Genomic DNA, 57,331 nt, shown 5'->3' with positions numbered 1-57,331 from the left:
GAGAACGGCGACTACGAGGTCGTGCGCGACGTCGAACCGGGCGAAGCCGTGTTCATCACGAGCGACGGCGAGCTCTTCACGCGTCAGTGCGCACCCGTGACGCAGCTCGCGCCCTGCGCGTTCGAGTACGTCTACCTCGCCCGACCCGACTCGATCATGAACGGCATCTCGGTCTACGAGTCCCGTCTGCGCATGGGTGACCGGCTGGCCGACACGATCGCCAAGCACGTCCCGCTCAGCGAGATCGACGTCGTGATGCCCATTCCGGATTCGTCGCGCCCCGCCGCGATGGAGGTCGCGCGCAAGCTCGGCATCGAGTACCGCGAAGGCTTCTACAAGAACCGCTACGTCGGCCGCACGTTCATCATGCCCGGCCAGGCCGTGCGCAAGAAGAGCGTCCGGCAGAAGCTGAACGCGATGTCGACGGAGTTCCAGGGCAAGAACGTCCTGCTCATCGACGACTCGATCGTCCGAGGAACCACGAGCAAGCAGATCATCCAGATGGCTCGGGACGCCGGCGCGCTGTCGGTCACCTTCGCCTCAGCGGCGCCGCCGATCCGGCATCCGCACGTGTACGGCATCAACATGCCGTCGCGGCACGAACTGGTGGCCTACGGGCGCACGATCCCCGAGATCGCCGAGGCACTCGGCTGCGACCACCTGGTCTACCAGGAGGTCGAGGACCTCAAGGCTGCCATCACCGAGGGATCGGCTCTGACCGAACTCGATCTCAGCCCGTTCGACGGGAACTACGTCACCGGAACCGTCTCGGACGAGTACCTCGCCTGGGTGGAAAGCACGCAGACGTCGTGACGCCGGACGTGGGTGCACGTCCGCTCTGGCGCGGACGAGCGCTCGCCGTCGTCGGCATCCTGCTGTGCGCGTTCTCGCTGCGTTCGGCCGTCGCCTCCCTCTCGCCGCTGATCGATCAGATCTCGGCGGAGTTCCCGTTGTCGCCGACCGTGCTCGGGCTCATCGGCACAGCACCGCCGGTGTGCTTCGCGATCTTCGGGCTGGCCACGCCTCAGCTGGAGCGTCGCCTCGGTCTCGAGCGCGTGACGGTCATCGCGCTCGGCGCGATCGCCGCCGGGCTCGTGCTGCGCGGATTCTCGGTGGATGCTGTCACGCTGCTGCTGACGACGGCGTTGATCTTCGCCGGTGTCGGGATGGGCAACATCCTGCTTCCGCCGCTCGTGAAGAAGCACTTCCCCGACCGTCTCGGGCTGATGATGACGCTGTACACGACGGCGATGTCGCTGTCGACGTTCCTGCCGCCGCTGGTGGCGGTACCCGTGGCGGATGCCGCGAGCTGGCGCGTCTCGCTGGGCGTGTGGGGCGTGTTCGCGATCGCCGGGGTGATCCCATGGATCATCATGCTGGTCCGCGAGCGGGGGGCCGTGGCCGCCGTCGGGGTCGCGCCGATCCGCGACGACCTCGCCGGGGCGGGCGAGCTCGATCCGGTCGTGCTCTCCACTGGACCTATCGCCGTCGTTCCGACGAGCTCGCGCATCTTCGCGCGATTGGCGCGCCTGCCTCTCGCATGGTCGCTCGCGATCGTGTTCGGGACGTCGTCGACCATGGCCTACGTGTCGTTCGCATGGTTGCCGTCCATCGTCACCGACCTCGCCGGTGTCTCGGCCGCGACCGCCGGACTGCTGCTCTCGCTGTTCGCGTTCATGGGGCTTCCGGCCTCACTGCTGGTCCCGGTGCTGGTCGTCCGATTCCAGGCGACGAGGCCGCTGTTCATCGTCGCCGCCGTCAGCGGCATCGTCGGGGTCGCCGGTCTGCTGTTCTGGGCGAACGAGGTGACCGTGTGGCTGTGGATCACGCTGTTCGGCATCGTCGGCGCGATGTTCCCGCTCGCTCTCGTGCTCATCAGCATCCGCGCGCGCACGCCGGAGAGCGCCGTGGCGCTGTCGAGCTTCGTGCAGAGCGCCGGGTACATCATGGCGGCGGCGTTCCCGTTCACGATCGGTCTCCTGCATGACGCGACGGATGCGTGGACGGTCCCGCTGCTGGTGATCGTCGCGGTCCTGGTGGTGTCGATCCCGTTCGGGATCATCGCCGGTCGCCGCCGCACCGTGGAAGATGAGTGGGAGCAGCGGCACGGCAGCTGGTGAGCACGCCGGAATCGGCGGTGTCTTCGCAGGTCGGCTTCACGTTGATAGGTTCGACTGCGAACCGCGACACGAAACGGATGCCATGATTCCCACCGTCACACCGCTCACCCTCGGTACGTCCGGCCTCGGCCGCGGAACGGAACCGGGTTCGCCCGAGGAGGAGCAGGCGGTCGCGACCGCGGTCGATCTGCTCACCAGCAGGCACGGATTCGTCGATACCTCCAACAACTACGCGGGTGGACGCTCCGAGGCCGTTCTCGGGCTCGCCATCGCCCGCCTCGGCGCCGAAGCCGGGCAGAAGGTGATCTCCAAGGTCGACTGCGATCCCGAGACCGGCGTCTTCGATCGCGACCGCGTGCTGCGTTCCTTCGACGAGACGATCGCGCGGCTGGGGGTGGAGCGGCTGACCCTGTTGCATCTGCACGATCCGTACACGGTGACGTTCGACGAGGCGATGGGCCCGCAGGGAGCCGTCGCAGGGCTGATCGAGCTGCGCGACTCGGGTCGCGTGGACGCCATCGGTGTGGCGGCGGCGCCCGTGCCGCTGATGGCGCGGTACGTCGCGACCGGTGCCTTCGATGCCGTGCTGATCCACAATCGCTTCACCCTCGTCGATCAGTCGGCGTCGCCGGTGTTCGCGGACGCCCACGAGCGAGGGATGACGGTCTTCAACGCCGCCCCATACGGATCGGGTCTGCTGGTGACCGGGGCCCGTGACGGGGCGAAATACGACTACAGCCCTGTGCCGGCGGAACTGTTCGCCTGGGTCGAGGGACTGGAGCGCGTGTGCGCCGCACATTCGGTGCCGCTGGCTGCCGTCGCACTGCAGTACTCGCTGCGCTCGCCTCTCGTGGACTCCACCGTCGTCGGGGTCGCGAGGCCGGGGCGCCGCGCGCAGTCGGACGAACTCATGGACACGCCGATTCCCGAGGCGCTCTGGGGCGACGTGGACGCGCTCGGTCCTGCGCCTTCCCCGATCGACGACAGCAGATACGCCTGAGGCACGTCCGCTCGCGCGGGAAGAGCGACCTCAGCCGACGAGCACCTCGTCGCCGACCCGAATGACCCCGCCGACACCGGTGCGGTCCTCGACGTCGCCGCTGACCCCCTGCAGCAGCAGGAGTCGGCCGAGCGTCGGCTCGCTCTGACCGACACGGGTCGTCAGCGTCGTGAGCACCTTCGCGTCGCGGACTCCCGTGTCGGGGTTGGCGTGCGTCGCGAGGCATCGGACGATCGGTCCGTCGACCGAGAAGCGCACGTCGCCGATGCGGACCTCGCCGGTCCAGGCGAGCTCGTCCCATGCCTCGACGCCGTCGATCACGACGTTCGACCGGAACCGGCGATCGTCGACCTCGTGATCGAGGGCTGCGCCGAGAGCTGCGACACTCGCGGCGCTGTGCACAGAGACATATCCGCGCGCACGATCCTGAAAACGCGCATGCTCGCCGTCGCCGACCAGTACGATCGGCAGTCGGCCGGGCCGGCGCAGACGCTTGGCCTCCGGCGATTCCATGACGAAGTCCGTGACCGCATCGGAGAGTTCGCGTCGGCCCTCGGCATCCAGGCCGGCGTCGACGAGCAGCGCACCTGCCCGCATGATCCGCACGTGTCGCGTCGCATCGTCGTAGGTCAGGCGGAGTTCGGCGAGCGTCGGGAACGACTCCAGCGCCAGCCCCTTCGACTTCGGCCAGTGGTCCAAGCCGTCGCGGTCCTCCGGAGTCGCGGCATCCGCGAAGCGGAAGGCGAGCACGCGGTCGCCGGCGATCCGCCCGTCCGGCTGGACCACCAGCTCATCGCGGCGCTCGGGCGTGAACCCTTTCACGGGGTGACGATAGAGCGCGATGACACGGGGCATGACAGCATCCTTCCAGGCGCGGCCGACGGGAGCGGGCCAGCGCGCGGGTACGACGATGACCCCGCCGCGTCGGCGACGGGGTCATCGATGATCGAACTCGGGCGTCAAGCCTTTTCGAGTTCGTCCTCGTCTTCGTCTGCGTACTCGTCCGCCCACTTGTCGACGTAAGCGTCTTCGTCGGTCGGGTGAGCCAGCTCGCGCTCCAGCGCAGAGTAGTTCACCGACGGACTGTACGCCTTGAGTTCGCGGGCGATCTTAGTGTGCTTCGCCTTTTGACGGCCACGGCCCATGCGCGAGACCCCCTCACGATCTAAGCTGCGGGCATCTGGGGCCCGCGCATTCACGACACCGGCCGAACGCCGGTAAGAGTAGCATTCAGAATAGCACGAGGGCCGGACTCACTGGCCGTTCGAGACCCGGAGAAGGGAACGATCCGCATGTCAGATGCCGGTTCCACGTCGTCCGAAGAAGCCGTTCAGAACGGCGAGCTGCAGAAAGCCGTGATCGTCGGCATGCAGCCCGACCAGAACGCTCGGGTGCTGCAGGAGGCGATCCGCTACGCAACCCTTCTGGGCGCGCCGCTGGTGGTCGTTCACGTCGACGTCACACGCTTCGTGACCTACGAGGACCCGGACGGGTACGTGCACTCGGCGCCGATCGACATGAACATCGAGACCGGCGCCGCCGAGTTCGAGCACGTCACGGAAGCCGCCACGGCCGTGCTCCAGGGCACAGGGCTGACCTGGACCTCCCGGCAGCTCGTCGGCGACCCCGCCCTGGCCATCAAGCAGCTCGCCGGAAAGCTCGATGCGCAGTTGATCGTCATCGGCACGCGCAAGCGCGGCTTCGGCGAGTCGATCCGCGAGTTCTTCACCGGTTCCGTCGCGGCGCGCCTCGCGCACCGGCAGCACCGCTCGATCCTGGTCGTCCCGCTCGATGAGCCGGTGCCGGACGACCAGGCCGAGATCTGGACCGAATAGCGAGTCTCAGCTCTTGATGGCGCGGGTCACGGCCTTCGCCGCCGCATCGAGTGCGTCCTCGAGATCGCTGACGACGGATGCCGAGAGCGCACCTCCTCGCGCCACATGCGTGCGCAGATCGCTGCGGATGCGGGCACGGAAGGCGTTGACCACGGCATCCGCTCGTCCGAGTTCTTCGCGGCTGGCGACGCGGGGATCGTCCGGTCCGGTGCCGCGCGGACGCGACTGGGAGCCCTTCCGCTCCTCGTTCGCGGCCGAGGCCAGGTCGGCGCGGAGGCTCTTCATGGCCTCCTGCACGCTCTGGCGCACCTCGTTGGCGATCAGTCGGACCGAGTCCGCGAGGTCGTCCTCGATGCCGGCGAGGTCGTCCTCGCGGGAGGCGAGCTCCGCTCGACCCGCGTCCGTGATCGCGTAGATCGTGGTGCGGCCGTCGATCGTCTTGGTGACCAGGCCCTCCTCCTCGAGCTTCGCGAGACGCGGGTAGATCGTTCCGGCACTGGGCGTGTACGTGCCCCCGGTGCGGTCGGTCAGCGCCTGGATGATCCCGTAGCCGTGCTGTGGGGACTCCGCGAGCAGCGACAGCAGGTACAGGCGCAGGTCGCCGTGGGAGAAGACCGCGGGGCTCATGCTTCCCACTCCTCGTCATCGGCCACCGTGCGCACGGGCTGACGCAGCACCGTGATGTCGCCGGAGACCGAGTTCGTGCGGACGTCGACGAAGCTCCCGGCCAGTTCGCCGGCTGAGCCGGTGTAGTTGGTGGGGCCGGACGACCCGCGGTCGATCCCGTCGATCAGCACGCGACCGCTCATCGAGCGCATCACGTAGTTGGCGGGGAGGGTCTCCTCGAGGCGGATCGTGCTGTTGCCGGCGACGGTGTTGAGGTTGATCGTGTTGATGTTGCCTGTGGCATCGGCCCAGATCGCGCCCGAGACGGTGTCGATCGTGATCTTGCGGACCGAGCCGGTCACCGCGACGTCACCCGAGACGCTGTTCGCGTTGACGGATCCGGTCAGCTCACGGATCTGCACGTCGCCGGAGACGGTGTTCACCGACAGGTCGCCGGTATGGGTGTCGACGATGATGTCGCCGGACACCGTGTTGAGCTTCGCGTCGTTGGCGAGTCCCGAGACCAGGGCGCCGGCGTTGACCACGCCGAGATTCAGGGCGATGCCTCGCGGCACCGCCACGCTCACCTCGGCCTTGGGGCCGCCGGAGCCGAAGTTGCGGAACACCTCGAGGAAGTTGTCCCAGCCGATCTGGGGGTGGTCGATCTCGATCTGCGTCCCGTCGGACTCGATGCGCAGATCCTTGGTCGTTACGCCGTGCACTTCGATTCGGATGCCGGGTTCGTCATGCGCGACGACGTCGACCTGACCGCCGACCAGGCCGATCTTCAGCTTGGTCGCCTGGGCGATGTCGATAACGCGTTCCTCGCCGGGGGCGATGAGCCACTTCTCGGTCATGTTCGTCTCTCCTGAGTCTGAGCGATATCGAGATATATCGCGTGTATTGAGAGTAACACGATATATCTCGAGATTGTCAAAAGAATCTTCAGATTCTGGCTTGACCTTGACGTCGCGTCAACTTCTACGGTGGAGATATCACGAACGAGAGGAGGTTGCCGTGGGCACACGCGATTGGTCGATCCAGGAGATCGCACGGCTGGCAGGTACGACGAGCCGCACGCTTCGTCACTACGACGACATCGGGCTGCTGACGCCGACGCGCATCGCGCCCAACGGCTACCGGCACTACGACGAGCAGGCGCTCGTGCGACTGCAGCGCATCCTGCTGCTGCGGGAGCTCGGACTCGGGCTGCCGCAGATCGCCGAGGTGCTCACTCGTGAGCGTGCCGAGGCATCCGCCCTCGAGACCCACCTCGCGCTGCTGCGCGAGGAGCAGACCAGGCTGACGCGTCAGATCGCGTCGGTCGAATCCACCATCAACGCATTGAGAGGAGGTGAAGAACTCATGGCAGAGAACATGTTCGACGGCTTCGACCACACCCGGTACAAGGAGGAGGTCGAGGACCGTTGGGGCAAGAAGGCCTACGCCGACAGCGACCGCTGGTGGCGGAGCATGACGGATGCCGAGCGCACCGACTGGCAGCAGCTGGTGTCCGACCTCGGACGCGACTGGATCGCCGCCGCAGAGAGCGGCGTCGACCCGGCGTCCGACGAAGCCCAGGCCATCGCCCGACGCCACGTGGAGTGGCTCACGGGCGTGCCCGGTACACCCGCCGCCGTCCCCGGTGGTGACGTGAAGGGCTACGTGATCGGGCTCGGTGAGATGTACGTCGCAGACCCGCGCTTCGGCGCGAACTACGCGACGGCCGACGGCGGCACCCGCGGTGCGGAGTTCGTCCGCGACGCACTCCGCATCTACGCGGAGGCGAACCTGTAGCACCTGTGAAACTGCAGGTCCTACGGGCGGGAGGAGAGAGTCCGGGATGCATTCCCGAGGCTTCTCTCCTCCCGTTCGCTGTTCTCCCCGACGGCAGGATTCGACGATATGCGGTGCGCGCCGTGCCCGGTCGCATCTCGAGGCCTAAGGTCGAGTCATGCGCGACAGACGCCGGACCGCCAGGACGCCGCCGGTGTTCGCGATGGCCGCGCTGAGCTACCTGCTCAACTGTGCGCTGGGCGCGGCCGTCGCGACGAAGCTCGTCGACACGACCCGATTCCGGTGGGTGCACCATGCGCTGTACATCCTGACGTTGGTGTCCGCAGCTGCGGCACTCAGTTCGGCGCTGTGGGGTGTCCCTCGCAGGCGGAGCCGTCGCGCGGCGCTCGTTCTCGCTCCCGCGGCCGTCCCTCTCGCGGTGATCCCGTTCGCCGGAACCCGCGGGCGACGGCATCCGCTCGTGGCGCTGTCTGCCGCACCGTTCTTCGTGGCGAGCCTCGTCGCCATGGCCCTCGACCCCGACCGAAGGAAGTGAGCCGTATGGAACTGCTCGATGCGATCCGTCGCCGCAAGACCACGAACGGCGCGTTCCTGCCGGACCAGGTTTCGGAGGAGCATCAGCGGATTCTCCTGGAAGCGGCAGGGCGGGCGCCGTCGCAGTTGAACAGTCAGCCGTGGCGCTTCGTCGTGATCGAGAACCGCGGCACCATCCGTCAGATCGCCCGCATCTCGGGCGAGAGCATGACGGCGACGATGTCCAACGGGACGTTCTTCGAGCGGTACAAGCCCTACTTCCGGTTCAGCCAGGCAGAGATGGACGAGAAGCGCAGCGGGATGCTGTTCGACAAGCTGCCGGCAGCGTTGCGCCCCTTCACCAGCCAGGTCTTCACCAAACGCGGGCAGACCCTCATGAACGCCCTCGGGGTGCCGAAGACGCTCGGCGCCGAGAACCGGAAACTCGTGGAAGGCTCCCCGTTGCTGCTCGGCGTGATGCTCGATCGCACCGAGTATCGGCCCGGGGAGCTGTCCTCCTTCTACTCGGTGTTCAGCATGGGAGCGGCGATGGAGAACATCTGGCTCACCACGGTGGAACTGGGCATGGGCATCCAGTTCATCTCGTTCCCGATGGAGGCGCCAGGGCGCTGGGACGAGATCGTCGAGCTCCTCCACGTCCCGGACGACCTCGAACTCATGGCCGTCTACCGGCTCGGGTATCTTCCGCCGGAGCAGCGTCGCCCGGCCATCGACTGGTCGAGCAGCCAGCGCCGGCTGGCGTCGCAGTACGTCTTCCGTGAGACCTGCGAGACTCCCCAGCAGGGCTGGGACGACTCCGGGCCACGGGGCTGAGGTCAGTCCCGCCCCGAGCGCGGCAGCCGTCGGAGATCTCGGAGCGCCGGACCTTCGATGCGGGTGCCATCCGGGGCGAACCGCGACGCGTGCAGCGGGCAGTCCCAGGTGCGCTCCGCATCGTTCCAGTCGAGGATGCCGCCCATGTGCGGGCAGACCGCGTCCACGGCGCGCGTGACGCCGTCGACCGTCGAGATCGCGACAGGGCACCCGCCGCGGTTGCCCACGGATCCGGTGCCCTCGGCGGGCCGCGGCAGCGGCGTCGACCGCTTCTCCGCACCGATCCAGCCCTTGGCGAGCTCGCCGGCCACCTTCGCCCCCTCGTTGGCGGCACGCTTGATGTCGGCGGGGACGGTCATCCGGGTTCCGATCGTGGCCATCCACGTCGGGCGGTCTCGTCGCGGTGTGCCCAGGATCTCGGCGACGAGCCGCAGCGCCGCAGCCGGCGCGTTCGACAGGCCCCATTTGCCGTAGCCGGTGGCGAAGCGGATGCGCCCCAACCCCCGCGGCATCGCTCCGACGAACGGGACGAGATTGTGCGACTCGTAGTCTTGAGCCGACCAACGATGGGTCTCTTCCGCGCCGGGGAAATGCTCGCGGGTCCACGACACGAGGTCTTCGACCTCCGCGGTCTCCGCATCGGAGCGACCCACCGGGTGACCGTTGCCGCCGACGATCAGCTGGGCGGGTTCCGGCCCGTCCGCTGCCGAGATCGGACGGATCGAGCGGGTCGACCCGTCGACGGAGATGAACATCCCGTCAGGCAACGGACCGGGGATGCGGAACGAGACGCAGTACGACCGCAGGCCGTGAACCTTGGCGAAGTAGAGTCCACGATCGGTGATCGGTGTGCCGGTCGCGAGCACGATGTGCTGCGCGAACACCGGTCCCGATGTCGTGTCCACGCGCGGGGTCGGAAGCGCGTGCACGCCCGTGACACGGATGCCGAGGTGCAGCGCGCCTCCTGCGGCGACCAGTTCCCCGGCTTGCGCTCGCGCGACCTGCACGGGATCGATGGCGACCTGGTCATCCAGCGCGACGGCTCCCGCGACGGGGAACGACACCGCGGGGAGGTCGCCCGGTTGCAGCAGTCTGGTCGCCAGGCCGGCTTCGCGGGATGCTTCGTGCTGGCGCCGCACGGACTCGAGGCCCTGCGACGTCTGCGCGTAGGTGTGGTCGGTCCGTCGTGAGTAGGAGACGCCGACGCTGTCGGCGAAGTCGGTGAGCCACTGCATCCCCGCCCGGTTGGCGTCGACGTATGCGCGGACCAGAGAAGCCGGATGATGTTCACGCAGGCGCGCCAGCTGCTGCCCCTGAAGCAGCGACAACTTGCCCGTGTTCGCGCCGGACGCCAGGGCGGCGATCTCGCCCGCTTCGATGACGGCCACATCCATGCCCGCGCGCGCCAGCATGAAGGCGGTCGTGAGACCGGTCAGTCCGGCGCCGACGACGATGACGTCGTGTCGCGTCCCCGGTTCGAAGGGGGTGCGGGGGAACGGGACGTGGTCGACCTTCCAGAGCGGCTTCATGGCCTCAGTCAACGGTCCGATCCGCCGCTGTGGCCACCGCCTTGACAGACGAGCGACCGGCTGCCCCGGGGTCTAGAGTGTCGGCGTGACCTTTCGCCGACTGCTCCTCGTCGTGCTGGGAGGAACCCTCGGCACCGCCGGCCGTCTCCTGCTCGGACTGTGGATGCCCCAGCCCGAAGGCGTTCCGCTCGCGACCATCGTGGTGAACGTGCTCGGTGCGCTGCTGATCGGGGTGCTGGCGGCGAGGCTCCCTGCGGCATCCGATCTGCGCGTCTTCCTGGCGACGGGAGTGCTCGGCGGGTTCACGACGTACAGCGCCTTCGCGGTGAGCTCGATCGAGCTCTGGCAGGGCTCCCCCTGGCTGGCGCTGGCCGTCGTGGTCGCGAGTCTGGGGCTGGGCGTCCTCGCCGCTGCGGCGGGCATGCGCCTGGCGACGACGAGGCGTCGGAGCGGAGAACGATGACCCCGCTCCTCATCCTCCTGGCCTCGGTCGCCGGTGGCCTCGGGGCCGGCGCGAGGTACCTCGTCGATGTCGGAGTGTCTGCGGCCTATCGGCGTCGTGCGCGATCGGATTCTGCCGTCGGACGTTTCCCCTGGGGGATCGTGGTCGTGAACGTGACCGGCTCGTTCGCGCTGGGACTCGTGACCGCGACACTGCCGGATGCCGGGTTCATCGTCGGCGCCGGATTCCTCGGTGGATACACGACGTTCAGCACCGCGATGCTCGACACCATCGGCCTGTGGAAGGACGGCGCTCGCTCCGCGTCCGTTCTGCATCTGCTCGGGACGTTCGGGCTCTCGGTCCTCGCCGCCGGTGCGGGGCTCGCGCTCGGGTCGCTGCGGTAATCCGCCCCCGCCGCCGAACCGACTCAGCCGCCGCACAGCCAGCTCCTGTACATAAGTACATGTACGTGCGTCCAGAAGGGGAGCCATGCATCAGCGCCGCAGACGCGACCCCGAGGCGCGCCGCCGGTCGATCATCGCGGCCGCCGCGGAGCTCATCGTGGAGATCGGCGCAGATGCGATCACGCACCGCAAGGTGGCCGCCCGCGCGGGGGTTCCCCTTGGCGCCACGACGCAGTACTTCGACACCCTCGATGACCTGCGCGACGCCGCACTCGATGCTCTGGTCACCGAGGTCGATCTGCGCATCGAAGTCACGCGGCAGACCGTTGTCGCCGAAGGCGTCACCCCCGGCATCCTCGCGAGGCTCGTCAGCGAAGCCCTCGTCGAGGCGCGCAGCGTCCAGGCCGAACGCGCTGTCGTCACCGCCGCCGTGCACGATCCGCGCGTGCGCGAACTCGCGCGGCACTGGTCCGACGAGGTCGTCGGCTTCATCGCCCCTGTTCACGGAGTGGACAGTGCCAGGGCGGCAGCCGCTTTCATCGACGGCGTACTGTGGCACTCACAGATCCACGACGAGCCGCTCGACGAAGAGCTCATCCGCGACGCCCTCGCCGGGATCCTCCGCTCCTCGGCGTCGACACCGTCCACCACAGCGTCCGTCTGATCGACCGAGAGAGAACAGCCTTGTCGAAACTCGCCGTCCTGAGCTTGAAGAACCGCGCACTGATCGCTCTCGTGACGATCGTCGCGGCCGTCTTCGGCGGTCTCGCGCTCAACAACCTCAAGCAGGAGCTCATCCCTTCGCTCGAGCTGCCGGCCCTGATCGTCATGACGAGCTACCCCGGTGCCTCCCCGGAGGTCGTCGAGAACGACGTGTCCACGCCGATCGAGACGGCGATCCAGGGCGTGCCAGGGCTCGAATCGACCACCGCGACGAGCACCACCAACGCGTCGATCGTGCAGGCGACCTTCGCGTACGGCGAGAACCTCGCGACCGCGGAGCAGAAGATGCAGCAGGCGATCAACCGCATCTCGCAGCAGCTTCCGGAAGAGGTCGAGCCGCAGGTGCTGTCGGTGTCGATCGACGACCTGCCCGTGATCCAGATCGCGGTGACGGGCTTCGACGATGCGCAGACCGCGCAGGCCGATCTCGAGAACGTCGCGATCCCCGACCTCGAGGACATCGACGGCGTCAACGCCGCCGAGATCGTCGGTGGCATCGGCCAGCGCATCACGATCACGCCTGACGCCGCGGCGCTCGCCGAGCGAGGACTCGGCACCGACGCGATCAACTCGGCTCTGCAGCAGAACGGTGCGCTGTTCCCCGGTGGAGCGATCACGGAGGACGGCGAGACGCTGACGGTGCAGACCGGCGCCAAGCTCGGCTCGGTCGACGAGATCGCCACGCTTCCGCTCGTGGGCTCTGACGCGACGATCGCGGACGTCGCGACGGTCGCACTCGACTCCGACCCGGTGACCTCGGTCTCTCGCGTCAACAGCGAGGACGCGATCACGATCTCCATCACGAAGCTGCCGTCGGCCAATACGGTCGAGGTGTCCACCGGTGTGCTCGCCGCGCTGGACGACATCTCCGAGGCGTTCCCGGATGCCGAGTTCACCGTCGTGTTCGATCAGGCGCCCTTCATCCAGCAGTCCATCGAGACGCTCGCGACCGAGGGACTGCTCGGTCTGGTGTTCGCCGTCATCATCATCCTCGTGTTCCTGCTGTCGATCCGCTCGACGCTGGTGACCGCGATCTCGATCCCGACCAGCGTGCTGATCACATTCATCGGCCTGCAGGCGTTCGGCTACACGCTCAACATCCTGACGCTCGGTGCCCTGACGATCGCGATCGGGCGCGTGGTGGACGACTCGATCGTCGTGATCGAGAACATCAAACGGCATTACGTCGGCGACGCCGACAAGATGAGTGCGATCGTGCTCGCCGTGCGCGAGGTGGCGGGTGCCATCACGGCATCCACCATCACGACGGTCGCCGTCTTCCTGCCGATCGTGTTCGTCGGCGACATGGTGGGCGAGCTCTTCCGACCGTTCGCGATGACCGTGACGATCGCGATGGCCGCATCGCTGCTCGTGGCGCTGACGATCGTGCCGGTGCTGGCGTACTGGTTCCTCCGGCCGGGCAAGCCGCTGCTCGATGAGCACGGCGAGCAGATCGACCCCGAGCACCCCGACGCTCCGCCGACGAAGCTGCAGAAGGCGTACCGCCCGATCCTCACCTGGACGCTCAAGCACTCCGGCATCACGGTCGTGCTCGCGGTCGTCGTGCTCGGTGCCACGCTCGCGGCTGCTCCGCTGATGAAGGTCAACTTCCTCAGCGACTCGGGTCAGAACACCATGACCGTGACGCAGGACCTCGGACCGACGGCGAGCCTGCAGACGCAGGACGATTCGGCCGTCGTCGTCGAGGATGCCCTCATGGACGTGGACGGCGTCGAGACCGTCCAGGTCTCGATCGGCTCGAGCGGCTCGTCGCTGCGCGACGCGTTCTCCGGCGGAGCGGGCATCAACTACTCGATCCAGACCGACCCGGACGTCGATCAGGAGCAGCTCCGCGCCGACGTGCAGGATGCCGTGACCGACCTCGAGGACGTCGGCGAGATCACGGTGGCCGCGTCCGCAGGATTCGGCACCAGTGACATCGAGGTCGACATCACCGCCCCCAGTGCAGAAGCGCTGCAGGAGGCGACGGATGCCGTGACCGCCGAGCTCGAGGACCGTGACGGCATCGGAACGGTGACGGACAACCTCGCCGCTTCGCTGCCGTACATCGCCGTCGTGGTGGATCGGGATGCCGCGGCGGCCGTCGGCCTCAGCGAGGTCGCGGTCGGCTCGATCGTCTCCAGCGCGATGCAGCCGCAGCAGGCCGGATCCATCGAACTCGACGGTACCGCCCTGACGATCTACGTGGCCGCTCCTGAGCCGCCGACCACGGTCGAGGCGCTGCGCGAGCTGACGATTCCGACACCGGCGGGCCTCATCCCGCTGCAGGATGTCGCGACGGTCGAGGAGCGCGAGGGCCCCACCTCCATCACGACGCAGCAGGGGCGTCGGACGGCCACGGTCACGGTGCCCCCGGCATCCGACGACCTCGCTGTGGCGACGGCCTCGGTGAACACGGCGCTCGAAGAGGTCGATCTCCCCGACGGCGCCAGCGCCGAAGTCGGCGGCGTCGCCTCGCAGCAGGCCGACTCGTTCTCGCAGCTGGGTCTCGCGATGCTCGCCGCGATCCTGATCGTGTACGTGGTGATGGTGGCGACGTTCAAGTCGCTGCGTCAGCCGCTGCTGCTGCTCGTCTCGGTGCCGTTCGCGGCGACCGGCGCGATCCTGCTGCAGATCGTTACCGGCGTGCCGCTGGGCGTCGCCTCGCTCATCGGCGTCCTGATGCTCATCGGCATCGTCGTGACGAACGCGATCGTGCTCGTGGACCTCGTGAACCAGTACCGCGAGAAGGGGCTGTCCGCGCGCGACGCGGTGATGGCGGGTGGCGAGAAGCGTCTGCGTCCGATCCTCATGACGGCGCTGGCGACCATCTTCGCGCTCACGCCCATGGCGCTCGGCATCACCGGCCACGGCGGGTTCATCTCGCAGCCGCTGGCGATCGTCGTGATCGGCGGGCTCGTCTCCTCGACGATCCTGACGCTGATCGTGCTCCCGACGCTCTACAACCTCGTCGAGGGGGCGAAGGAGCGTCGTGCCGCGAAGCGTTCGGCTCGTGGCGAAGGCGACGACGGTCCTTCCGGTCCCGCCTCCGACTCCGGTCCGGATGCCTCAGGTCCGGAGACCGCCGCCGCCGACCCGCTGGTGAGCGCCCTGGCCGTCGTCGGCGCCGGCGCGGGTGCCGATGCGGCCGAGGACTACGCCGTGCACCCGACGCCTGCACCTGACAAGCATGCGCCGGCGACGGCGCCGCGGGAGGATCGGCCGTCGACCGAGTTGGCACGGTCGGGTGCGACCCACCAGCTCAGCCGCTACGAGGAGGAGCCGTCGTACTCGAACCACTCCGCCGTGGCGGCCGCCGCAGCCGCATCCGCCGCCGCTGCGGCCGCGGCAGCAGCCGCTGCCGCAGCATCCGCCGTGGCCGCATCGGTCGATCAGAGCGAGCAGGCGCGTACGCGCCGCGAGCTGCGCGAGCGTCAGTCCGGCCTGCCGCCGGCCAACCCGCTGCGCTGAGGGCGCCGGATCAGCGAGACGGTCCGAGATCAGGAGGAATGCTTCGAAGCATCCTGATCTCGGGCCTTCTTCCTGATCTCAGGCGATCGCGGCCCGGGGCTCAGCTCAGTTCGATGCCCCAGTGCAGGGTCCAGCTCTCGCCCGGGAGGAGCCGACGGATGCCGAGGCCGCTGTTGAGCGCGTCCGCCGGCGCCGTCATCGGCTCGATCGCGACCGCGAGAGCCTGCCCCGGATAGGACGTCGTCGTGTACACCTGCACGTAGTCGAAGCCCTCGCCCTGCCACAGGGTGACGCGGCGGCCGTCCGGCGCGGTGAGGGAGTGACGCACGCGTCCGTCGGCATCCCGCGTCAGGTCGGCGAAGCCGGTATCGAGCACGATGTCTCCGAGGCGCACGCCGTCCCGCACTTCTGCTGGGGCAGCCGAGGTCCCGGTCGGGAGCATGCGATCGTCGACGTCGAACTGCGCCGCCGCCGGGACGGTGAGCACGAGATCGTGCGGATCGACGTCATCGATCGTGACGAACGGGTGGGTGCCGAGCGCGACGGGAGCCGCGGCATCCGATCGGTTCTCGAGCACGTGCTCGACGGCGATGCCGGTCTCCGTGAGCGTGTACGTCACGCTGGTGCCGAGCTCGTACGGCCAACCGGTCTGGGGAACGATCGTGGCGCGCAGCTTGGCGCATGACTCTGCCTGAGACACCTCGTACGAGGCGAAGCGGAGCAGGCCGTGGCTGGCGTTGTTCAGCTTCGGCTCGGTGATCGCGAGCTGTCGGCCGGTGCCGTCGTCATCCCACACGCCGTCTCGGACCCGGTTCGGCCAGGGGGCGAGGACGACACCCGAGCATGCCGGAGTGGGCTCCCCGAGCGGGTAGGGCGGCACGATGCCGACCCCTCCGACGGTCAGGGACCGAAGGGATGCTCCCACCTGCGCGATCTGCGCAGTGACCGCGCCGCGCTGCAGATGGATCTGGGTGCCGGTGGGGGAGAGAGAAGTCACCCCGACATCGTACGGGGGTCCTCTCAGGTAGTCGCGGTACCCTTGACGGGTCGGCTTCGGACAGCCGCGCATCGGCGCGGGCGATTCTTGTGTGAAGTGTGAGTCCAGGGGCCGATGGTGAGCGTCGATCGACGCGCATGAACCATCACATGAATGGCCCCGGCCGACGGATGTCCGGATCTGTCTGCGCGTGCGCGCCCAGACGGCTGTTCTCGTGTCGAGAACCCAGAAGGACACACCATGCCCAAGAACCACAAGCCCAAGGGCGGACGCCCGGCGCGCAACTTCGAGCCGCGGTACGCCAAGAAGACTCCGTTCCACGATCGTCACAACGACGGCCGTCCGCCGCGTGCGGATGCCGGTGATGACCGTTCCTCGTCGCGTCCCGCCGGTCCGGGCCACAAGAGCCCGAAGCACCGCGGTTACCGCCCCGACGCCGCGTCCGGAGCCCCCAAGCGCCGCTGGACCGAGCAGGAGCGCGCTGGTCGCGACGAGGCCCGCTCGATCCGGGGTCGCGCCGAGTCAGGACGTCGCGAGGCGCCGCACCACCGCGACGAGCGCGGCGGATCGACCGAGCGTCCGCGTTTCACCGGCGGCGAGCGTCGTTTCGACGGCGAGCGTCCGCGGTACAACCGTGATGGTGGTGCTGAGCGTCCGCGTTTCAACAACGACCGCGGTGGCGAGCGTCCTCGGTACAACCGCGAGGGTGGATCGGAGCGTCCCCGATACAACGATGACCGTCCGCGTCGTGACTTCAACAGCGACCGTGGTGCCGAGCGTCCCCGGTACAACCGCGAGGGTGGCTCCGAGCGTCCCCGATACAACGATGACCGTCCGCGTCGTGACTTCAACAGCGACCGTGGTGCCGAGCGTCCCCGGTACAACAACGACCGCGGTGCCGAGCGTCCGCGGTACAACCGCGAGGGTGGTGCTGAGCGTCCGCGTCGTGATGGTGACCGTCCGTCGTACAACAGCGACCGCGGGGCCGAGCGTCCTCGGTACAACAACGACCGTGGCGCCGAGCGTCCTCGGTACAACGACGACCGTCCGCGTCGTGATGGTGACCGTCCGTCGTACAACAGCGATCGTGGTGCTGACCGTCCGCGGTACAACCGCGAGGGTGGTGCTGAGCGTCCGCGTCGTGATGGTGACCGTCCGTCGTACAACAGCGATCGTGGTGCCGAGCGTCCGCGCTACAACGGCGACCGCCAGGAGCGTCCGCGCTACAACGACGAGCGTCCTCGCCGCACGGAGGACCGTCCGCGTCGCGATGACCGCCGCGCCGAGCCGCGTCCGAGCCGCGACAACTGGAACAAGACCGCTGCCGCTCCCGTTGAGCCGGCGCAGGACGTCGTCCACGAGCGTCTCGAGGCGAAGACCGTTCAGGCGGCCGAGGTCGAGAACGTGACCTTCGGTGATCTGGGGCTCGGATCCAACATCGTCGAGACCCTGGTGAACATGGGTGCGGTGTCGCCGTTCCCGATCCAGGCTGCCAGCATCCCGGCAGTGCTCGAAGGCCGCGACGTGCTCGGTCGTGGCCGCACCGGTTCCGGAAAGACGATCGCATTCGGCGCTCCGCTGGTCGAGAGCATCCTGAAGTCGCAGGCCGGCAAGAAGCGTGAGTTCGGCCGCTCACCCCGGGCGATCATCCTCGCGCCGACGCGTGAGCTCGCTCTGCAGATCGACCGGACCATCCAGCCGATCGCGCGAAGCGTCGGCCTGTTCACGACCCAGATCTACGGCGGCGTTCCGCAGGGGCGTCAGGTCGGAGCCCTCAAGAAGGGCGTCGACATCGTGATCGGCACCCCGGGTCGCGTCGAGGACCTCATCAACCAGGGCAAGCTCGATCTCTCGGACTGCCGGATCGCCGTCTTGGACGAGGCCGACCACATGTGCGAGCTCGGCTTCGTCGAGCCGGTGCAGCGGATTCTCCGCCACACCGCCGAAGGCAGCCAGAAGCTGCTGTTCTCGGCGACGCTCGACCGCGAGGTCGCGGCCCTCGTCGAGGAGTTCCTCGTGGACCCGGCTGTGTACGAGGTCGCCGGCGAGACACAGGATTCGGGCACGATCGAGCACCGCGTGCTCGTGATCGACCACCGTGACAAGGCGGAGATCCTCGCATCCCTGGTCGACCGCGAGGGACAGACGCTCGTCTTCGCGCGCACCCGTGCATACGCCGAGATGCTTGCCGAGCAGTTCGAAGAGGTCGGCATCGCCGCGGTTTCGCTGCACGGCGACCTGAACCAGGCCAAGCGCACCCGTAACCTGGCTCGGCTCACCTCCGGCAAGGTCCAGGTGCTCGTCGCGACCGACGTCGCAGCGCGCGGCATCCACGTCGATGACATCGACCTGGTCGTACAGGCCGATGCACCGGATGAGTACAAGACGTACATGCACCGCTCCGGTCGTACGGGTCGTGCGGGACGTTCGGGTCGTGTCGTGACTCTGATCACGCGTCAGCGTCAGCGTCGCATGACCGAACTGCTCGAGCGTGCCGAGATCGACGCGCCTTTCGAGCCGGCGCGTGTCGGCGACGAGGTCATCGAGGAGATCGCGGGTCGCGTTCCGACCGCGGCGGATCTCACCGCCTGATCCTCGCGAGACCTGCTTTGCGGGTGAGACTCGGTCAGCCTGGCCGAGTCTCACCTCGCAGGCCACGTCTCGCGGATGTCAGATCCGGTGCTCGTGCAGCGTCGACGACAGCGAGGTCCCGTTGAGGTCGAGGTAGAGCTGCGCCTCGGTGACGGTGAGCGTGGCGGTGTTCCGCCGCTCGAGCGCTCTGGTGCCATCGTCGATGAAGCCGGCGTCGAAACTGTAGACGCGGATGCCGTCGGCGTCGTGAATGCGCTTGCCCTCCCACGCGGCGACGACCTTCGTCGGGTCACGGTGCGTGTAGACGACGGTGCGTTCCGCGAGGCGGCTGCCGTAGTGCATGCGTTCGGCATCCGGTGCGCCGACCTCGATCCAGGCCGTGGTGCGGCCGGTGAGGTCGCGGACGACGACGGCCGGTTCCTCGGTCGACGACAGTCCTTCGCTGAATGCGATCCCCTCGGTGTGTTCCAGGAGATACGCGAGCACGCGCGTCAGCATGTAGGCATCGGTCTCGGATGGATGCTTCGCCACACGCAGCGTCAGGTCCTCGTAGACCCCGCGGTCCATGTCGGCGAGCTGCACCGTGAACGTGTGGATCATCGCGCCGATAGCCATAGCTCTCGAGCCTACGCGTCCCGTGGGCGGGTCTCCGCTGTATGCGCGTGCTCAGAACAGCATCGGCTGCTCGGCCGCAGCGGATGCCGCGATCGCCGTCGTCGGCCGCGGCGGTAGCGCGCGCCTTCCTCGTGGGCTCTCCGCGTACAGGTCGTCCTCATCGCGTCCGTCGAGCCGGTGCATCCGGATCAGCGGGCGGACGCGCTTCGCGAGCCACTGCCGATAGCCCTTCGGCGCCTCGGCGGAGACACCGGGGTAGAGCCCGCGATAGGAGGCGACGAGATCCGGTCGTTGCTCACCGAGCCATTGCAGGAACCAGGGCTTCACCCCGGGGCGCAGGTGCAGGGCCCCGTAGATGACACGGGCGGCGCCGGCATCCTTGATCCGCGCGAGGGCGGTGTCGATCGCCGCGACGGAATCAGTCATGTGCGGCATGATCGGCATCAGGAAGACGGTCACGCGGAATCCGGCATCCGCGAGTGCGCGCACCGTGTCGAGGCGCGCCTGGGTCGTCGGCGTCCCTGGTTCGATCGTCTTCTGCAGATCGTCGTCGTACATCGCGATCGACATCTGCACGTCGACGGGCACGCGCTTCGCCGCTTCGATCAGCAGCGGAATGTCGCGGCGGATCAGCGTGCCCTTGGTCAGGATCGACATCGGCGTGCCCGAGTCGGCGAGAGCCTGGATGATTCCGGGCATCAGCCGATAGCGACCCTCCGCACGCTGATACGGATCGGTGTTGGTTCCCAGAGCAACGGTCTCGTGCTGCCAGCTGCCGCGTCGCAGTTCGCGCTGCAGCACGTCGACGATGTTGGTCTTCACGACGATCTGCGAATCGAAGTCCGCGCCCCCGTCGAGATCGAGGTACTGGTGCGTCCCGCGAGCGAAGCAGTACACGCACGCATGACTGCATCCGCGGTACGGGTTGATCGTCCAGGCGAATGGCATCCGCGATGGGCCCGGGACCTTGTTCAGAGCCGACTTCGAGAGCACCTCGTGGAAGGTCATCCCGGCGAACTCGGGAGTCGTCACGGATCGGACGATCCCGCTGCGGTTCTCGAGCCCGGGGAGCGCGGACTCGTCCGCATCGTCGATCGCCTGCCCTTGCCACCGCATGCGTTAATTAGAACAAAATATCGAAAGAAGCGCAAGAATATCTGGCCGATGATCGAACGACTCCAGGCCGCGAGTCAGCGTTCACAGCCGCGCAGGAGAGAATGGACGGATGAGCGAGGCGATGGCACCCCGACATGCCGCGCCGCGATCCCGTGCCCTGGCCTTCGCGCTGCCCATCGGTGTCGCGGTCACGGCGCTCGGTGCGCTGTGGGCGCTCGCCGAGGTTCCGGCTCCCGCTCCGGTCGAGCAGCCCGTTCCTGCAGTGGCGATGCACCTGCCTCCTGTAGATGTGGAGGCGACGGTCGCCGCCGACCCGTGCTCGGATGCCGCGGTGCAGGCCGCCCTCGCGGCCGGCGATGACGCCGCGACGATCGCCGGTTTCGGAGGCGGTGAGGCGTTCCGCGCCGCCGTCGCGGCCGGCAACGCGCCCTGCATCTCGCTCAGCGACCCGAATCGCGTCTGGGTCGTCGTCAACAAGGCCCGTCCGCTCTCGCCCGAATTCACGCCGACGGGGCTCGTCGACACTCGGCTTCAGACCACGACGACCGCCGGTTCGGTCCTCCCCGCGCCGGCTGAAGCGATCAACGCGCTCGCCGGGGCGCTGGCGGATGCCGGCGCCGGTGTGCTGGGCATGAACAACGGATACCGCTCCTACGGCATGCAGGAGAACACGTACTCCCAGCACGTCGCGGCCACGGGCCAGCGCGCTGCAGACGAGGTGTCTGCGCGACCCGGCTACAGCGAGCACCAGACCGGCCTCGCGCTCGATGTGGTGTCGTGCAGCAGTGGCTGCGGTGGCATCCGAGCGTTCGGCGGCACGCGCGAGAGCGATTGGGTGAACGCGCACGCATGGGAGTACGGGTACATCGTCCGCTACCTCGACGGCAAGACTCCGATCACGGGATACTCGCCGGAGCCGTGGCACCTGCGCTACATCGGTCCCGAACTCGCCGCGGTCTACAGTGCGGGTGGCTACACGACGCTCGAGGAGTTCTTCGGGCTGCCGGCGGCGCCCGACTACGCGGGCTGAACCGTCTGGCCACTCCCCACAATCGCGGTACCCAGTGTCACCGATTGTGGGAACGCATTCCACAATCGACTGCCTCGGCATCCCCCGTCCGCATAGAATCGCGGCAGCAACGACGACGTTCGGGAGGACGGCATGGAACGCGACATCTACGACGAGGACCACGAGGCATTCCGCGATCTCGTGAAGGACTTCGTGAAGCGACACATCTCTCATGAGGCCATCGAGCGGTGGGATGCCGCGGGCGAGATCGACCGTCCCACCATGCTCGCCGCCGGCGAGGCCGGTCTGATCGGGCTGTCCGTGCCCGAGGAGTTCGGCGGCGCCGGCATGCTGCAGGACTACCGGTTCCGCACGATCGTGATGGAGGAGGTCATCGCGGCCGGTGCGGGGTCCCTGGCCGGTGCCTTCGGCATCCAGGACGACCTGGCTGTGCCGTACCTGGTGCACATGGGAACGCAGGAGCAGAAGGAGAAGTGGCTGCCTCGGATGGCCACCGGCGAAGTGCTGGGTGCGCTCGCCATGACCGATCCCGGTGCCGGCAGCGACCTGCGCGGCATCAAGACGAACGCGAAGAAGGTCGACGGCGGGTACATCCTCAACGGTGCGAAGACCTTCATCTCCTCGGGGACCACGGCCGACGTCGTCGTCACCTTCGTCAAGACCGGCGAGGGCAATCGTCCCGACGCCTTCAGCCTGCTCCTGGTCGAGAAGGGCATGGAGGGCTTCGACCAGGGCAAGAAGCTCAGCAAGATGGGCTTCCACGGCTGGGACACCGCAGAGCTCAGCTTCACGGACGTCTTCGTCCCCGACGAGAACCTCATCAGCGGCAAGGAAGGGCAGGGGTTCATCCAGCTGATGCTGAACCTGCCGCTCGAGCGCCTGTCGATCGGCGTCGCCGCGGCGGCCGCCGCGCAGGCCGCCCTGGACTGGACGGTCGCGTACACGAAGGACCGCGAGGCGTTCGGCGAGCGCATCGCCGACTTCCAGAACACCCGCTTCCGCCTCGCTGACATGGCCGCGACCACGGACGCGATGTGGGCGTACATCGACCGCGCGCTGCTGGCGTACAAGAACGGCACGCTCACGGCCGAGGATGCCGCGAAGGTGAAGTTCTGGGCCACAGAGCGCGAGTGGGAGGTGCTCGACAGCGGCGTGCAGTTGCATGGCGGCTACGGCTACATCATGGAGTACCCGATCGCGCGGGCGTTCACCGACGCCCGTGTCCATCGCATCTACGGTGGCACCAACGAGATCATGCGCGATCTCGTCGGCCGACAGATCGTCGGCAAGCGCTGACAGCACCGGCTCCACGAGAACGCCCCGAGATCTGATCTCGGGGCGTTCTCGCGTTAACGCACGCCCCGAAAAGAATTTGCTATTCAGTGTTGCCAAGTACCGGTACTCAGTGTTACTTTGTACCGGTAGTCAGCGACACAGAGTAGATCGGAGGTGATCGCATGGCGAACCAGATGACAGAGATGCTGAAGGGCTCGCTCGAAGGCATCGTGCTCGCGATCCTGGCCGAGCAGTCCGCGTACGGATACGAGATCACGGCACGGTTGCGGGACCAGGGTTTCGCGGACATCGCGGAGGGCACCGTCTACGCGCTGCTCGTCCGCATCGAGCAGAAGGGCCTCGTGGACGTGGAGAAGGTCCCGTCCGAGAAGGGCCCGCCGCGCAAGGTGTACTCGATCAACACGCAGGGTCGGGAACAGCTCGCCGAGTTCTGGAGGACCTGGAGCTTCCTCGCAGAGCGCATCGACCGGCTCCGCCACACAGACAGCAACACCAATGAATCGGGAGCATGACATGGCGAACAAGTGGATCGAGATGGTCACCGGACCGCTCGAGCAGAAGAAGCAGTACAAGCAGGACAAGGCGCGCATGGAGGCTCTCCCCGAGCCCTACCGCACGGCCGCGACCGCGATGAACCGGTACTTCATGTACTACGGCGGAATCACCAGCGGCGACACGCTCATCCAGATGTTCACGGACCTCGTGGACCTCTGGGAGCGGGCCGCCGTCGACGGCACCCCGGTGCAGGACATCATCGGCGACGACCCGGTGGACTTCACCGAGACGTTCGCCAAGTCCTACCAGGGCAAGGAATGGATCGACAAGGAACGCGCTCGTCTGACCAAGGCGTTCGACGAGGCGATCGGAAAGGAGAAGCGCTCATGACCACGGCAGCCATCCACGTGCGCGGCATCCGCAAGTCCTTCAAGGACCTCGAGGTGCTCCGCGGCGTCGACTTCGACGTCGCCCCCGGCAGCATCTTCGCCCTGCTGGGTTCCAACGGAGCCGGCAAGACGACGGTGGTGCGCATCCTCTCCACCCTGTTGAAGGCGGATGCCGGGACGGCATCCGTCCACGGCTTCGACGTCGCATCGGCACCGAACGACGTGCGGGAGTCGATCAGCCTGACCGGGCAGTTCGCCGCGGTCGACGAGGTGCTCACGGGGCGTGAGAACCTCGTGCTGATCGCCAAGCTGCGCCATCTGAAGAACCCTGGTCGGATCGCGGACGACATGCTCGCACGCTTCTCGCTGACCGACGCCGGTGGGCGGAAGGCGGGCGAGTACTCCGGCGGTATGCGCCGTCGACTCGACATCGCCATGAGCCTGGTCGGCAACCCGCCGATCATCTTCCTCGACGAACCGACCACCGGCCTCGACCCGCAATCGCGCATCGAGGTGTGGGACACGGTGCGCCGGCTGGCGAAGAACGGCACCACGGTGCTGCTGACCACGCAGTACCTCGACGAGGCGGAGCAGCTCGCCGACCGCATCGCCATCCTCCACAAGGGAACCATCATCCAGAACGGCACCCTCGACGAACTCAAGCGCCTGCTGCCGGCGGCGAAGGTCGAGTACGTCGAGAAGCAGCCGACGCTCGAAGAGGTCTTCCTCGCCCTCGTCGGCGAGGACACCTCTGCAGCACAGACCGAAGGGACCGCATCATGACCTCGCACGCTCTCGCCGACACCGGTGTGCTCACCGGTCGCTCGCTGCGGCACATCCTGCGCAGCCCGGACACCATCATCACGACAGCGGTCACCCCCGTCGCCCTGATGCTGCTGTTCACGTACGTCTTCGGCGGTGCCATCAACACAGGCACGGACGAGTCGTACATCAACTACATGCTCCCCGGCATCCTGCTCATCACGGTCGCATCGGGCATCGCGTACACCGCATACCGACTGTTCCTGGACATGCAGGGCGGCATCTTCGAGCGCTTCCAGTCGATGCCGATCGGCCGCTCCAGCGTGCTGTGGGCGCACGTGCTCACGTCGCTGGTGTCCAACCTCGTCTCGATCGCGATCGTCATCGGAGTCGCCCTGGTGATGGGCTTCCGCACCGGCGCATCGTTCGGGGCCTGGCTGGCCGTGGCCGGCATCCTGATCCTGTTCACCCTGGCTCTGACCTGGGTGGCCGTGATCGCAGGTCTGTCGGCGAAGACGGTGGACGGCGCGAGCGCCTTCAGCTACCCGCTGATCTTCCTGCCGTTCATCAGCTCGGCGTTCGCGCCGACCGACACGATGCCCGCTCCCGTGGCCTGGTTCGCCGAGAACCAGCCGGTCACGTCGATCGTGAACACGATCCGCGCGCTGTTCGCCGAGCAGCCGGTCGGATCCGACATCTGGATCGCACTGGCATGGCTCGTCGGCATCCTGGTGGTCGCCTACTTCGGCGCCTCGGCGGTCTACCGCAAGAAGCTGCGTTGATCGCATCCTCGTGCGCACGGCCGAGGAGAGTGCCGGTTCAGGAAACCCTGAACCGGCACTCTCCTTCTTTCCAGTGCGACCGCTCAGGCCGTCGGCTCCGCTGCCGACTCGCGGGCCGCTTTGGATGCGGGCGATGCGGCACCGATCTTCCAGTATCCGCAGAAGCTCACCAGATTCCTGTCGACGCCTCGCTCGGACACGAGCTGTTTGCGCACGCCCGACGCGAGCGCCTGCTCACCGGCGCCGTACGCGTGGAACGGAACGGCCGGCAGGTCGGTGTCCCGCAGCCGCGCCAGCGCGAGACCACCCGGCAGTGCATCGTGCGGCCGGACGAGCCAGACCACGTCGAGACCTTCCGGATGCGGAAACTCGAGTGCGTCGTCCTCGGACGGCACCTCGATGATCGCCGTCCCCGTCGCCGAGGCGGGCAGTGAGGCGCTGATTCCGGCGATGGCCGGAAGAGCGGTCTCATCGCCGACCAGAAGCACGCGATCGGTTCCGCGCTGCGGGTTGAACGTCAGGCCTTCGTCGATGATGAGCACATGCTCGCCGGGACGGCACGTCTCGGCCCAGCGCGACGCGGGGCCGGCTGTGCCGTCGGCCGCGGACCCGTGCAGCACGAAGTCGACGTCGATCTCGGCATCCGATTCGGCGGTGCCGGGTCGATACGCGCGCACGGTGTAGTTGCGCATCACCGGGCGCTCGTCGTCGGGAATCCGCAGGAACTTCAGATACCCGAGCGTCTTGTTGGCCTTCGCAGGGACGCGATCGAGCCCGGCCTCGCCACTGATCGGCAGGAACAACCGGAACCACTGGTCGTAGCCCATCGGCTGGAATCGGGAGACCTCGCCGCCGCCGAAGGTGACGCGGATCCAGTGCGGGGCGAGCCGTTCGCTGCGCAGCACGGTCAGGTGGGTGAGCTCCGACGACGCGGGCTTGACCATCTTGGAGTAGGCCATGGGTTCCTCTCAGTTCAGCTGCCAGGGAAAAGTCGCGATGAAGACCGCAGCGGAGGCCGCGATGAACAGGACGATGAAGACGATGTCGCGCGGGCGGAAGGGCACGAGGTGCCGCTCCGTCCGCGTGGGATGCGCCCCGAACGCGCGCGAGTCCATCGCGAGTGCGACGCGCTCGGCATGCCGGATGGCCCCGGCGAGCAGCGGCACGATGTACCCCCAGCCGCGGGCGATGCGCGCGAACGGACCGCGGCCGCCGTGATGGCCCCGGACGCGGTGCGCGGCCCGGATCACGGCCAACTCGTGTCCGAAGCGCGGCACGAACCGATAGGCGGCCAGCGCCGTGTAGCCGATGCGGTAGGGGACGCGCAACTGCTGGATGCCGGCACGCACGAGGTCCGGACCGGTCGTCGTGAGCCCGCCGATCAACGCGAGGGCGAGGATGCTCCCCAGACGCAGCGCCGTCGCGAAACCGATCTGCAGCGCCCCCGTGTACAGGGTCCACCCGCCGACCCTCAGGACGGGGGCGGTGGTCTCGACGAGCGCCCCATCCACCCAGACCGAGAACCCGGAGCCGATCACGAGCAGCCCTGCCGGGACGGCGACGAACAGCAGCAGGGCCGTTCGCCGAGTGAGGCGGGCGCCGATGAGCAGGAGCGCGTAACCGAGGATGAGGAACGCCGCCGGTGTCGCCAGATCACGCACGAATACGAGCAGCAGCATCGCGGGCAGGGCGCCGGCGATCTTCGCGAGCGGGTTCAGATGATGCAGGAAGTGCCGAGCGGATGCCGGCGCGGTCGCCGTGTAGGGATCGACGGTGCGAGTGGGAGCGGTGATGGTCATCGGGCCCCCTCGGCGACGAGGGTGCGCAGGTGCGCCGGCAGAGCGCGCTGCAGGGCGGGCAGGCGCAGACCCGCAGACTCGAAGACGTCATCGGTGGCGAACAGGTCAGCCGTCCGGCCGGCGGCGTGCACGCGGCCGTCCGCGAGGATCACGGTGTGCGTGGTGCGGTCCACGACGAGCTGCAGGTCGTGCGTGACGACGACGATCGTGGTCCCGTCGGCGCGGAGGTCCGCGAGCAGGCCGAGCAACTCGGCGGCGCGTGCCCTGTCTTGTCCGAACGTCGGCTCATCCAGGGCGAGCACGCGCGGACGCGTGATGAGCGCGGTTCCGACGGACAGTCGCCGCTTCTCGCCTCCGGAGAGCAGGAACGGGTGCACGTCCGACTTGTGTTCGAGTCCGAAGCGCGTGAGCATCTCGCCCACGCGCGCGGCGATCTCGGCGTCATCCGCGCGCTGCAGACGGAGCCCGTGCGCGAGCTCATCGAACACGGTGTGCGCTATGAACTGGTGCTCGGGGTTCTGGAAGACGAACCCGATGCGTCCCGCGAGCTCGCGAGGGGATGCGGTGGCCGGGTCCAGGCCGGCGATGTCGACCTGCCGTTTCGGGGGAGGGACGACGCCTGCGAGCGCCTGGATGAGTGTGGTCTTGCCTGCGCCGTTCGCGCCGACGATCGCGGTGAGGGACCCGGCCGGGATATCGAGGTCGATGCCGTGCAGGATCTCGGACCTCCCGCGGCGGACGGTGAGCCCGCGCGCGCGGACCAGCGGCGCTCCGGACGGATGCAGGGAGAGATACCGGAGGTCTGGAGGATTCGGGTCGGTTCGCCCTGCAACCGCGATTTCGCCATGCAGATGGGCTTCGGGCAGTGCCGCTGCCAGCTCTTCGGGAGTCAGTGGCAGGGGCACCTCCTCGGAAAGGATGCCGCGGGCACGCAGCATCCGCCCTGCCAGTGCCGCCGCAGGAAGCCAGACGCCCATGTCGACCAACTCGTCCGTGTGGCCGCGCAGGATCTCGCCGACCGGGCCGTCGAACGCCAGCGCGCCGGCGCCGTCGAGCACGAGCACGCGGGTCGCCAAGCGCATGGCGGCATCCAGATTGTGTTCGACGAGCACGACCGCCCTGTCGTTCGCCGAGACCAGGTCGCCGAGCGCGTCGTACACGTCGTCGATGCCGCGCGGGTCGAGGTTCGCGGTCGGCTCGTCCAGCACGATCAGTGGCGACCCCATCGCGAGCGCGCACGCGATCGCGAGCCGCTGGCGTCCGCCTCCGGACAGACGATCGGGGTTCCAGTCGCGGCGATCCCACAGCCCGACGCGACGGAGAGCTGCCTCGGCGCGCGAGAGGACATCCGGCACCGGCAGCAGCAGGTTCTCCAAGGCGAACGCGACCTCATCGAGCAGGGTTCCGGTGACGAGCTGGGCATCCGGATCCTGGAAGACCATGGCGACATCGGTGCTGAGCGCGGCGACCGGGAAGCTCGCGGTGCTTCGGCCGTTGACCTCGACGGAGCCTGTGACCTCGGCGGGGACGGACTGCGGGATGAGTCCGTTCACCGCGAGCGTGAGCGTCGACTTCCCCGAGCCGCTCGGACCGAGGACCAGCACGACCTCGCCGGGGGAGACGTCGAACGAGACGCCCTGCGGGGAGGCGTGCGCAGCGCCGACGTGGGTGAGCGAGAGGTCACGCACGCGAAGCAGGGGCGCTGTTGTGCGCACGTGGACACCCCGGGGTCGGCGATTGGTATGCCTCTAACTTAGCCGAGCCTTACCTGACTCGCACGCCGGTCAGCGGGGTCGGGTGACGCCGGCCCGGCGCAGCGCGGTGCCGATCGAGAGCCCGACGGCGGTCCACGCCACAGGGCCCAGAACACTGATCACGAGATAGGTGATCTGCGCCCACGGATCGAGCGAGGCCATATCGGCGGCGAAGAACACGATGACCGCGACGAAGATGCCGATCACGCCGGCCGAGATTAAGAATCGCCATGCGCCCCACGCCCGATACCTGGTGAGCGCGGCGACGCCTTCCTGGATCGCGCCGAACAGCAGGGCGGTGCCGAGGAAACGCAGCGCCCACATCGGTGCGAACGCGCTGGAGATCAGCGCTGCGAAGACATGCGTGATGAGCGCGACGAACGGGCGGCGCAGAACCTCCTGAGCGATGATGCCTGGGAGCACGTGCGAGCCGAGCACCAGGCCGTACGCCCACGGAGCCAGAGCCAGAACGCCGGTCGTGACGAGCCCTGCAACGCCTCCGAGTATCCCCGTCGCGACCCCGATCGCGGCGCAGACGAGCAGCACGCGCGTGGGCAGGGCAGGACTCTTCGGCACCGATCCAGCCTATCTGCGCACCGCCGGGCAGGCGCCGTTCATCGCCCCGCCGGGCGCCGCTCGTCGCCCCGCCCGCGCCGCTCGTCGCACGGGCGGACGGGGCCGCGCACGCGGCATCCGTCCTGTTCCTAGCGTGGGGTCACGCAAAGACGCGCACCCCAGAGGAGAACCATGTCTGCATCCCAGCCGCACCCGCGCGGCACGGGCGTCGTCGACGACGAACCCGAGATCATCACCGACCCGTCCCTTCCGCCCGTGTCGCTCACAGAGGAGCAGGACGAGAGGACCAACCGCTGGACCTGGCCCAAGATCGTGCTGTGGTCCGCCATCGCGCTGCTCGGCGGCCTCGCCTGGGTCATGCTCGCGATCGTCCGTGGCGAGACCGTCAACGCGATCTGGTTCGTGTTCGCCGCGGTCTGCACCTACTTCATCGGCTACCGCTTCTACTCGAAGGTCATCGAGCGCTACATCACGCGCCCCAACGACAAGCGGGCGACCCCCGCCGAGGTGAAGCAGGACGGCAAGGACTACGTCCCCACCGACCGTCGCGTCCTGTACGGGCACCACTTCGCCGCGATCGCCGGCGCAGGTCCGCTCGTCGGTCCGGTCCTCGCCGCGCAGATGGGCTATCTCCCCGGCACGATCTGGATCATCGTCGGCGTCGTGCTGGCCGGCGCCGTCCAGGACTACACGGTGCTGTTCTTCTCGATGCGCCGCGGCGGCCGCACGATCGGCCAGATGGCGCGGCAGGAGCTCGGCAAGATCGGCGGATCCGCGGCGATCATCGCCTCGCTGCTGATCATGCTGATCATCGTCGCGATCCTCGCCCTCGTCGTCGTCAACGCCCTCGGTGAGAGCCCGTGGGGCGTCTTCTCCGTCGCGATGACCATTCCGATCGCGTTGTTCATGGGCGTCTACCTGCGCTTCCTGCGCCCTGGGAAGGTCACCGAGGTCTCGATCATCGGCTTCGTGCTGCTGCTCGGTGCGATCATCGCCGGCGGCTGGGTCGCGAGCACCGAATGGGGCGTCGCGATGTTCCACCTCGATCGTGAGGTGATCGCGTGGGGCATCATCGTCTACGGCTTCATCGCCGCGATCCTGCCGGTGTGGCTGCTGCTCGCTCCGCGCGACTACCTGTCGACGTTCATGAAGATCGGCGTCATCGTCATGCTGGCCGGCGCGATCATCCTCGTACGTCCCGAGATCACGGTCCCCGCGGTCTCGATCTTCGGTGAGAACGGCATGGGCCCGGTGTTCGCAGGTCCCCTGTTCCCGTTCCTGTTCGTCACGATCGCGTGCGGTGCACTGTCGGGCTTCCACGCCCTGATCTCGTCCGGGACGACGCCGAAGCTCATCGAGAAGGAGCGCCAGACGCGCTTCATCGGCTACGGCGGGATGCTCATGGAATCCTTCGTCGCGATCATGGCGCTCGTCGCCGCGATCTCGATCGATCAGGGCATCTACTTCGCGATGAACGCTCCGGCCGCGGTCACAGGCGGAACGGTCGAGGGTGCTGTCGCCTTCGTGAACTCGCTCGGCTTGACCGGGGTGAACATCACGCCGGAGATCCTGACGAACACCGCGGCGGCGGTCGGTGAGGAGTCGGTCGTCTCGCGCACCGGCGGTGCGCCGACCCTCGCGCTGGGGCTGGCGACGATCATGCAGCAGGCGCTCGGTGGTGAGGCGCTGATGGCGTTCTGGTACCACTTCGCGATCATGTTCGAGGCGCTGTTCATCCTGACGGCCGTGGATGCCGGAACCCGCGTCGCGCGCTTCATGCTGCAGGACACCATCGGTGCATGGGTGCCGAAGTTCCGCGACGTCTCGTGGCGCCCCGGTGTGTGGATCTGCACGGCGATCATGGTCGCCGGATGGGGATGGATCCTCATCCTCGGTGTGACCGATCCGCTCGGCGGCATCAACACCTTCTTCCCGCTGTTCGGAATCGCCAACCAGCTCCTGGCGGCGATCGCGCTCGCCGTGGTGCTGGCGATCGTGGCCAAGCGCGGCAAGAGCTACGTGAAGTGGCTGTGGATCATCGCGCTGCCGCTCGCCTTCACGGCCGTCGTCACGATCACGGCGTCCATGTACAAGATCTTCTCGCCGATCCCGGCGATCGGATACTGGGCGAATCACTTCAAGTACGTGGCCGCGCGCGATGCCGGAGACGACGCGCTCGGTGCGCCCGAGGTCGTGGATGCCGTGATCCGCAACACCGCGGTGCAGGGCACGCTCTCGATCATCTTCGTCGTGCTGACGATCGTCGTGATGGTGGTGGCGATCAGCGTCACGATCAAGGCGATCCGCAACGGCGGGGGCGAGAACACCGAGGATGCCCCCGTGGCGTCGCGCCGCTACGCACCGGCCGGGTTCATCCCGACGGCTGCGGAGCGCGAACTCGAGAAGAAGTGGGAGCCGATCCTCGCCGAGGAGCGCGCGGCGGCGCGTCACTGACATGGTCGACATGACGACACGGACGGATGCCGTGGCCGGCCCGATGCACGCGATCATCGCGTTCATCCGTCGGGCAGGCCGCGGCATCCGCTGGTATGTCACGAATCTGATGGGCGACAGCGCCTACGCGACGTACGTCGCCCATCAGCGTCGCCAGCATCCGGACGAGGAGCCGATGACCGAGCGGCAGTTCTGGCGCCAGAAGATGGATGACCAGGACCGCAACCCGGGAGCACGCTGCTGCTGACCGGGTACGGATCTAGGCTGTTGGCATGACCGACGCCGTCGTCCTCGCCGCTCTCGTGGGCGTGGTCGCCGGCATCCTGCTCACGGTGCTGCTCGTGCTGGCTCGGCGCCTCGCCCGAGGCGGTGCGGACCTGGGCAGCGACGCGGATCGAGCAGCACACGAGGCGCTGCATCAGGCGAGCCTCGCCGCGCGGCACCTGCGCGGCGGGCTCGCCGCACCGGATGCCGCGCGGGCGGCCCGTCACCTGCGCGTGCTGCTCGGCAGCGCGGCGGTCGCACTCGTGGACGACACGGATGCCGTGGCGTTCGACGGGCCGTCGGATGGACTCGAGTCCGCGGCCGTGCGTATCGCTCGCCGTATGCGCGACACCGGGCGGCGCCAGGTGTTCCCGAAGCGGGATGACGCCGACGACGACCTCGAAGCGGTGGGCGCGCCCATCGTCGTCGACGGACAGGTGATCGGCGTCGTGGTGGCGTTCGCCGCACCGGTGCGCGCCGCGCTGGTGCGTGCGGCGGCGGAGGTCGCGGACTGGTGCGCGGCTCAGGTCGAGCTCGGCGGGCTGGATGCCTCGCGCACGGCCCTCGCAGAGGCGGAGCTGCGGTCGCTGCGCGCGCAGATCTCCCCGCATTTCATCTACAACGCGCTCACCGCGATCGCCTCGTTCATCCATGCCGACCCCGACCGCGCCCGGGACCTCGTGCTCGATTTCGCCGACTTCACTCGATACTCGTTCCGTCGTCAGGGCGAGTTCACGACCGTCGCCGAGGAACTCGGCAGCATCCACCACTACCTCACCCTCGAGCGGGCCCGTTTCGGCGATCGGCTCGAGGTGACGCTGCGCATCGCGCCGGAGACGCTGGCCACCGTCATCCCGTTCCTGTCGGTCCAGCCGCTCGTCGAGAACGCGGTGCGGCACGGGCTCGAGCCCGGCGAGGGCGGCGGCATGATCCGCATCATCGCCGACGACGCCACGACGCACACCGAGATCACGGTCGAGGACGACGGGGTCGGGATGGACCCGCAGGTGCTGCGCGCGCTCCTGGACTCCGCGGACGACGGCGCACATGTCGGGCTGCGCAACGTCGACACCCGGCTGCGTCAACTGTACGGTCCGGACGGCGGACTGGTCGTCGAGACCAATGTCGGCGCGGGTACCCTGGTGCGGATGCGGATCCCGAAGTCGCAGCCGCTGCACGATCTGGAATCGGGGTGAGCCGATGACCGATGTGCTCGTCGCGGATGATGAGCGCCCCGCGCTGGATGAGATCGTGCACCTGCTGCGCGCGGACCCCAGGATCGGCGAGATCCTGACCGCCTCTTCGGGGGCGCAGGCGCTCGCGCTGTTGTCGGAGCGCGCGGTCGCGATCGCCTTCCTCGACATCCACATGCCCGGTCTGGGAGGACTCGAGCTCGCCCGCGCCGTCTCAGCCCTCGCCGACCCGCCGGCGATCGTCTTCGTCACCGCCGATGACGCGCGCGCGGTCGACGCGTTCGATCTGCGCGCCGCGGATTATCTGCTCAAGCCGCTTCGCGCCGAGCGGCTTCGGCGAGCGATCGACCGCGTGATCGAGCTGGGCGGGACGGCTGCGCGCGCCGACGACGAGGTGCTGCCGGTGACCGTCGGAGCGTCCGTGCGCTTCGTGAACCGTTCGGATGTCCGCTGGGTGCAGGCGCAGGGCGACTACTCGCGTCTGCACACCGGTGACGGCATCGGACATCTGGTCCGCATTCCGATCTCCGAACTCGAACAGCGCTGGGCGGATGCCGGGTTCCTGCGCGTCCACCGCTCCTACCTGGTCGCCGGCGGCGCCGTCACCGAGGCGCGGCTGTCCGGCGCCGAACCATCCGTCTCGGTCGATGCGATCGTGCTGCCCGTCTCCCGGCGGCTGCTGCCGGGAGTCCGGGACGCGCTCGTCCGTCAAGGGCACTCGCGATGAGCCCTGTCGATCCACCTCGGCGTGTGCGCGTCACCGGACGCCAGCCCGCACGCCAGACCCGCTGGACGTCATCGACCCGCGGGATCGCCCTCCCCGGCGCCACGGCGGACGATGCGGATGCCGTGTACGCCCGCGCACTGCGGCGCAGCCAGCTGCGACTCGCGCTCGGCACGGTCGCCGGGTTCGTGGTGGTGGCCACCGCGCTCACACTCGTGCTCGCGCTCATCCCGGAGATCGACCAGATCGTCCTGGTGGGGCTGCCGCTGTCGTGGGTGCTGCACGCGTTCGCGTTCTATCCGATCATCGTGGTCTTCGGCATCCTGTACGCCAGAGGCGCGGCACGCAACGAGCATCGCTATCGAACTCTGCGGGATCGCGGATGAACCCGGTCCTCGACCTCGTCGGCGTCGCCTTCATCGTGATCGCGACGCTGCTGATCGGCGTGTACGGTCTGCGGGTGTCCCGCACGACGAGCGATTTCTTCGTGGCGTCGCGCACGGTGCGTCCGGTGTGGAACGCGTCGGCCATCAGCGGCGAGTACCTCTCGGCAGGGACGTTCCTCGGGCTGTCCGGGCTGGTGCTGCTCGACGGGTCCCGCGGGTTCTGGTTCCCGATCGGGTACGCCGCGGGATATCTGCTCGTGCTGGTGTTCGCCGCGGCGCCGCTCAGGCGCAGCGGCGCCTACACGATCCCGGATTTCGTCGAGGCCCGGCTCGAATCCCGGCGGGCGCGGCGCGTGACCAGCCTCGCCGTCCTGATCATCGGCTGGCTCTACATCGTGCCGCAGCTGCATGGCGCCGGCATCACGCTCGTCGTCGTCGCCGGCCTCCCGCAGTGGGTCGGCGAAGTGGCGATCGCGGTGCTGGTCGCGGCATCCGTCGCCGCCGGAGGCATGCGCGCGATCACGTACGTGCAGGCGTTCCAGTACTGGCTGAAGCTCGCGGCGCTTCTCATCCCGGTGTTCGTGATCGCGTTCGCCCTGACCGGCGGACCGCACGAGATCGACCCGGCGATGATCTTCCCCGCCGAGGCCGGCCCAGCCGGTCTGGATGCCTACGAGACCGTGTCGCTGATGGTGGCGCTGCTGCTGGGGACGATGGGGCTGCCGCATGTGCTCGTGCGCTTCTACACCAGCCCCACCGGCGTCTCGGCGCGGCAGACGACCGTCCTCGTGGTCGTCATGGTGAGCGCGTTCTACGCCGTGTCCAGCGCGATGGGCCTGCTGGCGCGGATCGCCGCGCCCGACCTCGCGCGGCCGGGCGTCGCCGACACCGTGGCGCTCGTGCTGCCGTCGCGGGTGCTGCCAGGCATCGTCGGGGAGCTGCTCACCGCACTGATCGTCGCCGGTGCCTTCGCGGCGTTCCTCGCGACATCCGCCGGGCTGGTCGTGTCGCTGGCCGGGGTCGTGAGCCAGGACCTCTTCTCGGGATCGGTGCGCTCGTTCCGGCTGTCGGCGGTGCTCTGCAGCGCGGTGCCTCTGGCATTCGCGCTCGTGACGATCCCCGCGGGGCTCGGCTCCAGCGTCGGAGTCGTGTTCGTCTTCGCGGCGTCCTGTCTGTCGCCGATCGTCCTCCTGGGGGTGTGGTGGCGTCGGTTGACGGCGCGGGGAGCGATCGCGGGCATGGTCACCGGCGGCGTGTCGTGCGCTCTCGCCTTCCTCGTGCACGGCGCCGTGAACGGCGTCGGTGCCGCGGCTCCGTTCCTCGCGCAGCCGGCGGCATGGACTATCCCGCTCGCGACCGCCGTCGCCGTGTCCGTCTCGCTGCTGGACCCGCGCGGGGCGCCACCGCGCGCCGACCGCTATCTCGATCGACTGCACACGCCGGAGCGAATATAGACATTCGTCTCTGGTGGACTGTCCCCGGTTCGCACTACCGTGATCGACGGTGCGGCAACGATGTCGCACCTCGACCATCAGGAGAGACCCATGGGACGAACCCCTCTCCGACTGGCAGCGGCCGCAACCCTGGCCGTGTTGTTCGTCGGATCAACCGCAACCGCAGGCTTCGCGGCAGAGGGGGTGACACATCCCGCCCCCGTCGAGGGGACCCCCGGCCACTACATCGTGGTCATGAAGGGCGATCCGCTGGCCACCTACACCGGTGACGTCGACGGACTGCGCGCCACCAAGCCCGAGAAGGGCACGCAGCTCGACGCCCGGTCCGGCAACTCGCAGAAGTACATCGCGCACCTCAAGAACGAGCAGCGCAAGCTCGCCAAGGACGCCGGCGTCGCTCCGGACACCACCTATCAGGTCACCCTCAACGGCTTCAGCGCCGACCTCACCGGCGCGCAGGTCGACGCGCTGCGTTCCTCGAAGGACGTCCTCGGCGTCTTCCCCGATGAGATCCGGCATCCGGATGCCGTGTCCTCGACCGACTTCCTCGGGCTCGGCGATGACAGCACAGGTGCCGGCGGGCTGTGGGAGCAGACCGGCGGCGTCGACAACGCAGGCGAGGGCGTCGTCGTGGGTGTCATCGACACCGGCATCGCACCGGAGAACCCGTCGTTCGCGGGTGACAAGCTCAAGAAGAAGGACCACAAGAAGAGCGAGGGTCAGCCGTACAGCGACAAGACCCACGTCTACTACGAGAAGTCCGACGGCGGCACGTTCCGCAGCCCGATCGTGACCGGCCAGGAGTGGGACAAGCAGGCGTACTCGACGAAGCTCGTCGGCGCGCAGTACTTCTCCTCCGGCGCAGAGGCCGCCGGATTCGACTTCCAGTACGACTACCTCTCTCCGCGAGACGGCGACGGACACGGTTCGCACACCGCCAGCACGGCGGCGGGCAACTTCGGCGTCCCGGCATCCGTCTCGGGTGTCGACTTCGGCACGATCTCGGGCGTCGCCCCCGCGGCCAAGGTGGCCGCGTACAAGGCCTGCTACGTCGGCCCTGACGTGACGGTCAGCACCGACGACATCTGCGCGCTGAGCGACCTCATCGCCGCGATCGACCAGGCCGTCGCCGATGGCGTCGACGTGATCAACTATTCGATCGGAGGCGGTGCAGCCACCACCGTGCTCGCACCCGACGACATCTCGTTCTTCAACGCGGCAGCGGCCGGTGTGTTCGTATCCGTGAGCGCCGGCAACGACGGTCCTGACGCAGCGACCGCCGACCACGCCTCGCCCTGGTACACGACCGTCGCCGCATCGACCATCCCGACCTGGGAGGGCACCGTCACGTTCGACGGCTTCGCCGAGGCCGGAGCAAGCGTCTCGGTCCCGTTCGGCGAAAGCGTCACAGGGCCGTCGATCTACGCCGGCGACGCCGCCGCAGCCGAAGGTGCTGCGCTGTGCCTCCCCGGCAGCCTCGACCCGGCCAAGGTCGCCGGACACATCGTGGTGTGCGACCGCGGTGAGAACGCGCGCGCCGAGAAGTCGCAGGTCGTGAAGGATGCCGGAGGCATCGGAGTCGTTCTCGTGAACGTCCCCGGTGCAGCGGACTCGCTCGACAACGACTTCCACGTCGTGCCGACGATCCACCTCGGATCCGTGCACCGCGAAGCCGTCCTCGCCTATGTGCAGGGCGGCACAGACCGTCCGATCACACTGGTCGGCGAGAACACCACCGGTGAAGAGACGCCGACGCCGCAGATTGCCGGATTCTCGAGCCGCGGCCCGACGTACGCCGATGGCACGGATGTCATGAAGCCCGACATCGCCGCACCAGGTGTTGCGATCCTCGCTGCGACGCACAACGCCGCCGGAGCGGAGTCGACCTACGGCATCCTGTCCGGCACGTCGATGGCGGCACCCCACATCGCCGGCCTCGGTGCTCTGTACCTGTCGGAGCGTCCGAATGCCGCGCCGTCGGAGATCAAGTCCGCGATGATGACCACCGCCTCGAACACGGTCAAGGCCGATGGATCCGAGAACACGGACCCGTTCGAGCAGGGCGCCGGTCAGGTCGAGCCGACCCGCTTCTTCGAGCCGGGGATGCTGTACCTCAACGGCCCGGCCGACTGGGCGGCGTTCCTCGAGGGCAAGCAGCTCGCGGAGTTCGACGGCATCGACCCGATCGACGGGAGCGACCTCAACCTCGCGTCCATCTCGATCGGCACGCTGACCAGCGCACAGACGGTGACGCGGACCGTCACGTCGACCGCCGCGGGAACCTACACGGCATCCGCTGAGGTCCCCGGTCTCGACGTGACGGTCGAGCCGTCGACGCTCACGTTCGGTGCCGCCGGCGAGACCGCGACCTTCACGGTCACGGTCGACAATGCCGACGCTCCCGTCGAGCAGTGGGCGACCGGTTCGCTCACCTGGTCGGGGGAGGATCGAGAGGTCCGCTCGCCGATCGCCGTGTTCCCGGTGACGGCGGACGCTCCGGCCGAGGTCACGGGTACCGGTGTCGATGGCAGCACCACGGTGGAGGTCACGCCCGGTCTGACCGGCGATCTGCCGCTCACGCTGTCCGGGCTGACGCCGTTCGAGCTGCTGGTCGACGAGGCCAACCCTGTCGCGGGGCATTCGGGTGACGAGAACTCCGGCGATGCGAACAAGAACGTGTCCTGGATCGTCGACGTTCCGGAGGGGACGACCCTCTCGCGCTTCGACCTGGACTCGTCGGACGACGAGGGCAGCGACCTCGACCTCACGGTGTACCGCGTCGTGAGCCCGGACGACCTGCGCTACTACCAGGTGTGGCAGTCGGCATCGGGGTCCGCGGATGAGCGGGTCACGGTCGCGGCTCCCACGGCGGGCACGTACCGCGTGGTCGCGAACGTGTACTCCACGACCCGCCCGATGACGTGGGACATGACCTACGCCAACGTGCAGCCGGAGGGTGAAGGCGCGTTCACGGCGACGCCGAACCCGCTGGATGCGCTGCGCGGTGAGAAGACCGGCTACGACGTCTCGTGGTCGGGTCTGACCGCGGGCACGCGCTACCTGGGTGTCGTGCAGTACGGCGACTCGGCGGTGCGCTCGGTCGTCACCGTCGACGCGGAGTAATCACGATCAGAGCGGGGCGGATGCTGCGGCATCCGCCCCGCTCTCGCGTGAACCCCTTGTCGACTTCGTAGATATGTTCTCAACTGAAGCACGGCATTCCGGCGATCCCGCGGGCTGCCGGACTCTCAGATCCGCCGTCGGCGCGGCATCAGCCGCACATTGGGCAGCTCCGGCGCTGGGATGCGCTCGTCGCCGTGCGTCACGACATGTCCGAATCTCGCCGATCCACGCTCCCAGTCATCCCTGGCGTCGACGATCTCGTCGTGCGTGCGGGCGGCGAAGTTCCACCACATCACGAGGTCCTCCTCGAACGGTTCGCCGCCGAGCAGGAACAGCAGGGCGCCGGTCTCGCTGACTACAGACACCTCGTCGCGCGAATCGCCGAGATAGAGCATCGTGTTGCGCTCGAGCACGACACGTTCGATCGTTGCGTCGCCCTCGACGAGGACGACACCGTGCTCCCATTCGCGATTCAGCGGCAGGTCGATCGTGCTGCCGGCGGGCACTGAGATCTCGGCTCCCACGATGGGCGTGAACACCGTCGCAGGGGAGCGGACGCCTGCGAACTCTCCGAGCACGACGGTGGCCGCAGCGCCGTGCTCCAGGGGCACCGTCGGAAGAGACGCATGCTGCTCGAAGCCGCCGTCGCCATGACGCGCCGACTCGGGCAGGACGACCCAGAACTGCAGCGCATCCAACGGGATCGGATCTTCGCCGAGCGAATATTCGGAGTGCGAGATGCCGTCCCCGGCCGTCATCAGGTTGAGCTGCCCACGGCGCAGCGTCACGTCGCTGTCGACCGAGTCGCGATGGCGCATGTCGCCGACGAGCGGCCACGTCACCGTCTGCAGTCCGATGTGAGGGTGCGGTTCGACGCGCATGCGCACCGGGCCGGGACCGAAGCGATCGAGGAAGCACCACGCTCCGACCGTCGGCAGGTCCTTGTCGGGCAGCGTCCGAAGCACGTTCATCGCGCGGACACCGCCGAGCGGCACCTCACGCGGTTCGAGCGGGATGCTTCGCTGCCCGATCATGCGCCGGGGACCTGCGGCCAGCGAATGTCGGCGCCTTCGACCTCGTGCTTCTTGAGGTAGGCGGCGATGTACGGGCAGTACGGCACGATCGTGTCGCCAGAGGCCGCCGCATCCTTCAGCGCGTCTGCGGCAAGCGTGCCGGCGAGCCCTCTGCCCTGGAATGCCGGGTCGACCTCGGTGTGCGTGAAGAGGATCTCCCCGCTGCGAAGTTCGAACTCCGCGAATCCGGCGAGCGTGTCCCCGAGCCGGATCTCGTAGCGGGAGCCTTCGTCGTCGCGGGTGACGGTGATGTCTTCGGTCATGGCTGCTCCTTCGCGTCTGCATCCACACTAGGACGCCTGTGGACGACTCGGGCGGGTGTCCGTCCGGCCGGTTACGCTGGAGGGATGCCGCAGACTCCCCGTGACCCGTACGAGGACCTGCCCTTCGCCGATGAGCCGTGGGACAACGCGTACCCTCCTGAGCCCATGGACTGGGAACCGCAGGCCGACGGCTGGGAGCCACCGCTGGACTGGGGGCCCGGGCCTTCGACGCCCGTCAGCACCGTGCCGACGACATCCCCATCCGCGGCGACACCGTCCCGCTATCCGACCGCGCTCGAGGCACTGCACACCGTCTTCGGATACGACGCCTTCCGCGGAGATCAGGCCGCGATCGTCGAGCAGGTGATCTCCGGGGGAGACGCCGTCGTGCTGATGCCCACCGGCGGCGGCAAGTCGATCACCTATCAGGTGCCGGCCCTCGTCCGCGAGGGCACCGGTCTCGTCATCAGCCCGCTGATCGCACTCATGCACGACCAGGTCGACGCCCTCCGCGCGAACGGCGTGCGGGCCGCTTACCTGAACTCGACGCAGTCGCCTTCCGAGCGCGCGCAGGTCGAGCGCGACTATCTCACCGGCCAACTCGATCTCATCTACGTGGCTCCGGAGCGGCTCTCCAGCCCCGCGACGACGGCACTGCTGCAGCGCGGAACGCTCAGCGTGATCGCGATCGACGAGGCGCACTGCGTGTCGCAATGGGGCCACGACTTCCGCCCCGACTACCTCGCGCTCGGCGACCTCGGTGAGCGCTTCCCCGGGGTGCCGCGCATGGCGCTCACCGCGACCGCGACGCATGCCACGCACAAAGAGATCACCGAGCGGCTCGACCTCGGCCGTGCGCAGCACTTCGTGGCGAGCTTCGATCGCCCCAACATCCAGTACCGAATCGTGCCGAAGGTCGAACCGCGCAAGCAGCTCGTGGCGTTCATCCGCTCGATGGATGCCGGAGCAGCCGGCATCGTCTACGCGCTCAGCCGCAAGTCGGTCGAGCAGACCGCGGATCACCTCGCCGCGCAGGGTTTCGACGCGCTGCCGTACCACGCCGGCCTCCCGGCCGAGGTGCGCGCAGCGAATCAGGCGCGGTTCCTGCGTGACGATGGCGTCGTCATGGTCGCCACCATCGCGTTCGGCATGGGCATCGACAAGCCGGACGTCCGCTTCGTCGCCCACATCGATCTGCCCAAATCCGTCGAGGGCTATTACCAGGAGACCGGTCGCGCCGGCCGCGACGGCGAACCATCCGTCGCGTGGATGGCCTACGGCCTCGGCGACGTGGTGCAGCAGCGCCGGATGATCGACCAGAGCCCCGGCGACCGCACATTCAAGATGCGTCTCGGCCAGCACCTCGACGCCATGCTCGCCCTCTGCGAGACCGTCGCGTGCCGCCGGCAGAACCTGCTCGGCTACTTCGGACAGGAATCCTCGCCGTGCGGCAACTGCGACACCTGCCTCGAACACCCCGAGACCTTCGACGGGCTGATCCCCGCGCAGAAGCTGCTGTCGACGGTCGTGCGGCTCAAGCGCGAGCGCAACCAGGCGTTCGGCGCCGGACATCTCATCGACATCCTCCGCGGCGCGTCGAACGACCGCATCCGAAAGTTCGGCCACGACCAGCTCGCCACCTACGGCATCGGCGGCGACCTGTCCGATCAGGACTGGCGCAGCGTCGTCCGGCAGCTGCTCGCACGGGGCATCCTGGTCGCGCAGGGCGACTACGGCACGCTCGCGCCGGGGGATGCCGCGGCCGGAGTGCTCAAGGGTGAGACCGCTGTGCCGCTGCGAAAGGACACGATCGGTCGGGTCAGTACCGCCAGGGTGCGGAAGACCTCGGCTGCCGCATCGGTCGCAGAGGGCGACCAGGGCCTTTTCGAGGCGCTGCGGTCGTGGCGCGCCGAGACGGCACGCGAACAGGGCGTGCCCGCCTACATCGTCTTCGGCGATGCGACGCTTCGCGCGCTCGCCGAGAGTCGACCGGCGTCGCCCGCCGCGCTCGACGGGATCACCGGCATCGGTGCGAAGAAACGCGAGGCCTACGGCGACGCCGTCCTCGCGGTCATCGCGGGGGCGTGACCCGAGCTCTCACGCACCCGGCAGCACATCCTCCAGGTGCGCGGCGAGATGCTCGGCGACGTCGACGGCATCCCGGTCGTACAGCCACTGGTACTGCAGCCCGTCCCACAGCGAGGTCAGCCAGATCGCCTCGTGCTCCGGGTCCCGATGCGCCGGCATCGCCCCGTCGGACTGCGCGCCGCGGAACAGTTCGGTGAAGTGGTCGATCGTCCGCGTGAACCGCGAACGAAAGTACTCGTGCGCGGGGTGCGACGCGGGCACCGCTTCGCACGACAGCACGGCGTAGACCTCGATCAGGCCCGGTGACGTCGCCGCGTTCTCGGCGGCGCCGCGCGGCAGCGCCCGCAGTTCCTCGGCTGCCGTTTCGGCTGGAGCATAGGACGGGCGCGATCGGATCGTCCGATCCCGCTCGGCGAGCACTGCGCCGAGCAGCGCCTCCTTCGTCGGGTAGTGATGCATGAGCGTCGACTTCGACACTCCGACCTTCTCGGCGATCTCGCGCAGGCTCGTGTCGCCGTAGCCGTCGGCGGCGAAAAGGGCCATCGCATCCGTGACGATCTTGGCGCGCTTGATCCGACCGGATGCGTACCCGGACTCCTCCTCAGCGGGGAACGATTCTGCCAGCGGGCGAAACGCGGCGTCGACGCCGGACGGCGCCGGCTCCTCCGGTGAACGCCAGCCCACGGGCAGCGCCCACATCGCCGCGTGCTCCTCGAGCATCGAAACGACGCCGACGCGCTCCGGCAGGTATTGCTCGAGCAGCTGCAATCCGTCCCACGCGGCCGTCATCCGCACAGCTTCACCGAAAGGGTCCCGGTCGTCGGAGAGGATGCCGTGATGCACGGCATCCTCCATCGCGTCACCGGTCACGGCCGTGATGCGGGCGTAGCGCTCGCGCATCATGTCGTGCGCCGGGTGCGAAGGCGTCGAGGCCTCGCCCATCAGTGCGGCATACAGGGCGAGGTAGCCGCGCGTCTTCTCGTTGCGCTTGGCGATCTCGATGAACGGAAGCGCGCCCGGTTCTCCTGCGGCGACGACCTCCTCGTACGCCTCGACGTTCGCGTCTTCGAGGCTCTCCACGACCGTCGCGAGCAGCTCGTCCTTGGTCGAGAAGTGCTTGAGCAGCCCGGGGTGGCTGACACCGGCCGTCACGGCGATGCCGCGCAGCGATGTCGAGCGGTAGCCGTAGGCGATGAACATCTCGCGCGCGGCGAGGACGATCCGGGCGCGCGTCTGCTCGGTGCTCGCCTTGCGAGCGCGCGGTACGGCAACGATCATCCGGTCCTCCTGCAGCATCCTATCGAGTCGGGGTTACCAGCCAGACTGATTTCAGTTACCAAACGGTCGGGTTTGATGTATTCTCGTGGATGCAGCCGCGTCGCAGAGGACAAGCGGCACACCCGAGAGGACTCATCCCATGACAGAGATGTCATCCGCCGCTACCGCCGCGGCCGTCGGAACGACCGGAATCAAAGCGCCGGGAACGACTCCGCATAAGACTCCCCGCGGCTACACGCCGGCGCTCGCCGGCGTGAACTTCGGCGTCTACCTCGCGCTGCTGACGCCGGTCATGGTCGCCATGGCCTTCAAGATCCAGCGTCTGGATGCCGCGAACGCCGACGCGAATCTCGGACTCGTCCTCGGCGTCGGAGCCTTCTTCGCCCTCATCTGCAACCCGCTGGTCGGGCGACTGTCCGACCGCACGACGTCGCGGTGGGGCATGCGTCGACCGTGGATCCTCGGAGGCGCGCTCGTCGGGCTCGGCGGCTTCGTCATCATCGGCGCGGCGACGTCCGTGTGGGTCGTGCTTCTGGCGTGGTGCCTCGTGCAGGCATCGATGAACGCGGTTCTCGCCGCAGCGAACGCGACCATTCCCGACCAGTCGCCGATCGAGAGCCGCGGCAAGGTCTCCGGCGTCGTCGGCATCGCGACTCCGCTCGGCATCCTCGCGGGCAGCTTCATCGTCAACTTCCTGCCGGGCGACTTCGAGCGCTTCGTGGTTCCGGGCGCGATCGCGGCCATCCTGGCCGTCGTCTTCGTGCTGGTGCTGAAGGATCGTCGCCTCGAGAGCAAGCCGGCCGAGAAGTTCACGATCGGGATGTTCTTCGGTTCGTTCGTCTTCAACCCGCGCAAGAACCCCGACTTCGGCTGGACCTGGCTCACGAAGTTCTTCGTCATGTTCGGGTACGCCGGCATCGCCACCTACCTGCCGTACTTCCTGCAGGCCAAGTTCGCGCTGGGGGAGCAGGAGGCCGTCACGACGATCCTCTTCGCGAACATCGCCTCCACGCTCGCGATGGTGTTCTCCTCGCCGATCGCCGGTGTGCTGTCCGACAGGTTCGGCAAGCGCCGCCCCTTCGTCGCGATCGCCGGCCTGGTGATGGTCGTCGGTCTCGTGCTGCTCGCGATCGCGCCGAGCATCGCCGTCGTGATCGTCGCGCAGGCGATCATCGGCCTCGGCGCCGGATCGTTCCTCTCGGTGGATCTCGCCCTGGCGACGCAGGTGCTGCCGAACCCGGACGACACCGCCAAGGATCTGGGCGTCCTGAACATGGCGAACGCGCTGCCGCAGTCGATCGCTCCGGCGATCGCGCCCACGATCATCGCGATCGGCGCCGCGACGCCGCTCGGCGGATACACCACCTGGTACCTCTTCGGAGCCGTCGTCGCGCTGGCCGGTGCCGTGCTCGTCTATCGGATCAAGGGAGTCAAGTGATGACGGATGTCATGAACCAGCAGCGCGAGGCGGATGCCGGCATCGGTCGGCCGTGGCTCGATGCGTCGCTTCCCGTAGACGATCGCGTGCAGCTGCTGCTCGACGCCATGACCGTCGAAGAGAAGGCCGGGCTGTTCTTCCACACCATGATCGCGATCGCCGACGTCGACGACGCGAACCCCGCGTTCGGTCTGCCCTCGGCCCGCGAGTTCGTCGAGACGCGTCACATGACCCACTTCAACCTGCTCGGAGCCGCTCCGACCGGGCGCGAGATCGCGGCATGGCAGAACGAGCTGCAGCGTCTGGCGGCATCCACGCGCCTGGGCATCCCGGTGACGCTGTCCACCGATCCGCGGCATTCGTTCAGCGACAATCCCGGCGCCGCCATCATGGCCGGTCCGTTCTCGCAGTGGCCCGAGACACTCGGCCTCGCGGCGATTCGCGACGAAGAGCTCGTCGAGCGCTTCGGTGACATCGCACGCCAGGAGTACACCGCGGTCGGCCTGCGCGTCGCGCTGCACCCGCAGGTCGATCTCGCCACGGAGCCGCGCTGGGCGCGGCAGACCGCGACGTTCGGTGAGGACGCGGAGCTGGCAGGGCGTCTCGGTGCCGCGTACATCCGCGGATTCCAGGGCGAGTCCTTCGGGCCTGGATCCGTTTCGACCATGACGAAGCACTTCCCCGGTGGCGGTCCGCAGCAGGGCGGCGAGGATCCGCACTTCGCGTACGGCCGCGAGCAGGTCTATCCTGGCGGGCAGTTCGAGCTGCATCTGAAGCCGTTCGCGGCGGCGTTCGAGGCCGGCACGCGGCAGGTCATGCCCTACTACGGGATGCCGGTGGGCACCGAGTACGAAGAGGTCGGATTCGGGTTCAACAAGTCCGTCATCACGGGCCTGCTGCGCGAACGGTTCGGTTTCGACGGTCTGGTCTGCACGGACTGGGGTCTGATCACGGATGCCGAGATCTTCGGCGATCACCACCCGGCCCGCGCGTGGGGCGTGGAAGAGCTGTCGCCGAAGGAGCGCGTCGCCAAGGTGCTGGACGCCGGAGTCGACCAGTTCGGCGGCGAGGCCTGCCCCGAACTGCTGCTCGAGCTCGTCGCGGACGGCACGGTCTCCGAGGAGCGTCTGGATGCTTCGGCACGCCGGATCCTGCGGGAGAAGTTCGAGCTCGGACTGTTCGAGAACCCGTTCGTGGACGAGGACGCCGCTGACGCCGTCGTCGGGCGCGCGGACTTCCGTGCCGCGGGCGAGGCTGCTCAGCGCGCCTCGATCACCGTGTTGACGAACGAGAGCGTGCTCCCGTTCACCCGCGGCGCGAAGATCTACGTCGAAGGGATCGCCCCCGAAGTCGCAGCGTCCTTTGGCGAGGTCGTCACGACGCCGGCTGAGGCCGACATCGCGGTGCTGCGGCTGCAGGCTCCGTACGAGCAGCGGGCGACGGCGTTCGAGAACTTCTTCCACGCGGGTTCGCTCGCCTTCGGGGGCGACGTGATCGCCCGCGTGCGCTCGGTCGCGGCAACCGTGCCCACGGTCGTCGATGTCCTCGTCGACCGTCCGGCGATCCTGACCGAGATCGCCGGTGCCGCGGCAGCGGTGACCGCGAACTGGGGAGCCTCTGCCGAAGCCCTGCTCGATGTGCTCACGGGAGCCGCGGCGCCGAAGGGGCGTCTGCCGTTCGACCTGCCGCGGTCGATGGTGGCCGTCGAGGCCTCGCGTCCGGATGTCCCGTTCGATACCGCCGACCCGCTCTTCCGCTTCGGCCACGGGCTCGAGTTGTAACAATCCGGTACAACGCAGAGGGCGCATCCGCGGGGTTCCGCGGATGCGCCCTCTGCGTTGCGAGATGCACCGGCCGTTTTCTGTGTGTTCGCTGGACAGTACGCCGGTATACCGCAATACTGACCGGTACACGAGCTCTGTCGACGCGGGGTCGACGCCTGGGGAGGGTCTTGTGGAGCGGCATCGTCCGCATCACGGGAGGGCACTGAATGAATAGCAAGGGGATAGCTCTGCGCAAGCGCAGAGTCGCGGGAGGGCTGGCCGGCATAACAGCTGCGACAGTCGTCCTTGGAGGCGGGTTGGCGCCCATGGCGGCCCACGCGCTTCCCACCGACGATTCCGAGTCGCTGGGGCAGGTGATCCGCACCGAGCTTCTGGGCGGGGACATCCTCGATGTGTCCCAGGCGATCAGCGGTAACCCGAGTGACGTGGGTCCTGACGTCACACCGCTCGACGTCAGCCTGCTGGGCGCGCTGACCGTCGACCTCGGCGGTGGCCTGCAGCTTCCGCTGATCTCCGGACCGGGGGGACCCGGACTTCTTGAGCTCGGCGACTTCGGCACGCTCAGCTCGTACGCCGCTTCGCCGTCCGCGACGTCTTCCACGGCGAGCTCCGGCGCCATCGGCGCCGATGGCGCCATCGCGATCGACCCGGCCAACCCGGCGGAGTTCGAGAACGCGACAGTGAACCTCACCGACCTGCTCGCGCAGCTCGGCATCGACGGCATCACGGATCAGGTCGTCGACAACCTCGGCCTCGAGGTCGGCGCACTCGCGTCGACGGCGACGGCGACCGGAACGACGGACGTGGCGTACGCCTCGGAGTACGTGGCGACGGATCTTGGCTTCGAGGTTTCGAGCCCCCTGGTTGCGGGACTGGAAACGACCGTCACGGACGCAGTTCAGGGCGTCGGCGCGACCATCGACGCTGCCCTGGCCAGTGATGGTGTCGTCGGCACGCTGTTGGGTGACCTCGACATCGACCTGAGCGTGCTCGGCATCGGCGTCGCCGTGTCCACGGGGACGATCGGCGTCAACGGTCTCGATGCCGCACTGACCGGTCTGGCGAACACGCTCATCACGGAGCCCCTCGTCGACCCGAATGGAATCGTGTCGATCAGCCTGGCTGACGGCACGGTGGCGATCGATCTCGCACAGATCGCAGGTGCCGATGGCCTGAACGGACTCCCGGCGAACACCAACGTGCTCGATGCCACGACCATCGGACTCATCACCACCGCGGTGTCCGAGGCGCTCGGGACCCTGAGCACGAAGGCGACTGCCGCCGTGACCACGCTCCTCAACAGCACGTCGGTGACGCTGACATTGGATGCCGAGCTGTCGGCGCTGCTGACGTCGGTCGACGCGACGATCACCGTCGATGCAACGCTTGGCCAGCTCGCCGGCACCGACCCCACCCCGCCGACGGTCGATCTCGATGCGGATGCGGGACTGCTTGACACGTTGCTCGGTCTGCTCGGTCTGTCACTGGCAGATCTTCTCGACGGGCTGGTAGAGCCGCTCGCGCTCGCACTCGTCGATGTGCTGGGCACCGCTGTATCGGGAGTGATCACGGGCGTCGGGCCGGCGCTGGCCGGCACACTGACCGGCCTGGTCGACCCGGTGCTCGCCGGCCTCGACCCGCTGCTCGGGGCGTTGAACCAGATCGTGGAGATCACAATCAACGAGCAGGAGCAGCCTGGCGTCCTCGAAGCTGATTCGTTCACGGTGAACGCGCTCAGCCTCGAACTGCTTCCGACGCTCGGCGCGCTGAACCTCGACCTCGGTTCCTCGACGGTTCGCGCGTCCGCTGCTGCGGTCGCAACGATCGACGCTGCGACGTCCGTACCGGCAGGCGGCAACCTCGCCGTCACCGGTGCCGACTGGCCGGCCAGCACCACGGTCACCCTGCAGTTGACGGACGCGAGTGGCGCACCGGTGGGTACGGCGGTCGAGGTACTGACCGACGGCAACGGTGCTTTCACCACGACCTACCCGGTCCCGGCGGACACCACTCCGGGCACCGGCTTCACGATCACCGGTACCGCCGGTGACGTGACGGCGACCGACACGGTCGAGGTCACGGCGGCAGACCCGGGCGATGTGAACACCAACGCGGCGGCTTCGGCATCCGCGTCGGCGGACGCGACGGCCGACGGCGACCCGTCCGCACAGGCTGCGGCTGAGGCTGCGGCGCTGGCGGATGCCACGTCTGCGGCGACGGCGGCGGCGAATGCCGACGCGACCGCCGCAGCAGAGGCGGCAGCGACCACCGACGCGTCGACCACCGCTTCGGCGGACTCGACGACGGACGTCAACGCTCAGGCCGCAGTGGCAGCTCAGGCCGCGGCGCAGGCGGATGCATCCGACGACGTCGAGGCGGCGGCCACGGCCACGGCCAACGCGAACTCGTCGGTCGCAGCCCAGGCTGCGGCGACGGCCGATTCCTCGACCGACGCCTCCTCCGAGGCTTCGACGAACGCGAACGCGGCCGCTTCGGCATCCGCATCTGCGAACGCCGACGCCACGACGGATGCTGTGGCAGAGGTCGCGGCGCAGGCGGCTGCATATGCAGACGCCACGGCGGACGCAACGGCAGCAGCGGACTCCACGGCTCAGGCCGCGGCGTCTTCGGCCGCCACCGCGACGGCGTCGTCCACGGCGACGGCTGACGCGACGTCGGCCGCCAACGCGAACGCGGCTGTCGCAGCTCAGGCTGCGGCGCTGGCCGACGCGACGTCCGACACGGCTGCCGAAGGCTCCGCTGCGATGAACGCGAACGCGTCCTCGGCAGCCGAAGCTGCGGCGCTCGCCAACTCGTCCACCGACGCATCGGTCGACGCCACGGCTGATGCCGACGCGGACGCAGATCCGGCGGCTTCGGCTGAGGTCAACACCAACGCCACTGCTTCGGCGGCGGCATCCGCTCAGGCGGACGCCGACAACGACGCGGCCGCTCAGGCTGCTGCTGTTGCGGCTGCTCTGGCAGATGCCTCCACGGCTGCGGATGCTGCTGCGACACCCGACGCGGAGGCCGCTGCGGCTTCCGCTGCGACGGCGACCGCGACCAGCGCTGCCTCGGCTGACGCGACCACCGACGCCAACGCTTCCGCGGCTGTTGCCGCTCAGGCCGCGGCTCAGGCGGACAACTCGGCGAGCACGGCTGCTGACGCCACCGCTGCTGCGGAGGCCGACACGGCTGCCGCTGCGGCGGTCGCTGCGACGGCCACTTCGTCGAACGACGCATCGGCGACGGCTGCGGCCGACGCCGTCGGCTCGACGACCGCGACGGCAACGGCAGACGCCGACGCCGACCCGTCGGCTGAGGTGAACACGAACGCTTCGGCTTCGGCTTCGGCCTCCGCCGAGGCGGACAGCGACAACAACGCGGCGGCTCAGGCTGCTGCTGTTGCAGCTGCTCTGGCTGACGCATCCACGGCTGCCGACGCTGCTGCTGACCCGGACGCGGAGGCGGCCGCGGCTGCCGCCGCGACGGCTGATGTCACGGCTGACGCCTCTGTCGACGCGACCTCCGAAGCCAACGCCGCATCGGCTGTCGCCGCCCAGGCCTCGGCTCAGGCGGACAACTCGACGAGTGCGGCTGCTGACACCTCCGCGGCTGCCACGGCCGACGCGGACGCGGCGGCTGCGGCCTCTGCGGCTTCCACGGCGACCTCTTCGGCTTCGGCTTCGGCCAACGCCGCGGCGGACTCCACGGCGGCAGCGGATGCTTCGGCAGCGGCGACCTCCACGGCGACGGCTTCGGCCAGCGCTTCGGCGGACGCCGATCCGAACGGTCAGCTCGGTATCACGGTGAAGGTTCCCAAGCTCGAGCGCGGAGACCAGCAGACCGCCATCGGCACCGGCTTCAAGCCGGGCGAGGTCGTCACCGGTGTCATGTCGTCCGCACCCGTCGCGCTGGGGACCCAGGTCGCCAACGCCGAGGGCACGGTCACGTTCACCTGGACGATCCCGGCCGGTACCGATCTGGGCACGCACAACGTGACCCTGACCGGTGCGGAATCCGGTAGCGTCGCGGGCACGTTCGAGGTCGTCGCGGATGGACTCGCCACGACCGGTTCGGACCTCCCGACCGGCTGGATCGTGCTGGGAGTCATGCTCCTCATGCTCGGTCTCGGTACGGCCCTTGTCGCCCGTTCGCGGCGAGCGGTCGCTGCGGCAGAGTAAGAGCACGGCACACTGTAAAGGTCGGGGTCGTCCTGCGGACGGCCCCGACCTTCAGTGATGAAACGGATGAGGCATGAGCACGAAGATCGATGTGTCGAACGATGCGCGTGAAGCGCCCGTGGTGGCGGATGCGGTCGCGGTCGCCGCGGCACGACCGCGACCGAAGTGGTGGGTGAGGTTGATCGCCTTCGCCGCCTGTCTGCTGACCCTCTGGCACATCTTCGCGTCGTTCCTCTGGATCGCCCCTTACTCGGCGCTGCGTGAGATCCCCACGCAGGCGGTCTTGTCCGGATACATGCTTCCGCTCTTCGGCCAGTCGTGGAGCGTCTTCGCACCCGAGCCGATCAACGGCGACTATCACTTCAACGTGCGTGCGGTGATCGAGAAGGACGGGGAGGAGATCGAGACAGGATGGGTCAGCGCGACAGACGTCGAGCTGTCGATGATCCGGTACAACCTGTTCCCGCCGCGCGCCGGGATCCAGTCCAGCGAGGTCGCGAGCGGCCAGATGAACGCCTACAACAAGCTCGATGAGAAGCAGCAGGCCGTCGCCGCGCTCGACTTCGCCGCCGAGGACTGGGAGGAGTGGATGATGCGCTCCTTCGAGGAACTCGAAGAAGGATCCTCGACCGAGGCGTACATGCGCGAGGAGCACCTCGCGACCGCATACGCGACGCAGGTGGCCTATGCGATCTGGGGCGACGACGTCGTCCGCGTGCAGTATCGCGTCAGCCGTCAGAACGTCGTTCCGTACACCGAGCGCAACGATCCGGGCGCTCAGCGACCGGATCCGACCTTCTCCACCACCGGATGGCGGGGGCCGCTCGAGGAAGCGGGCCAGAGCCGCGACGACTTCGGCGACGTCTTCCGCCACCAGTTCGAGAGCACGCAGAAATGAGCGCCTCCATGCCCACACGTGTGCTGACTTTCGCCGGATCGATGATCTCGGGGTTCTGGGCGATGGTCATCGCAGCCATCGACCGCATCTCCGCGTTCCTGGATGATTGGCTCTTCAACGGCAAGAAGGCCCTCTACGGGCTCGCCGTCACGCGCATCCTGTTCGGGATCACAGCGCTCGGGCTGCTGATCTCGAACTTCAGCACCCGGCTGTACACGTTCGGTCCCGGCTCGGCCTGGAACGGCGAGCTCGCGCAGCCGGTCAGCGACTTCCCGAAGATCTGGATCTTCAGCGCCTTCCACGCGGTGATGGGCAACGCCGCCCTGTACACCCTCCTCTACGTGCTGCTCATCGGTCTCGCGGTGCTGTTCACGATCGGTTGGCGCTTTCGCATCGTCCTGCCGATCTTCTTCTGCATGTGGGTCGGCTTCATCGAGGCCAACGACATGGTCGGCGACCAGGGCGACAACATGTTCCGCATCGCGCTCGTGCTGCTGTTCTTCGCCGACCCGGCCGCTCGTTGGTCGATCGACGCGCGACGGCGGGCGAAGAAGGGCGAGTGGTTCGCTCCAAGCAGCCAGCCGGCGCTCATCGGCACGATGCTGCACAACCTCGCGCTCGTCGCGCTCACGGCGCAGGTGTGCTTCGTCTACGCGTCCGGTGCCCTCTACAAGGCCGGCGGCGATCCGTGGGCGAAGGGCTGGGCCGTCTACGACCCGCTGCACACGGCGCGATTCGGCACCTGGCCGGTGCTGAGCGATCTCGTCACGTCCTGGGGGCCGATGGTCGTCGCAGCCACGTGGGGATCGATCCTGCTGCAGGTGGCGTTCCCGCTCATGCTGCTCACCCGGCCGACCCGGCTGATCGGCCTCATCGGAATCCTCTCGTTCCACATCGGCATCGCCGTGCTGATGGGACTGCCGTGGTTCTCGCTGACGATGATCGCGATCGACTCCATCTTCATCCGCGACCGGACATGGATCCGATTGAGCGCCGGCGTGGTGAGGCGATGGGAGTCGGCGAAGGCGGCTCCGCCGCCGCCCCAGGCAGCGCTGAGCTGAGCCGACGGCAGGTCAATCGAGCGCGTAGTCCTCGGTGTGCACGCGCGCCGTGGCCGCGTCGCGCAGCAGCTTCGACACCGGACAGCGTGCATGCGCGGCATCCAGGATCTTCCGGCTTTCGGAGGGCGAGGCTCCCTCGACGGACAGGTACGCGTCGATGTGGAACTCGTAGCCCGGACCGGGGACGACCTGCTGCAACGCGACCTCGACGCGTACAGCCGTCCGGCGCGCCGCGGCGACGATGACCTGCGCCGTGCCGTTCAAGCAGGTCGCCCAGGCGAGAGCCAACAGCTGTTCCGGGTTGGTGGCCGCGGCATCCGGATCCGGGCCGAGCGGAGAGGCGACGGCCACCGACAGTCCACCGGGGACCGAGCTCACGCCATCGGCGCCCGTGCGATTGACGGCGGAGGTCTGGTACGTCGGGTGCATGAGTCCACCGTAGGCCCGCCTCCGGGGGCCGAATGTGGGGAAGGGACAATCCCGTGCGGCCCCGTGCCCGGGGGTGGTTGGCGGATAGCCACACAGCGCTTTCGTCCCCGTTGGAGGAGTCCTACGATCGAAGCAATCCTGATTCCCTCTGAGAGGAACACCAATGGTCGACGCTGCCGTCCGCCCCCAGGCCGCTTCGGATGCCTCGAACGCGCCCCGTATCGACATCGATCGTGTGAACGATCTGCTGCTGGGCACCTGGGCCGACACTCGCCGTGAGGCGCGCGAGATGATCAAGGACTCGGCGTTCTGGCGCAAGGATGACCTCGGCAAGGATGAGCACCGCGAGCGGGTGCTCAGCCAGCTGCACCTGCTCGTCGAGAACCATTCTGTGCATCGCGCGTTCCCCAAGCGGTTCGGCGGCGAGGAGAACAACGGAGCCAACATCGCCGGGTTCGAGGAGCTCGTCGCCGCCGACCCCAGCCTGCAGATCAAGTCGGGCGTGCAGTGGGGCCTGTTCGGCTCGGCGATCCTGCAGCTGGGCACAGCCGAGCACCATGAGAAGTGGCTCCCCGGTGTGATGGATCTCTCGATCCCCGGCGCGTTCGCGATGACCGAGATCGGCCACGGTTCGGACGTGGCCGCTGTCGGGACCACGGCGACGTACGACCCGGCGACCGAGGAGTTCGTGATCCACACGCCGTTCCGAGGCGCCACCAAGGAATACCTCGGCAACGCGGCCCTGCACGGCATCGCCGCCACGGTCTTCGCCCAGCTCATCACCAACGGCGTGAACCACGGCGTGCACTGCTTCTACGTGCCGCTGCGGGGGGAAGACGGCATCGATCTGCCCGGCATCGGTCGCGAGGACGACGGTCTCAAGGGCGGGCTGAACGGCATCGACAACGGCCGCCTCAGCTTCGACCAGGTGCGGGTGCCGCGGACGAATCTGCTGAACAAGTACGGCGACGTCGCCCCCGACGGCACGTACACGAGCTCGATCGACAGCCCCGGTCGGCGCTTCTTCACGATGCTGGGCACGCTGGTGCAGGGAAGGGTGTCTCTCGATGGGGCGGCGTCCTGGGCATCCGCCCTGGCTCTGAAGATCGCGATCACCTACGCGACGCAGCGCCGCCAGTTCGACGGCGCCGACGGGCAGGAGGTGGTGCTGCTCGACTACGGCAAGCACCAGCGTCGACTGCTGCCCCGGCTGGCGACCACGTATGCGCAGATCTTCGCGCACGACGAGTTCCTGCAGAAGTTCGACGGCGTGTTCTCCGGTCGGACGGACACCCCGGCCGATCGGGAGGATCTCGAGACCCTCGCGGCGGCGCTCAAGCCGCTGTCGACCTGGCACGCGCTGGACACGCTGCAGGAAGCCCGCGAAGCGTGCGGCGGTGCCGGGTTCATGTTCGAGAACCGGTTCGTCGGCCTGCGCGCCGACCTCGACATCTACGTCACCTTCGAGGGCGACAACAACGTCCTGCTGCAGCTCGTCGGCAAGCGTCTGCTGACCGACTATGCGAAGCAGTTCCAGGGCAAGGATGCCGCGACGCTGGCGAAGCTCGTCGCTTCGCAGACCGCGGGCAAGGTGTTCCACGGAGCGGGTCTGCGTCAGCTCGGTCAGGCGGTCGCGGACCTCGGGTCGACCGCGCGTTCGGTCGAGAACGGCCTGCGCGAGGAGCAGCAGCACGAACTGCTGGCCGATCGGGTGCAGCAGATGGTCTCCGACATCGCCGGGCGTCTGCGCCCAGCAGGCAAGGACAAGGTCCTCGGCGAGAAACTGTTCAATGAGAACCAGACCGAGCTGATCGAGGCGGCCCGCGCACACGCCGAACTTCTGCAGTGGGAGGCCTTCACGGACGCCGTGCGCGGGGTCGCAGACCCCGACACGAAGCAGGTGCTCACGTGGTTGCGCGATCTGTTCGGACTGCAGCTGATCGAGAAGCATCTCGCCTGGCACCTGATCAACGGACGCCTGTCCACGCAGCGCGCCGCCGCCGTATCGAGCTACATCGACCGGCTCTGCCGTCGGCTGCGCCCGCACGCCCTCGATCTCGTCGACGCATTCGGCTACGAGCAGGAGCACCTGCGCGCGCCGATCGCCAGCGGCATCGAGCAGCAGCGTCAGGATGAGGCACGTGCGTACTACGCCGAGCTCGCGGCATCCGGCTCCGCCCCCGTCTCGGAGAAGGCGCTGAAGGCGAAGAAGAAGGCCTGAGGGCGAGCGCTGTCGGACGGTCGGCCTACGCTGGCAGCATGACATCTCTCGCCACCGGTTCCGATGGTCGCATCCGTTGCGCGTGGGTCGGGTCGGATGCCGAGTACGAGCGCTATCACGACGAAGAGTGGGGCCGGCCGCTGCACGGCGACCGCGCCCTGTTCGAGAAGATGTCGCTCGAGGGCTTCCAGGCCGGACTCAGCTGGATCACCATCCTGCGCAAGCGCCCACGGTTCCGCGAGGTGTTCGCCGGGTTCGAGCCCGCGGCCGTCGCCGGCTTCACGCCGGACGATGTGGAGCGCCTGATGCAGGATGCCGGGATCATCCGCAACCGCGCCAAGATCCTCGCGACGATCGGCAACGCCGCCCTGGTCTCCGAGATGGCCGAGGGCGAGCTCGATGCGCTGATGTGGTCATTCGCGCCGGTGCCTGGCACCCGACCGAGAACCTTCGCCGACGTGCCCGCCGTGACGGCCGAGTCGACGGCTATGAGCAAGGAGCTGCGAAAGCGTGGGTTCCGGTTCGTCGGTGCCACGACCATGTACGCCCTGATGCAGTCGGCCGGCATGGTGGACGACCACGTCGAGGGGTGCTGGCGCGCCGGTTGAGCGGACATTATCCGAGTGCGACGGGGAGTCCTCCCCGTCGACGCATCCCAGCGCCGTGGTTAGGATGGCTCGGGCACGTCTGCGCCCGCAGCCGTTGCCGACAGTGTCCGACTACGTAGCCCCAGGGAGAATCGGTCTTGAAGCTGCTGAGCTGGGTCCGTGAGCGCCCGAAGACGCTCGCGTCCGCCGCTGCCGTCACCGCTGCCGCGGTGACGATCACGACCCTTGCTCTGTCCTATGAGGGCAATCCCACGACCGAGGTCGATCTGAATGACGGTGGTGTGTGGATCACGAAGTCGTCGAATCTGTTGGTGGGGCATTTCAACAACGAGTCCGAGTTGTTGGATGGTGGTCTGCGGACGACGGGCGAGAATTTTGACATCCTGCAGGATGAGGCCACGGTGGTCGTGGTCAATCGTGAGGAGTCGACGGCGACGACGATCGATCCGGCACATGTGATCCTCGGCGACAGCACGGCGATCCCGGCCGGGGGCAAGGTCGCGCTCGGAGCCGAGACCACTGCCATCCTCGACACGCGATCGGGCGACCTGTGGGTCGTCCCGGTGACGGGGCTGGCGGGATTCGAAGTGGCAGCTGAGAAGCCATTGATCGAGCTCGGCGCCAACGCCGATGTGACTGTCGGGCATGACGGCACCGTCTTCGCCGTTTCGCCCGAGGAATCTGCCGTGCTCACGATCCCCGTGGATGCGCAGGGTGAGGCGCTCGAACCGACGACAGTCGCGGTGGAAGGCCTGAAGAAGGACAGCAGACCGACGATCACGGCGGTGGGCGATGTCCCCGTCGTGCTGGATCCGCAGGCGGGTGTGGTGTTGTCGCCTGGTGGTTTCGTGACGGAGATCCCGGGGGGTGATACGGCGGTTCTGCAGCAGGCGTCTGGGGGTGCGGAGTCGGTGGTGGTGGCGACGGCTTC

At 68.2% G+C, this 57,331-nt stretch carries 49 protein-coding genes and 1 pseudogene (1 of these 50 cut by a window edge); 34 read left to right on the top strand and 16 right to left on the bottom strand.

The window, feature by feature from the left end:
• The 3 genes from purF to ACFCYE_RS00240 all read left to right on the top strand — a co-directional run.
• Positions 1–813: the 3' portion of an amidophosphoribosyltransferase gene (gene purF / locus ACFCYE_RS00250; RefSeq protein ID WP_376175518.1), read on the top strand. It extends 660 nt beyond the left edge of the window; the window shows 813 of its 1,473 coding nt (coding positions 661–1,473); its start codon lies off the left edge, out of view; it ends in the stop codon at positions 811–813.
• Positions 810–2,120 (top strand): MFS transporter, encoded by a 1,311-nt coding sequence (locus ACFCYE_RS00245; RefSeq protein WP_376175516.1) that lies wholly within the window; start codon positions 810–812, stop codon positions 2,118–2,120. Before purF ends, ACFCYE_RS00245 begins: the two co-directional genes overlap by 4 nt.
• Positions 2,121–2,202: 82 nt before the next feature.
• The gene (locus ACFCYE_RS00240) at positions 2,203–3,120 is read left to right on the top strand and encodes an aldo/keto reductase (RefSeq protein ID WP_376175514.1); all 918 of its coding nucleotides are present in this window, start codon (positions 2,203–2,205) and stop codon (positions 3,118–3,120) included.
• Between the two features lie 30 nt (positions 3,121–3,150).
• On the opposite strand, the gene ACFCYE_RS00235 is transcribed toward ACFCYE_RS00240, so the two are convergent.
• Positions 3,151–3,975, bottom strand: a complete 825-nt coding sequence (locus tag ACFCYE_RS00235; RefSeq protein ID WP_376175512.1) for an MOSC domain-containing protein — start codon at positions 3,973–3,975, stop codon at positions 3,151–3,153.
• A 104-nt stretch (positions 3,976–4,079) separates the two neighbouring features.
• Positions 4,080–4,265: a DUF3073 domain-containing protein gene (locus ACFCYE_RS00230; RefSeq protein WP_282214816.1), complete on the bottom strand. Its 186-nt coding sequence runs from the start codon at positions 4,263–4,265 to the stop codon at positions 4,080–4,082.
• 147 nt (positions 4,266–4,412) lie between these two features.
• Here ACFCYE_RS00230 and ACFCYE_RS00225 point away from each other — a divergent pair, with 147 nt between their 5' ends.
• Positions 4,413–4,955: a universal stress protein gene (locus tag ACFCYE_RS00225; RefSeq protein ID WP_376175510.1), complete on the top strand. Its 543-nt coding sequence runs from the start codon at positions 4,413–4,415 to the stop codon at positions 4,953–4,955.
• A gap of 6 nt (positions 4,956–4,961) precedes the next feature.
• Here the strand turns inward: ACFCYE_RS00225 and ACFCYE_RS00220 are convergent, their stop codons facing one another.
• Positions 4,962–5,582: a PadR family transcriptional regulator gene (locus ACFCYE_RS00220; RefSeq protein WP_376175508.1), complete on the bottom strand. Its 621-nt coding sequence runs from the start codon at positions 5,580–5,582 to the stop codon at positions 4,962–4,964.
• Complete coding sequence (locus ACFCYE_RS00215; RefSeq protein WP_376175506.1) at positions 5,579–6,418, bottom strand: DUF4097 domain-containing protein; 840 nt, start codon at positions 6,416–6,418, stop codon at positions 5,579–5,581. Before ACFCYE_RS00215 ends, ACFCYE_RS00220 begins: the two co-directional genes overlap by 4 nt.
• 160 nt (positions 6,419–6,578) lie before the next feature.
• Between ACFCYE_RS00215 and ACFCYE_RS00210 the strand changes: the two genes are divergently transcribed.
• The 3 genes from ACFCYE_RS00210 (at position 6,579) to ACFCYE_RS00200 (ending at position 8,705) form a co-directional block, all read left to right on the top strand.
• The gene (locus ACFCYE_RS00210) at positions 6,579–7,358 is read left to right on the top strand and encodes a MerR family transcriptional regulator (protein ID WP_376175504.1); all 780 of its coding nucleotides are present in this window, start codon (positions 6,579–6,581) and stop codon (positions 7,356–7,358) included.
• Positions 7,359–7,515: 157 nt separating this feature from the next.
• A complete protein-coding gene (locus ACFCYE_RS00205; RefSeq protein ID WP_376175502.1) occupies positions 7,516–7,893 on the top strand; it encodes a hypothetical protein in 378 nt (125 codons plus the stop codon).
• Positions 7,894–7,898: 5 nt separating this feature from the next.
• Positions 7,899–8,705, top strand: a complete 807-nt coding sequence (locus ACFCYE_RS00200; protein ID WP_376175500.1) for a nitroreductase family protein — start codon at positions 7,899–7,901, stop codon at positions 8,703–8,705.
• Between the two features lie 2 nt (positions 8,706–8,707).
• On the opposite strand, the gene ACFCYE_RS00195 is transcribed toward ACFCYE_RS00200, so the two are convergent.
• Complete coding sequence (locus ACFCYE_RS00195) at positions 8,708–10,234, bottom strand: FAD-dependent oxidoreductase (protein ID WP_376175498.1); 1,527 nt, start codon at positions 10,232–10,234, stop codon at positions 8,708–8,710.
• A gap of 85 nt (positions 10,235–10,319) precedes the next feature.
• Between ACFCYE_RS00195 and ACFCYE_RS00190 the strand changes: the two genes are divergently transcribed.
• The 4 genes from ACFCYE_RS00190 to ACFCYE_RS00175 all read left to right on the top strand — a co-directional run bounded on the left by ACFCYE_RS00190 (position 10,320) and on the right by ACFCYE_RS00175 (position 15,274).
• The gene (locus tag ACFCYE_RS00190) at positions 10,320–10,697 is read left to right on the top strand and encodes a fluoride efflux transporter FluC (RefSeq protein WP_376175496.1); all 378 of its coding nucleotides are present in this window, start codon (positions 10,320–10,322) and stop codon (positions 10,695–10,697) included.
• Positions 10,694–11,080, top strand: coding sequence for a fluoride efflux transporter FluC (locus ACFCYE_RS00185; protein ID WP_376175494.1), 387 nt, complete (start codon positions 10,694–10,696; stop codon positions 11,078–11,080). Before ACFCYE_RS00190 ends, ACFCYE_RS00185 begins: the two co-directional genes overlap by 4 nt.
• 85 nt (positions 11,081–11,165) lie before the next feature.
• Positions 11,166–11,744 (top strand): TetR/AcrR family transcriptional regulator, encoded by a 579-nt coding sequence (locus ACFCYE_RS00180; RefSeq protein ID WP_376175492.1) that lies wholly within the window; start codon positions 11,166–11,168, stop codon positions 11,742–11,744.
• A gap of 20 nt (positions 11,745–11,764) precedes the next feature.
• Positions 11,765–15,274, top strand: a complete 3,510-nt coding sequence (locus tag ACFCYE_RS00175) for an efflux RND transporter permease subunit (protein ID WP_376175490.1) — start codon at positions 11,765–11,767, stop codon at positions 15,272–15,274.
• Positions 15,275–15,374: 100 nt separating this feature from the next.
• Here the strand turns inward: ACFCYE_RS00175 and ACFCYE_RS00170 are convergent, their stop codons facing one another.
• The gene (locus ACFCYE_RS00170) at positions 15,375–16,271 is read right to left on the bottom strand and encodes an aldose 1-epimerase family protein (RefSeq protein WP_376175488.1); all 897 of its coding nucleotides are present in this window, start codon (positions 16,269–16,271) and stop codon (positions 15,375–15,377) included.
• A 240-nt stretch (positions 16,272–16,511) separates the two neighbouring features.
• Here ACFCYE_RS00170 and ACFCYE_RS00165 point away from each other — a divergent pair, with 240 nt between their 5' ends.
• Positions 16,512–18,863, top strand: a complete 2,352-nt coding sequence (locus tag ACFCYE_RS00165; protein ID WP_376175486.1) for a DEAD/DEAH box helicase — start codon at positions 16,512–16,514, stop codon at positions 18,861–18,863.
• Between the two features lie 78 nt (positions 18,864–18,941).
• Here the strand turns inward: ACFCYE_RS00165 and ACFCYE_RS00160 are convergent, their stop codons facing one another.
• Positions 18,942–19,478, bottom strand: coding sequence for a YaeQ family protein (locus ACFCYE_RS00160; RefSeq protein WP_376175485.1), 537 nt, complete (start codon positions 19,476–19,478; stop codon positions 18,942–18,944).
• Positions 19,479–19,529: 51 nt separating this feature from the next.
• Positions 19,530–20,594, bottom strand: a complete 1,065-nt coding sequence (locus ACFCYE_RS00155) for an Rv2578c family radical SAM protein (protein WP_376175483.1) — start codon at positions 20,592–20,594, stop codon at positions 19,530–19,532.
• A 109-nt stretch (positions 20,595–20,703) separates the two neighbouring features.
• Between ACFCYE_RS00155 and ACFCYE_RS00150 the strand changes: the two genes are divergently transcribed.
• The 6 genes from ACFCYE_RS00150 to ACFCYE_RS00125 all read left to right on the top strand — a co-directional run bounded on the left by ACFCYE_RS00150 (position 20,704) and on the right by ACFCYE_RS00125 (position 25,348).
• Positions 20,704–21,624, top strand: a complete 921-nt coding sequence (locus ACFCYE_RS00150; protein ID WP_376175482.1) for a M15 family metallopeptidase — start codon at positions 20,704–20,706, stop codon at positions 21,622–21,624.
• Between the two features lie 132 nt (positions 21,625–21,756).
• Positions 21,757–22,920 carry an acyl-CoA dehydrogenase family protein gene (locus tag ACFCYE_RS00145; protein ID WP_376175481.1) on the top strand — a complete coding sequence of 388 codons (1,164 nt, stop codon included), beginning with the start codon at positions 21,757–21,759 and terminating at the stop codon, positions 22,918–22,920.
• A 161-nt stretch (positions 22,921–23,081) separates the two neighbouring features.
• Positions 23,082–23,432 (top strand): PadR family transcriptional regulator, encoded by a 351-nt coding sequence (locus ACFCYE_RS00140; RefSeq protein WP_376175479.1) that lies wholly within the window; start codon positions 23,082–23,084, stop codon positions 23,430–23,432.
• A gap of 1 nt (position 23,433) precedes the next feature.
• Positions 23,434–23,805 carry a DUF1048 domain-containing protein gene (locus tag ACFCYE_RS00135; RefSeq protein ID WP_376175478.1) on the top strand — a complete coding sequence of 124 codons (372 nt, stop codon included), beginning with the start codon at positions 23,434–23,436 and terminating at the stop codon, positions 23,803–23,805.
• The gene (locus ACFCYE_RS00130) at positions 23,802–24,587 is read left to right on the top strand and encodes an ABC transporter ATP-binding protein (RefSeq protein WP_376175477.1); all 786 of its coding nucleotides are present in this window, start codon (positions 23,802–23,804) and stop codon (positions 24,585–24,587) included. Before ACFCYE_RS00135 ends, ACFCYE_RS00130 begins: the two co-directional genes overlap by 4 nt.
• Entirely contained in the window at positions 24,584–25,348 is a 765-nt protein-coding gene (locus tag ACFCYE_RS00125; protein WP_376175475.1) for an ABC transporter permease, read from the top strand. Before ACFCYE_RS00130 ends, ACFCYE_RS00125 begins: the two co-directional genes overlap by 4 nt.
• Before the next feature lie 83 nt (positions 25,349–25,431).
• On the opposite strand, the gene ACFCYE_RS00120 is transcribed toward ACFCYE_RS00125, so the two are convergent.
• The 4 genes from ACFCYE_RS00120 to ACFCYE_RS00105 all read right to left on the bottom strand — a co-directional run bounded on the left by ACFCYE_RS00120 (position 25,432) and on the right by ACFCYE_RS00105 (position 29,477).
• The gene (locus ACFCYE_RS00120; RefSeq protein WP_376175474.1) at positions 25,432–26,307 is read right to left on the bottom strand and encodes a siderophore-interacting protein; all 876 of its coding nucleotides are present in this window, start codon (positions 26,305–26,307) and stop codon (positions 25,432–25,434) included.
• A 9-nt stretch (positions 26,308–26,316) separates the two neighbouring features.
• The gene (locus tag ACFCYE_RS00115; RefSeq protein WP_376175473.1) at positions 26,317–27,147 is read right to left on the bottom strand and encodes an energy-coupling factor transporter transmembrane component T; all 831 of its coding nucleotides are present in this window, start codon (positions 27,145–27,147) and stop codon (positions 26,317–26,319) included.
• A complete protein-coding gene (locus tag ACFCYE_RS00110; protein ID WP_376175472.1) occupies positions 27,144–28,862 on the bottom strand; it encodes an ABC transporter ATP-binding protein in 1,719 nt (572 codons plus the stop codon). The genes ACFCYE_RS00115 and ACFCYE_RS00110 overlap by 4 nt, the downstream gene beginning before the upstream one ends.
• Positions 28,863–28,931: 69 nt before the next feature.
• Entirely contained in the window at positions 28,932–29,477 is a 546-nt protein-coding gene (locus tag ACFCYE_RS00105; protein WP_376175471.1) for an ECF transporter S component, read from the bottom strand.
• Positions 29,478–29,648: 171 nt separating this feature from the next.
• Here ACFCYE_RS00105 and ACFCYE_RS00100 point away from each other — a divergent pair, with 171 nt between their 5' ends.
• From ACFCYE_RS00100 to ACFCYE_RS00070, 7 genes are all read left to right on the top strand, one after another.
• Entirely contained in the window at positions 29,649–31,931 is a 2,283-nt protein-coding gene (locus ACFCYE_RS00100; RefSeq protein ID WP_376175470.1) for a carbon starvation CstA family protein, read from the top strand.
• 10 nt (positions 31,932–31,941) lie between these two features.
• Positions 31,942–32,178 (top strand): YbdD/YjiX family protein, encoded by a 237-nt coding sequence (locus ACFCYE_RS00095; RefSeq protein WP_376175468.1) that lies wholly within the window; start codon positions 31,942–31,944, stop codon positions 32,176–32,178.
• 25 nt (positions 32,179–32,203) lie between these two features.
• Positions 32,204–33,391, top strand: coding sequence for a sensor histidine kinase (locus ACFCYE_RS00090; protein ID WP_376175467.1), 1,188 nt, complete (start codon positions 32,204–32,206; stop codon positions 33,389–33,391).
• A 4-nt stretch (positions 33,392–33,395) separates the two neighbouring features.
• Entirely contained in the window at positions 33,396–34,115 is a 720-nt protein-coding gene (locus ACFCYE_RS00085; protein ID WP_376175465.1) for a LytR/AlgR family response regulator transcription factor, read from the top strand.
• On the top strand, positions 34,112–34,498 hold the full coding sequence (locus ACFCYE_RS00080) for a heavy metal transporter (RefSeq protein ID WP_376175464.1): 387 nt from the start codon (positions 34,112–34,114) through the stop codon (positions 34,496–34,498). Before ACFCYE_RS00085 ends, ACFCYE_RS00080 begins: the two co-directional genes overlap by 4 nt.
• On the top strand, positions 34,495–35,952 hold the full coding sequence (locus tag ACFCYE_RS00075) for a cation acetate symporter (RefSeq protein ID WP_376175463.1): 1,458 nt from the start codon (positions 34,495–34,497) through the stop codon (positions 35,950–35,952). Before ACFCYE_RS00080 ends, ACFCYE_RS00075 begins: the two co-directional genes overlap by 4 nt.
• Positions 35,953–36,042: 90 nt before the next feature.
• Positions 36,043–39,075: a S8 family serine peptidase gene (locus tag ACFCYE_RS00070; protein WP_376175462.1), complete on the top strand. Its 3,033-nt coding sequence runs from the start codon at positions 36,043–36,045 to the stop codon at positions 39,073–39,075.
• A 125-nt stretch (positions 39,076–39,200) separates the two neighbouring features.
• On the opposite strand, the gene ACFCYE_RS00065 is transcribed toward ACFCYE_RS00070, so the two are convergent.
• Together ACFCYE_RS00065 and ACFCYE_RS00060 are read right to left on the bottom strand one after the other, a co-directional pair.
• The gene (locus tag ACFCYE_RS00065) at positions 39,201–40,109 is read right to left on the bottom strand and encodes a pirin family protein (protein WP_376175461.1); all 909 of its coding nucleotides are present in this window, start codon (positions 40,107–40,109) and stop codon (positions 39,201–39,203) included.
• Positions 40,106–40,411 (bottom strand): GNAT family N-acetyltransferase, encoded by a 306-nt coding sequence (locus ACFCYE_RS00060; protein WP_376175460.1) that lies wholly within the window; start codon positions 40,409–40,411, stop codon positions 40,106–40,108. The genes ACFCYE_RS00065 and ACFCYE_RS00060 overlap by 4 nt, the downstream gene beginning before the upstream one ends.
• Positions 40,412–40,495: 84 nt before the next feature.
• Here ACFCYE_RS00060 and recQ point away from each other — a divergent pair, with 84 nt between their 5' ends.
• Positions 40,496–42,499: a DNA helicase RecQ gene (gene recQ / locus ACFCYE_RS00055; protein ID WP_376175458.1), complete on the top strand. Its 2,004-nt coding sequence runs from the start codon at positions 40,496–40,498 to the stop codon at positions 42,497–42,499.
• A gap of 9 nt (positions 42,500–42,508) precedes the next feature.
• Here the strand turns inward: recQ and ACFCYE_RS00050 are convergent, their stop codons facing one another.
• Positions 42,509–43,777: a TetR/AcrR family transcriptional regulator gene (locus ACFCYE_RS00050; RefSeq protein ID WP_376175456.1), complete on the bottom strand. Its 1,269-nt coding sequence runs from the start codon at positions 43,775–43,777 to the stop codon at positions 42,509–42,511.
• Positions 43,778–43,925: 148 nt separating this feature from the next.
• Between ACFCYE_RS00050 and ACFCYE_RS00045 the strand changes: the two genes are divergently transcribed.
• The 5 genes from ACFCYE_RS00045 (at position 43,926) to ACFCYE_RS00025 (ending at position 53,142) form a co-directional block, all read left to right on the top strand.
• Positions 43,926–45,215 carry an MFS transporter gene (locus ACFCYE_RS00045; protein ID WP_376175454.1) on the top strand — a complete coding sequence of 430 codons (1,290 nt, stop codon included), beginning with the start codon at positions 43,926–43,928 and terminating at the stop codon, positions 45,213–45,215.
• Entirely contained in the window at positions 45,215–46,996 is a 1,782-nt protein-coding gene (locus ACFCYE_RS00040) for a glycoside hydrolase family 3 protein (RefSeq protein WP_376175452.1), read from the top strand. Before ACFCYE_RS00045 ends, ACFCYE_RS00040 begins: the two co-directional genes overlap by 1 nt.
• Before the next feature lie 308 nt (positions 46,997–47,304).
• Complete coding sequence (locus ACFCYE_RS00035; protein ID WP_376175450.1) at positions 47,305–51,183, top strand: choice-of-anchor G family protein; 3,879 nt, start codon at positions 47,305–47,307, stop codon at positions 51,181–51,183.
• A 73-nt stretch (positions 51,184–51,256) separates the two neighbouring features.
• The gene (locus ACFCYE_RS00030) at positions 51,257–52,081 is read left to right on the top strand and encodes a DUF5819 family protein (RefSeq protein WP_376175448.1); all 825 of its coding nucleotides are present in this window, start codon (positions 51,257–51,259) and stop codon (positions 52,079–52,081) included.
• Between the two features lie 8 nt (positions 52,082–52,089).
• A complete protein-coding gene (locus ACFCYE_RS00025) occupies positions 52,090–53,142 on the top strand; it encodes an HTTM domain-containing protein (RefSeq protein WP_376175446.1) in 1,053 nt (350 codons plus the stop codon).
• A 12-nt stretch (positions 53,143–53,154) separates the two neighbouring features.
• On the opposite strand, the gene ACFCYE_RS00020 is transcribed toward ACFCYE_RS00025, so the two are convergent.
• Positions 53,155–53,571: an OsmC family protein gene (locus ACFCYE_RS00020; protein ID WP_376175444.1), complete on the bottom strand. Its 417-nt coding sequence runs from the start codon at positions 53,569–53,571 to the stop codon at positions 53,155–53,157.
• A gap of 163 nt (positions 53,572–53,734) precedes the next feature.
• Here ACFCYE_RS00020 and ACFCYE_RS00015 point away from each other — a divergent pair, with 163 nt between their 5' ends.
• The 3 genes and pseudogenes from ACFCYE_RS00015 to ACFCYE_RS00005 all read left to right on the top strand — a co-directional run.
• Positions 53,735–55,792 carry an acyl-CoA dehydrogenase gene (locus tag ACFCYE_RS00015; protein ID WP_376175442.1) on the top strand — a complete coding sequence of 686 codons (2,058 nt, stop codon included), beginning with the start codon at positions 53,735–53,737 and terminating at the stop codon, positions 55,790–55,792.
• 38 nt (positions 55,793–55,830) lie between these two features.
• Positions 55,831–56,400, top strand: coding sequence for a DNA-3-methyladenine glycosylase I (locus ACFCYE_RS00010; RefSeq protein ID WP_376175440.1), 570 nt, complete (start codon positions 55,831–55,833; stop codon positions 56,398–56,400).
• Between the two features lie 137 nt (positions 56,401–56,537).
• Positions 56,538–57,331 (top strand): annotated as a pseudogene (locus tag ACFCYE_RS00005) (hypothetical protein); the annotation flags it as partial.

Origin of the sequence: Microbacterium sp. NPDC056234, from assembly GCF_042267585.1 — a bacterium.
GTDB lineage: Bacteria > Actinomycetota > Actinomycetes > Actinomycetales > Microbacteriaceae > Microbacterium.
This window is presented reverse-complemented; position numbering and strand designations above follow the sequence as displayed.

Bases quoted from the DNA above. Each gene is read 5' to 3' on its own strand.
- ACFCYE_RS00240 (WP_376175514.1), top strand. From the start codon at position 2,203: ATGATTCCCACCGTCACACCGCTCACCCTCGGTACGTCCGGCCTCGGC.
- ACFCYE_RS00235 (WP_376175512.1), bottom strand. From the start codon at position 3,975: ATGCCCCGTGTCATCGCGCTCTATCGTCACCCCGTGAAAGGGTTCACG.
- ACFCYE_RS00230 (WP_282214816.1), bottom strand. From the start codon at position 4,265: ATGGGCCGTGGCCGTCAAAAGGCGAAGCACACTAAGATCGCCCGCGAA.
- ACFCYE_RS00225 (WP_376175510.1), top strand. From the start codon at position 4,413: ATGTCAGATGCCGGTTCCACGTCGTCCGAAGAAGCCGTTCAGAACGGC.
- ACFCYE_RS00220 (WP_376175508.1), bottom strand. From the start codon at position 5,582: ATGAGCCCCGCGGTCTTCTCCCACGGCGACCTGCGCCTGTACCTGCTG.
- ACFCYE_RS00215 (WP_376175506.1), bottom strand. From the start codon at position 6,418: ATGACCGAGAAGTGGCTCATCGCCCCCGGCGAGGAACGCGTTATCGAC.
- ACFCYE_RS00205 (WP_376175502.1), top strand. From the start codon at position 7,516: ATGCGCGACAGACGCCGGACCGCCAGGACGCCGCCGGTGTTCGCGATG.
- ACFCYE_RS00200 (WP_376175500.1), top strand. From the start codon at position 7,899: ATGGAACTGCTCGATGCGATCCGTCGCCGCAAGACCACGAACGGCGCG.
- ACFCYE_RS00195 (WP_376175498.1), bottom strand. From the start codon at position 10,234: ATGAAGCCGCTCTGGAAGGTCGACCACGTCCCGTTCCCCCGCACCCCC.
- ACFCYE_RS00185 (WP_376175494.1), top strand. From the start codon at position 10,694: ATGACCCCGCTCCTCATCCTCCTGGCCTCGGTCGCCGGTGGCCTCGGG.
- ACFCYE_RS00180 (WP_376175492.1), top strand. From the start codon at position 11,166: ATGCATCAGCGCCGCAGACGCGACCCCGAGGCGCGCCGCCGGTCGATC.
- ACFCYE_RS00165 (WP_376175486.1), top strand. From the start codon at position 16,512: ATGCCCAAGAACCACAAGCCCAAGGGCGGACGCCCGGCGCGCAACTTC.
- ACFCYE_RS00160 (WP_376175485.1), bottom strand. From the start codon at position 19,478: ATGGCTATCGGCGCGATGATCCACACGTTCACGGTGCAGCTCGCCGAC.
- ACFCYE_RS00155 (WP_376175483.1), bottom strand. From the start codon at position 20,594: ATGCGGTGGCAAGGGCAGGCGATCGACGATGCGGACGAGTCCGCGCTC.
- ACFCYE_RS00150 (WP_376175482.1), top strand. From the start codon at position 20,704: ATGAGCGAGGCGATGGCACCCCGACATGCCGCGCCGCGATCCCGTGCC.
- ACFCYE_RS00145 (WP_376175481.1), top strand. From the start codon at position 21,757: ATGGAACGCGACATCTACGACGAGGACCACGAGGCATTCCGCGATCTC.
- ACFCYE_RS00140 (WP_376175479.1), top strand. From the start codon at position 23,082: ATGGCGAACCAGATGACAGAGATGCTGAAGGGCTCGCTCGAAGGCATC.
- ACFCYE_RS00135 (WP_376175478.1), top strand. From the start codon at position 23,434: ATGGCGAACAAGTGGATCGAGATGGTCACCGGACCGCTCGAGCAGAAG.
- ACFCYE_RS00130 (WP_376175477.1), top strand. From the start codon at position 23,802: ATGACCACGGCAGCCATCCACGTGCGCGGCATCCGCAAGTCCTTCAAG.
- ACFCYE_RS00125 (WP_376175475.1), top strand. From the start codon at position 24,584: ATGACCTCGCACGCTCTCGCCGACACCGGTGTGCTCACCGGTCGCTCG.
- ACFCYE_RS00120 (WP_376175474.1), bottom strand. From the start codon at position 26,307: ATGGCCTACTCCAAGATGGTCAAGCCCGCGTCGTCGGAGCTCACCCAC.
- ACFCYE_RS00115 (WP_376175473.1), bottom strand. From the start codon at position 27,147: ATGACCATCACCGCTCCCACTCGCACCGTCGATCCCTACACGGCGACC.
- ACFCYE_RS00100 (WP_376175470.1), top strand. From the start codon at position 29,649: ATGTCTGCATCCCAGCCGCACCCGCGCGGCACGGGCGTCGTCGACGAC.
- ACFCYE_RS00095 (WP_376175468.1), top strand. From the start codon at position 31,942: ATGACGACACGGACGGATGCCGTGGCCGGCCCGATGCACGCGATCATC.
- ACFCYE_RS00090 (WP_376175467.1), top strand. From the start codon at position 32,204: ATGACCGACGCCGTCGTCCTCGCCGCTCTCGTGGGCGTGGTCGCCGGC.
- ACFCYE_RS00085 (WP_376175465.1), top strand. From the start codon at position 33,396: ATGACCGATGTGCTCGTCGCGGATGATGAGCGCCCCGCGCTGGATGAG.
- ACFCYE_RS00080 (WP_376175464.1), top strand. From the start codon at position 34,112: ATGAGCCCTGTCGATCCACCTCGGCGTGTGCGCGTCACCGGACGCCAG.
- ACFCYE_RS00075 (WP_376175463.1), top strand. From the start codon at position 34,495: ATGAACCCGGTCCTCGACCTCGTCGGCGTCGCCTTCATCGTGATCGCG.
- ACFCYE_RS00070 (WP_376175462.1), top strand. From the start codon at position 36,043: ATGGGACGAACCCCTCTCCGACTGGCAGCGGCCGCAACCCTGGCCGTG.
- ACFCYE_RS00065 (WP_376175461.1), bottom strand. From the start codon at position 40,109: ATGATCGGGCAGCGAAGCATCCCGCTCGAACCGCGTGAGGTGCCGCTC.
- ACFCYE_RS00060 (WP_376175460.1), bottom strand. From the start codon at position 40,411: ATGACCGAAGACATCACCGTCACCCGCGACGACGAAGGCTCCCGCTAC.
- recQ (WP_376175458.1), top strand. From the start codon at position 40,496: ATGCCGCAGACTCCCCGTGACCCGTACGAGGACCTGCCCTTCGCCGAT.
- ACFCYE_RS00050 (WP_376175456.1), bottom strand. From the start codon at position 43,777: ATGATCGTTGCCGTACCGCGCGCTCGCAAGGCGAGCACCGAGCAGACG.
- ACFCYE_RS00045 (WP_376175454.1), top strand. From the start codon at position 43,926: ATGTCATCCGCCGCTACCGCCGCGGCCGTCGGAACGACCGGAATCAAA.
- ACFCYE_RS00040 (WP_376175452.1), top strand. From the start codon at position 45,215: ATGACGGATGTCATGAACCAGCAGCGCGAGGCGGATGCCGGCATCGGT.
- ACFCYE_RS00035 (WP_376175450.1), top strand. From the start codon at position 47,305: ATGGCGGCCCACGCGCTTCCCACCGACGATTCCGAGTCGCTGGGGCAG.
- ACFCYE_RS00030 (WP_376175448.1), top strand. From the start codon at position 51,257: ATGAGCACGAAGATCGATGTGTCGAACGATGCGCGTGAAGCGCCCGTG.
- ACFCYE_RS00025 (WP_376175446.1), top strand. From the start codon at position 52,090: ATGCCCACACGTGTGCTGACTTTCGCCGGATCGATGATCTCGGGGTTC.
- ACFCYE_RS00020 (WP_376175444.1), bottom strand. From the start codon at position 53,571: ATGCACCCGACGTACCAGACCTCCGCCGTCAATCGCACGGGCGCCGAT.
- ACFCYE_RS00015 (WP_376175442.1), top strand. From the start codon at position 53,735: ATGGTCGACGCTGCCGTCCGCCCCCAGGCCGCTTCGGATGCCTCGAAC.
- ACFCYE_RS00010 (WP_376175440.1), top strand. From the start codon at position 55,831: ATGACATCTCTCGCCACCGGTTCCGATGGTCGCATCCGTTGCGCGTGG.